This is a genomic window from Kitasatospora sp. NPDC036993, from assembly GCF_055607525.1.
Genome location: NZ_JBVJRP010000026.1, coordinates 1 through 56350 on the forward strand (window position 1 = coordinate 1; position 56350 = coordinate 56350).

At 72.4% G+C, this 56350-nt stretch carries 46 protein-coding genes and 2 tRNA genes; 15 read left to right on the plus strand and 33 right to left on the minus strand.

Annotated features, from left to right (window positions below; genetic code table 11):
• Window positions 1-218 precede the first annotated feature (218 nt).
• Both ACZ7C5_RS35270 and ACZ7C5_RS35275 read right to left on the minus strand, forming a co-directional pair.
• Window positions 219-1058, minus strand: coding sequence for a class I SAM-dependent methyltransferase (locus tag ACZ7C5_RS35270; RefSeq protein WP_401077899.1), 840 nt, complete (start codon window positions 1056-1058; stop codon window positions 219-221).
• A gap of 88 nt (window positions 1059-1146) precedes the next feature.
• Window positions 1147-1986 carry a cyclase family protein gene (locus ACZ7C5_RS35275; RefSeq protein WP_470324241.1) on the minus strand — a complete coding sequence of 280 codons (840 nt, stop codon included), beginning with the start codon at window positions 1984-1986 and terminating at the stop codon, window positions 1147-1149.
• Between the two features lie 86 nt (window positions 1987-2072).
• Here ACZ7C5_RS35275 and ACZ7C5_RS35280 point away from each other — a divergent pair, with 86 nt between their 5' ends.
• Complete coding sequence (locus ACZ7C5_RS35280) at window positions 2073-2579, plus strand: MarR family winged helix-turn-helix transcriptional regulator (RefSeq protein ID WP_188301132.1); 507 nt, start codon at window positions 2073-2075, stop codon at window positions 2577-2579.
• Between the two features lie 5 nt (window positions 2580-2584).
• Here ACZ7C5_RS35280 and ACZ7C5_RS35285 read toward each other — a convergent pair whose 3' ends face one another.
• Complete coding sequence (locus ACZ7C5_RS35285; protein ID WP_470324242.1) at window positions 2585-3820, minus strand: serine hydrolase domain-containing protein; 1236 nt, start codon at window positions 3818-3820, stop codon at window positions 2585-2587.
• A gap of 209 nt (window positions 3821-4029) precedes the next feature.
• On the opposite strand from ACZ7C5_RS35285, the gene ACZ7C5_RS35290 reads away from it, so the two are divergent.
• Together ACZ7C5_RS35290 and ACZ7C5_RS35295 are read left to right on the plus strand one after the other, a co-directional pair.
• Window positions 4030-4683 (plus strand): nitroreductase family protein, encoded by a 654-nt coding sequence (locus ACZ7C5_RS35290; RefSeq protein WP_188301134.1) that lies wholly within the window; start codon window positions 4030-4032, stop codon window positions 4681-4683.
• 321 nt (window positions 4684-5004) lie between these two features.
• The gene (locus ACZ7C5_RS35295; protein ID WP_401077889.1) at window positions 5005-5721 is read left to right on the plus strand and encodes a LuxR C-terminal-related transcriptional regulator; all 717 of its coding nucleotides are present in this window, start codon (window positions 5005-5007) and stop codon (window positions 5719-5721) included.
• 22 nt (window positions 5722-5743) lie between these two features.
• Here the strand turns inward: ACZ7C5_RS35295 and ACZ7C5_RS35300 are convergent, their stop codons facing one another.
• The gene (locus ACZ7C5_RS35300) at window positions 5744-6724 is read right to left on the minus strand and encodes an LLM class F420-dependent oxidoreductase (RefSeq protein WP_188301136.1); all 981 of its coding nucleotides are present in this window, start codon (window positions 6722-6724) and stop codon (window positions 5744-5746) included.
• A 149-nt stretch (window positions 6725-6873) separates the two neighbouring features.
• On the opposite strand from ACZ7C5_RS35300, the gene ACZ7C5_RS35305 reads away from it, so the two are divergent.
• Both ACZ7C5_RS35305 and ACZ7C5_RS35310 read left to right on the plus strand, forming a co-directional pair.
• Window positions 6874-7197, plus strand: coding sequence for an ArsR/SmtB family transcription factor (locus tag ACZ7C5_RS35305; protein WP_401077886.1), 324 nt, complete (start codon window positions 6874-6876; stop codon window positions 7195-7197).
• Between the two features lie 153 nt (window positions 7198-7350).
• Window positions 7351-7752 (plus strand): hypothetical protein, encoded by a 402-nt coding sequence (locus ACZ7C5_RS35310; RefSeq protein ID WP_401077883.1) that lies wholly within the window; start codon window positions 7351-7353, stop codon window positions 7750-7752.
• Window positions 7753-7840: 88 nt separating this feature from the next.
• Here the strand turns inward: ACZ7C5_RS35310 and rodA are convergent, their stop codons facing one another.
• The 8 genes from rodA to folC all read right to left on the minus strand — a co-directional run bounded on the left by rodA (window position 7841) and on the right by folC (window position 16754).
• Window positions 7841-9040, minus strand: a complete 1200-nt coding sequence (gene rodA / locus ACZ7C5_RS35315; protein ID WP_401077880.1) for a rod shape-determining protein RodA — start codon at window positions 9038-9040, stop codon at window positions 7841-7843.
• The gene (gene mrdA / locus ACZ7C5_RS35320) at window positions 9037-11337 is read right to left on the minus strand and encodes a penicillin-binding protein 2 (protein WP_470324243.1); all 2301 of its coding nucleotides are present in this window, start codon (window positions 11335-11337) and stop codon (window positions 9037-9039) included. The genes rodA and mrdA overlap by 4 nt, the downstream gene beginning before the upstream one ends.
• A gap of 78 nt (window positions 11338-11415) precedes the next feature.
• Window positions 11416-12054 (minus strand): rod shape-determining protein MreD, encoded by a 639-nt coding sequence (gene mreD / locus ACZ7C5_RS35325; protein WP_401077875.1) that lies wholly within the window; start codon window positions 12052-12054, stop codon window positions 11416-11418.
• Between the two features lie 3 nt (window positions 12055-12057).
• Complete coding sequence (gene mreC, locus ACZ7C5_RS35330) at window positions 12058-13005, minus strand: rod shape-determining protein MreC (protein WP_401077872.1); 948 nt, start codon at window positions 13003-13005, stop codon at window positions 12058-12060.
• Between the two features lie 114 nt (window positions 13006-13119).
• Window positions 13120-14145, minus strand: coding sequence for a rod shape-determining protein (locus tag ACZ7C5_RS35335; protein WP_031076009.1), 1026 nt, complete (start codon window positions 14143-14145; stop codon window positions 13120-13122).
• 343 nt (window positions 14146-14488) lie between these two features.
• Window positions 14489-14902 (minus strand): nucleoside-diphosphate kinase, encoded by a 414-nt coding sequence (gene ndk / locus ACZ7C5_RS35340; RefSeq protein ID WP_188301144.1) that lies wholly within the window; start codon window positions 14900-14902, stop codon window positions 14489-14491.
• A gap of 108 nt (window positions 14903-15010) precedes the next feature.
• Window positions 15011-15361, minus strand: coding sequence for a DUF4233 domain-containing protein (locus ACZ7C5_RS35345; RefSeq protein WP_188301145.1), 351 nt, complete (start codon window positions 15359-15361; stop codon window positions 15011-15013).
• Window position 15362: 1 nt separating this feature from the next.
• Window positions 15363-16754, minus strand: coding sequence for a bifunctional tetrahydrofolate synthase/dihydrofolate synthase (gene folC / locus ACZ7C5_RS35350; RefSeq protein ID WP_401077867.1), 1392 nt, complete (start codon window positions 16752-16754; stop codon window positions 15363-15365).
• 184 nt (window positions 16755-16938) lie between these two features.
• Here folC and ACZ7C5_RS35355 point away from each other — a divergent pair, with 184 nt between their 5' ends.
• From ACZ7C5_RS35355 to ACZ7C5_RS35365, 3 genes are all read left to right on the plus strand, one after another.
• Window positions 16939-18372, plus strand: a complete 1434-nt coding sequence (locus tag ACZ7C5_RS35355; protein ID WP_470324244.1) for a glycosyltransferase family 2 protein — start codon at window positions 16939-16941, stop codon at window positions 18370-18372.
• Between the two features lie 71 nt (window positions 18373-18443).
• A complete protein-coding gene (wecB, locus tag ACZ7C5_RS35360; protein WP_470324256.1) occupies window positions 18444-19577 on the plus strand; it encodes a non-hydrolyzing UDP-N-acetylglucosamine 2-epimerase in 1134 nt (377 codons plus the stop codon).
• A 164-nt stretch (window positions 19578-19741) separates the two neighbouring features.
• On the plus strand, window positions 19742-21277 hold the full coding sequence (locus ACZ7C5_RS35365; RefSeq protein ID WP_401077863.1) for a chitinase: 1536 nt from the start codon (window positions 19742-19744) through the stop codon (window positions 21275-21277).
• Window positions 21278-21308: 31 nt separating this feature from the next.
• On the opposite strand, the gene ACZ7C5_RS35370 is transcribed toward ACZ7C5_RS35365, so the two are convergent.
• Both ACZ7C5_RS35370 and ACZ7C5_RS35375 read right to left on the minus strand, forming a co-directional pair.
• The gene (locus ACZ7C5_RS35370) at window positions 21309-21833 is read right to left on the minus strand and encodes a hypothetical protein (RefSeq protein ID WP_401077861.1); all 525 of its coding nucleotides are present in this window, start codon (window positions 21831-21833) and stop codon (window positions 21309-21311) included.
• Window positions 21834-22145: 312 nt separating this feature from the next.
• On the minus strand, window positions 22146-24785 hold the full coding sequence (locus tag ACZ7C5_RS35375) for a valine--tRNA ligase (protein WP_401077858.1): 2640 nt from the start codon (window positions 24783-24785) through the stop codon (window positions 22146-22148).
• A 189-nt stretch (window positions 24786-24974) separates the two neighbouring features.
• Between ACZ7C5_RS35375 and ACZ7C5_RS35380 the strand changes: the two genes are divergently transcribed.
• Entirely contained in the window at window positions 24975-25328 is a 354-nt protein-coding gene (locus ACZ7C5_RS35380; RefSeq protein ID WP_470324245.1) for a hypothetical protein, read from the plus strand.
• An 81-nt stretch (window positions 25329-25409) separates the two neighbouring features.
• On the opposite strand, the gene clpX is transcribed toward ACZ7C5_RS35380, so the two are convergent.
• From clpX to ACZ7C5_RS35405, 5 genes are all read right to left on the minus strand, one after another.
• Window positions 25410-26699, minus strand: coding sequence for an ATP-dependent Clp protease ATP-binding subunit ClpX (clpX, locus tag ACZ7C5_RS35385; protein ID WP_045696864.1), 1290 nt, complete (start codon window positions 26697-26699; stop codon window positions 25410-25412).
• Window positions 26700-26977: 278 nt separating this feature from the next.
• Window positions 26978-27640, minus strand: a complete 663-nt coding sequence (locus tag ACZ7C5_RS35390) for an ATP-dependent Clp protease proteolytic subunit (RefSeq protein ID WP_188296577.1) — start codon at window positions 27638-27640, stop codon at window positions 26978-26980.
• A 51-nt stretch (window positions 27641-27691) separates the two neighbouring features.
• On the minus strand, window positions 27692-28312 hold the full coding sequence (locus ACZ7C5_RS35395) for an ATP-dependent Clp protease proteolytic subunit (protein ID WP_401079741.1): 621 nt from the start codon (window positions 28310-28312) through the stop codon (window positions 27692-27694).
• 269 nt (window positions 28313-28581) lie between these two features.
• Complete coding sequence (tig, locus tag ACZ7C5_RS35400; RefSeq protein WP_401077852.1) at window positions 28582-29970, minus strand: trigger factor; 1389 nt, start codon at window positions 29968-29970, stop codon at window positions 28582-28584.
• Window positions 29971-30275: 305 nt separating this feature from the next.
• A tRNA-Pro gene (locus tag ACZ7C5_RS35405) sits at window positions 30276-30349 on the minus strand.
• Between the two features lie 183 nt (window positions 30350-30532).
• Here ACZ7C5_RS35405 and ACZ7C5_RS35410 point away from each other — a divergent pair.
• A tRNA-Gly gene (locus ACZ7C5_RS35410) sits at window positions 30533-30603 on the plus strand.
• A 74-nt stretch (window positions 30604-30677) separates the two neighbouring features.
• Here the strand turns inward: ACZ7C5_RS35410 and ACZ7C5_RS35415 are convergent.
• Window positions 30678-31241 (minus strand): DUF6197 family protein, encoded by a 564-nt coding sequence (locus ACZ7C5_RS35415; protein WP_470324246.1) that lies wholly within the window; start codon window positions 31239-31241, stop codon window positions 30678-30680.
• A 200-nt stretch (window positions 31242-31441) separates the two neighbouring features.
• On the opposite strand from ACZ7C5_RS35415, the gene ACZ7C5_RS35420 reads away from it, so the two are divergent.
• Entirely contained in the window at window positions 31442-32233 is a 792-nt protein-coding gene (locus ACZ7C5_RS35420) for a DUF6348 family protein (RefSeq protein WP_470324247.1), read from the plus strand.
• Window positions 32234-32266: 33 nt separating this feature from the next.
• On the opposite strand, the gene ACZ7C5_RS35425 is transcribed toward ACZ7C5_RS35420, so the two are convergent.
• The 4 genes from ACZ7C5_RS35425 to ACZ7C5_RS35440 form a co-directional block, all read right to left on the minus strand.
• Window positions 32267-32464 (minus strand): hypothetical protein, encoded by a 198-nt coding sequence (locus tag ACZ7C5_RS35425; protein WP_188296581.1) that lies wholly within the window; start codon window positions 32462-32464, stop codon window positions 32267-32269.
• A 487-nt stretch (window positions 32465-32951) separates the two neighbouring features.
• Window positions 32952-34091 (minus strand): PP2C family protein-serine/threonine phosphatase, encoded by a 1140-nt coding sequence (locus ACZ7C5_RS35430; RefSeq protein WP_470324248.1) that lies wholly within the window; start codon window positions 34089-34091, stop codon window positions 32952-32954.
• Window positions 34092-34510: 419 nt separating this feature from the next.
• Entirely contained in the window at window positions 34511-34996 is a 486-nt protein-coding gene (locus ACZ7C5_RS35435) for a ribose-5-phosphate isomerase (protein WP_188296583.1), read from the minus strand.
• 49 nt (window positions 34997-35045) lie between these two features.
• Complete coding sequence (locus tag ACZ7C5_RS35440) at window positions 35046-35645, minus strand: biotin transporter BioY (RefSeq protein WP_470324249.1); 600 nt, start codon at window positions 35643-35645, stop codon at window positions 35046-35048.
• 266 nt (window positions 35646-35911) lie between these two features.
• On the opposite strand from ACZ7C5_RS35440, the gene ACZ7C5_RS35445 reads away from it, so the two are divergent.
• The gene (locus tag ACZ7C5_RS35445) at window positions 35912-37330 is read left to right on the plus strand and encodes an amino acid permease (RefSeq protein ID WP_401077837.1); all 1419 of its coding nucleotides are present in this window, start codon (window positions 35912-35914) and stop codon (window positions 37328-37330) included.
• A gap of 94 nt (window positions 37331-37424) precedes the next feature.
• On the opposite strand, the gene ACZ7C5_RS35450 is transcribed toward ACZ7C5_RS35445, so the two are convergent.
• The gene (locus tag ACZ7C5_RS35450; RefSeq protein ID WP_401077834.1) at window positions 37425-38054 is read right to left on the minus strand and encodes a mycothiol-dependent nitroreductase Rv2466c family protein; all 630 of its coding nucleotides are present in this window, start codon (window positions 38052-38054) and stop codon (window positions 37425-37427) included.
• 230 nt (window positions 38055-38284) lie between these two features.
• Between ACZ7C5_RS35450 and pepN the strand changes: the two genes are divergently transcribed.
• Window positions 38285-40912 carry an aminopeptidase N gene (gene pepN, locus ACZ7C5_RS35455; protein ID WP_401077832.1) on the plus strand — a complete coding sequence of 876 codons (2628 nt, stop codon included), beginning with the start codon at window positions 38285-38287 and terminating at the stop codon, window positions 40910-40912.
• A 19-nt stretch (window positions 40913-40931) separates the two neighbouring features.
• Here the strand turns inward: pepN and ACZ7C5_RS35460 are convergent, their stop codons facing one another.
• The 3 genes from ACZ7C5_RS35460 to acnA all read right to left on the minus strand — a co-directional run bounded on the left by ACZ7C5_RS35460 (window position 40932) and on the right by acnA (window position 45533).
• Window positions 40932-41228 carry a putative quinol monooxygenase gene (locus ACZ7C5_RS35460; RefSeq protein WP_401077829.1) on the minus strand — a complete coding sequence of 99 codons (297 nt, stop codon included), beginning with the start codon at window positions 41226-41228 and terminating at the stop codon, window positions 40932-40934.
• 153 nt (window positions 41229-41381) lie between these two features.
• On the minus strand, window positions 41382-42689 hold the full coding sequence (locus ACZ7C5_RS35465) for a glycoside hydrolase family 18 protein (protein ID WP_188296587.1): 1308 nt from the start codon (window positions 42687-42689) through the stop codon (window positions 41382-41384).
• A gap of 183 nt (window positions 42690-42872) precedes the next feature.
• Window positions 42873-45533: an aconitate hydratase AcnA gene (gene acnA / locus ACZ7C5_RS35470; protein WP_188296588.1), complete on the minus strand. Its 2661-nt coding sequence runs from the start codon at window positions 45531-45533 to the stop codon at window positions 42873-42875.
• Window positions 45534-45918: 385 nt separating this feature from the next.
• Here acnA and ACZ7C5_RS35475 point away from each other — a divergent pair, with 385 nt between their 5' ends.
• Complete coding sequence (locus tag ACZ7C5_RS35475; protein WP_401077823.1) at window positions 45919-46452, plus strand: superoxide dismutase family protein; 534 nt, start codon at window positions 45919-45921, stop codon at window positions 46450-46452.
• Between the two features lie 41 nt (window positions 46453-46493).
• On the opposite strand, the gene argF is transcribed toward ACZ7C5_RS35475, so the two are convergent.
• The 3 genes from argF to ACZ7C5_RS35490 all read right to left on the minus strand — a co-directional run bounded on the left by argF (window position 46494) and on the right by ACZ7C5_RS35490 (window position 51973).
• Complete coding sequence (argF, locus tag ACZ7C5_RS35480) at window positions 46494-47495, minus strand: ornithine carbamoyltransferase (RefSeq protein WP_188296590.1); 1002 nt, start codon at window positions 47493-47495, stop codon at window positions 46494-46496.
• Between the two features lie 126 nt (window positions 47496-47621).
• A complete protein-coding gene (locus ACZ7C5_RS35485; protein ID WP_470324250.1) occupies window positions 47622-50303 on the minus strand; it encodes a polynucleotide kinase-phosphatase in 2682 nt (893 codons plus the stop codon).
• Window positions 50300-51973: a 3' terminal RNA ribose 2'-O-methyltransferase Hen1 gene (locus ACZ7C5_RS35490; RefSeq protein ID WP_470324251.1), complete on the minus strand. Its 1674-nt coding sequence runs from the start codon at window positions 51971-51973 to the stop codon at window positions 50300-50302. Before ACZ7C5_RS35490 ends, ACZ7C5_RS35485 begins: the two co-directional genes overlap by 4 nt.
• Window positions 51974-52120: 147 nt before the next feature.
• Here ACZ7C5_RS35490 and dapD point away from each other — a divergent pair, with 147 nt between their 5' ends.
• Window positions 52121-53125, plus strand: coding sequence for a 2,3,4,5-tetrahydropyridine-2,6-dicarboxylate N-succinyltransferase (dapD, locus tag ACZ7C5_RS35495; RefSeq protein ID WP_401077813.1), 1005 nt, complete (start codon window positions 52121-52123; stop codon window positions 53123-53125).
• 222 nt (window positions 53126-53347) lie between these two features.
• Here dapD and ACZ7C5_RS35500 read toward each other — a convergent pair whose 3' ends face one another.
• Window positions 53348-53647: a DUF6087 family protein gene (locus ACZ7C5_RS35500; protein WP_188299676.1), complete on the minus strand. Its 300-nt coding sequence runs from the start codon at window positions 53645-53647 to the stop codon at window positions 53348-53350.
• A gap of 143 nt (window positions 53648-53790) precedes the next feature.
• Window positions 53791-55947 carry an RNA polymerase recycling motor ATPase HelR gene (gene helR / locus ACZ7C5_RS35505; protein WP_470324252.1) on the minus strand — a complete coding sequence of 719 codons (2157 nt, stop codon included), beginning with the start codon at window positions 55945-55947 and terminating at the stop codon, window positions 53791-53793.
• Window positions 55948-56350 lie beyond the last annotated feature (403 nt).

Below are 56350 nucleotides of genomic sequence, written 5' to 3' on the forward strand. Positions count from 1 at the left end.
TGGGCTACTCTACGCTTTGCGGTGGGCCGCTGGGGGGAGGGGGTGGGGCTCCCGTTTGGTCCCCCCCCCCCCCAACACCATCCAACGACACCCCCCCCCCCCCGGCCCCCGGGGCGCGCGCCCCCCGCCGCCGTTTCCCCCGGCCGCACCGCGGGAGAACGCCGGCGGGCCGGCCGCCCCCGGAAGGGGTGACCGGCCCGCCGGCGGGTGCGGGGGCGTCAGACCCGCTTCCCCCAGGCGGTGAAGACCGCGAGGGAGAGGTCCCTGAACTCCGGGTCGGCCAGCTCCCGGTAGGCCGCCTCGAAGTCCTCGTCGGTGGCGAGCCCGGCGGCCAGCACGGCGGGGCGGGTCTGCTCCAGGGTGAGCCGCCACCACTCGGCCTCGTCGTCCCCGCCGGCGACCGGCTGGAAGCGAGCGTCGAGGCCGAGGCCGCTCAGCCCCTTGCCCTCCAGCGGCACCGGCAGGCTGCGCGCCCACTCGGTGTCGGTGCCCACCGCGGTCTCCAGGTGGCGGCGGAAGGCCCGCAGCACGGTCCGGTAGCCGGGGTGCGGCGAGTCCTTGATCGGGAAGAAGGCGGGCTCCTCCAGCACCAGCGTCCCGCCCGGGGCCAGCCACTCGACGAGCCGCTCCACCGCCTTCTCCGGGTCGGGCAGGTGGATCACCACGTACCGGGCGTGGATGAAGTCGAAGGAGCCGGGCGGGAAGTCGTCGGTGTAGACGTCGTGGCGCAGCACCCGCACGCCGTCGGCGGCGAGTTCGTCCAGGAAGGTGGTGTCGAGGTCGGTGACGGTCACCTCGGCGCCCTGGCCGGCCAGCCAGCGGGCGACCGAGCCGCCGCCCCCGCCGACCTCCAGCACCCGGTGCCCGGCGTGCAGGCCGAGCGCCAGGAAGCGGTCGCGGGTGTGCGCGTCCAGGACGGACTCCAGCAGCCGCAGCCGGTGCAGTTCGGTGCCGACGGCGTGGCTGAACACCCCGTCGCGGTAGCGCTCCTCGTTCCACTCCCAGCGTTCGCCGGTGGCCCCGGCGAAGACGGATTCCGAGCCGGTCTGTACGGTCATGGGCTTCTCCTGTGCTCGCGGGTCGGTCGGTGCGGACGGCGGCCGTCGGTCCGGACGGCGGCTGTCCGCCGGGCGGAGGCCGTCGGTGTCAGACGAAGGCGAGGACGCGGACCGGGCCGCCGGTCCCGCCGAGGTGCTTGGGCGCGCCGACCACGACGACGGCGCCGAGGTCGGGCACGGTGTCGAGCCCGGCGAGGCACTCGATGGCGTACTTGCCGGCCGGCAGCAGCACCCGGTGGGTGTCCGGGTCGGCCGGGCGGGTGCCCGGGTCGAGGCTGATCGAGTCGGTGCCGACGCCGACCACCGAACGCTCGGTGACCAGGAACTGCGCGGCCTCCACCGAGATCCCGGGGAAGCGGTAGAGCCCCTCGGCCGGGTCGAGGTTGAGGAAGGCGCCGGGGGTGTCGATCCGGTGCGCCCAGTCGTTGTCGACGGCGAGCAGCGCTCCGTCGGGGATGCGGCCGTGCCGGCTCTCCCACCCGAGCAGGTCGTCGACGGTCAGTTCGGTGACGTGGTCACGGGCGGCGCGCTCGCCGATCCGGACCACGGCCAGCGGCGCGACCAGGGTGTCGGCCGGGATCTGGTGGGTGGCCAGGCCGTCGTCGTCGAAGTGCGAGGGCGCGTCGAGGTGGGTGCCGATGTGCTCGTTGTAGGTGAGCTCGAAGGCGTTGTACTCGTGCTCGGCGAGGTTGGCGAGCCGCTTGATCTCCATCGGTCTGACGTACAGCTCGAAGACCGGCCAGTCCGGGCCGACCACGTGGGTGAGGTCCCGGACGGCGCCGCGCGGCAGGCTGATCGGGTCCCTGGCCCGCAGCGGCGCCGAGACCTCCGCGGGCCCGGCGGCAGCGGGATCGGCGCCGGCGGGACCGGTGGCAGGACCGGTGGCGGCGTGGCCGGTGGCGCCCGCCACCGTCTCCGGTGAGCACATGGCATTCCCCTTCCTGGAGAACATCTATGGAAAAACAATCTCCTGAACGCGTTATGCTGGTGGCCCCGCCCGCAGAAGGAGTTCCGATGGCCACCGTCCCGCGGACGCCCCGCCTCGCCTCGCCCAGCCGGACGGAGGACGGGGGCGAGCGCCGCCAGTACTTCGCGACCCTCACCCGGGAACGCCCCGACATCGCGCTCTGCCGGGCCACCACCGTGGTCGCCCGGGCGATCGACGAGGAGCTGACCGGCGCCCGGCTGACGGTGGCCCAGCACCTGGTGCTGAAGATGCTGGACGCGGTCGGGGCCTGCTCCCAGCAGGAGTTGAGCGAGCAGCTGCGGATCGACCGCAGCGTCATGGTCGGCTGCATCGACGGCCTGGAGAGCTCGGGGCTGGTGGTCCGCGAACGCCACCCCCGCGACCGCCGCGCCTACGCCGTCACCATGACCGAGGCCGGGTCGCGGGCCCTGGCCGAGGCGGAGGCGGGCATCGCCCCGATGATGGACCGGGTGTTCGCCGCGCTCACCGCCGAGGAGCGCGAGACGCTGATCCGGCTGACCCGCAAGCTCCTCACCGTCCAGCCGGGCGGGTGAACCGCTTAGCCGACCAGCGCCTGGTTGACCAACTGCCGCAGACGTCCGTGCAGTTGGTGCGCGCTGGAGGGCATCAGCTGGGTCAGGAACAGCACCGTCAGCCGCTCCACCGGGTCCACCCAGAAGATGGTGGACGCGGCACTGTGCCAGCCGTACTCCCCCGCGCTGGCCGGCACCCCGGCGGCCGCCGGGTCCTGCACCACCGCGAAGCCGAGCCCGAAGCCGACCCCGGCGGTGGGCATCTCGGAGAACACCGGCCGCCCGACGCTCTTCAGGTCTCCGCCGCCGGGCAGGTGGTTGCGCAGCGCGTGCCGCAGCGTGTGCCGGCCGAGCACCCGTACGCCCTGGTACTCGCCCTCGCCGAGCAGCATCTGGCTGAACCGGTGGTAGTCGGCGAGCGTGGTGACCAGCCCGGAGCTGCCGGACAGGCAGTCCGGCTCGCGCAGCACGTCGCCGCCGAAGGCGTCGTTGCGCACGGCCTTCCCGCTCGCCGGGTCGACGACGTAGAAGGCGGCCAGCCGGTCTGCCTTGTCGGCCGGGACGTGGAAGCCGGTGTCGGCCATGCCGAGCGGGCCGAGCACCCGCTCGGCCAGGAACTCGTCCAGCCGCCGGCCGGAGGCGACCTCGATCACCCGCCCGAGCACGTCGCTGGAGGCGCCGTAGTTCCACGCGGCGCCGGGCTCGAAGAGCAGCGGGAAGGAGGCCCACTTCGCCACGCACGCGGCGAGGTCGAGGCCGGGCGCGGTGGTCCACTCGAAGCCGTTGGCGGTGTAGATCTCGTCCACCGGGTGCGCCCGATGGAAGCCGTAGGTCAGGCCGGAGGTGTGGGTGAGCAGGTGCACGATCCGGATCGGCTCGGCGGCCGGGACGGTGACCGGCCTGGAGGCCGGCCCGCGCTGGTACACCCGGACGTCGGCGAACTCCGGCAGGTAGCGGGAGACCGGGTCCTGGAGGCCGATCGCGCCCTCCTCCAGCAGCACCAGCGCGGCCACCGAGGTGACGGGCTTGGTCATCGACCAGGACCGGTAGATGGTGTCCGGGGTCTGCGGCAGGCCCTTCTCGACGTCGCGGTGCCCGTACCCGGCGAGGTGGGCGACCCTGCCGCCACGGGTCACGGCGAGCTGCCAGCCGGGCAGCCGGCCGTCGTCCACGTAGGCCCTGAGGTACTCGTCGATCCGGCGCAGCCGTGCGGGATCCAGGCCCGCCTCGGCCGGTTCGACGTCGACTTTGATCTGCGACATGGCGTCCTCTCGCGGTCGAGCGATCTCGTCATGTTTCGAATGTTCGAAGATAGTGGAAGCATAGGAACAATCAACTCCACACACAAGAGCGGAACTTGAGATCCCGTGAGGTCCACCCATTGGACTTCGAATGTTGCGCAAGTTTCGAACCATAAATAGGATCCGGAAGGATTCGCCCCCCTCTTCCGACCCGACCGGAGCTGGAGCACATGCCGCCCCTCGCGCTTTCCATCGACGAACTCCTCACCACCACCCGGGCGGTGCGCAAGCGACTGGACCTCACCCGCCCGGTGGAGCGCGAACTGATCGAGGAGTGCCTGGCCCTGGCCACCCAGGCCCCCACCGGCCGCAACCGCCAGCGCTGGGACTTCATGATCGTCACCGACCCGTCCAAGCGCGCCGCCATCGCCGACCTCTACCGGCTCGGCCTGGTCCGCCCGCGCCAGCAGGTGGTCGGCACCGGCGTGGACCGCACCACCGGCGACCAGCTGCGCCGGCTGCGCCTGGCCGAGAGCGCCCAGCACCTCTTCGACCACCTCCACGAGGTCCCGGTGCTGGTGATCCCGTGCGTCCGGATCGAGGGCCGGCACGAGGTCGACTCCTTCGTCGGCCAGGCCAACACCTGGGGCTCGATCATCCCGGCCACCTGGCAGTTCATGCTCGCCGCCCGCTCCCGCGGCCTCGGCACCGCCTGGACCACCCCGCACCTGCACTACGAGCGCGAGGCCGCCCAGATCCTCGGCATCCCCTACGAGACCGTCCTCCAGGCCGCGCTGATCCCGCTGGCCCACACCATCGGCACCGACTTCCGCCCCGGCCCCCGGGTCGGCACCGAGCAGATCGCCCACTGGGACGCCTGGTAGGCCCCGGCCCCGCACGGACACCCCTCCGGTGGTTCCGGACCCCGGAGGATCCTTGACCGCCGATCAGGCCGATCTTTAGGATGGCTGCCATGTTCCGGGAACGTCGAGTCAACGGCCTTGCCGCCGAGGTGACTTCCGACTGCGCGACGCACCGCTGCCGCTGTCGCCCCTGAACCCTCCTCCCGCTCCCGCGCACCGATCCGACGCCGGAGCGGGATCTCCTCTCATCATCACGGTTCCGCCCCGCGGCCGGTGTCCCCACGCACCCCGCCGGTCCCGGCTGCCCGGAGTGCCGGAATCTCGACGGCAAGGAGAACGAACATGAGCCTGTCCCTCTACCGGTCCGCCGATCCCACCAGCCCCGCCGGCCCCGCCGGCCCCACCGTCCGGGTGCTCATCTGCGCCGCCTCACCCCTGCTGCGCACCGGGCTGCGCACCATCCTGCAACGCTCACCCGGGCTGCAACCGCTGACCGAACTGTCCACCACCGCGAGGATCGCCCAGGCCTGCGCCGCCAAACGGCCGGACGTGGTGGTCATCGACGCCGACATGCCCGGCATGGAGGCCTGCGAGGTCAAGAAGCTCACCAGCGACCGGGAGACCGGGCAGCCGGGCACCATCCTGCTGGTCCGCCCCGGCGACCCGGACCGGATGCTCGACTACCTCAGAGCCGGCGCCCGCGGCCTGGTCCTGCGGGACGGCCCCGAGTCCGACATGGTGCAAGCGGTCCGGGCGGTCGCCGCCGGGAACGCGCTGATCTCCCCGCCGATCACCGCCGAGGTGGTCACCGAGATGGCCCGCCGGCTGCCGGGGCCGCCGCTGCACACCCCGCCGCTGCTGCGCCTGCTCACCCCGCGCGAGCAGGAGGTGCTCACCCTGATCGCGGGCGGGCTGTCCAACGCCGAGATGGCCACCGAGCTCCACCTCAGCGAGAAGACCGTCAAGTTCCACGTCTCCAACGTCCTCGGCAAGCTGCGCGTGCGCAGCCGGGCCCAGGCGATGGTCTACGCCCGGTCCGGGCAGCGGGCGGCCGGCTGAGCCGCCGGCCGCCGGCGCGGCGTCACGTCTGCGGGGCCAGGGCCCGCAGCGTGTCGCGCATCCCCTCCGGTCCGGCGCCGAACTCCGGCACCGGAATCACCGCCAGCAGCGGCGTGTCCACGCCCGCCGCGACGAACTCCGCCACCCGCTCCCGGCACTCCCCAGGGGAGCCGTGGATCAGCAGCGCGTCGACCAGGTGCCCGGGCACCGCCGCGCAGGCGCCGTGGTAGTCGCCCGCCGCCCACGCGGCGTGCGAGGCGGCCAGCTCCTCGCCGCGCCCCAGCCAGTCGTGGAAGCCGCCGTACGTCCGGGCGTTGAGGATCGGTCCGAGCAACTGCCGCCCCTGCCAGCGGGCGTGGTCGCGGTCCCTGGTCGGGCAGACGAACAGCCGGGCCACCACCTCCTTGGCGCGGCCCGCCTCCCCCATCGCGGCCCGCACCCGCGGCACGTCCGCGGCCGCCAGGAAGTTGGTCACCAGCCCGTCCGCCTCCCGCCCGGCCAGCCGCAGCATCTGCGGGCCGAGCGCGCCCATCATCACCGGCGGCACCGGGTCGGGCCGCAGCGCCGGGGTGTACCGCTCGATGGCGAAGGAGTCGAACCCGCCCTGCACCGTCCGTCCGGCCAGGGCCTGCTTCAGGAACCGCACGGTGTCGCGGACCCGGCGGTACGGGTGCTCGAACGGGATGCCGTTGATCCGGGTGACGAACGGCGGCCCCGAGGAGCCGACGCCGACCACCACCCGGCCGGGCGCGGCCTCGGCCAGCGAGGCGACCGTCATGGCGAGCAGCGCGGGGCCCCGGGTCTGCACCGGCACCACGCCGGTGCCCAGCCGCAGTGCCGGCGCCCAGGCCGCGGCGAGTGCGAGCGGGGTGAACCCGTCGTAGCCCGCGGCCTCGCCGGTCCACACGTCGGTGTAGCCCAGGTCGGGCAGCTCCTCGACCAGTGCGCGGTGCCGGTGCAGTGGGACCCCGCGCAGCGGGAGCGTCAGGCCGTAGCGGCCCACGGGCACCTCCCGGCGGTTCGCTCGCGGCGTTCGCTCATCGGGTGTCCTTCCGCGGGAACGGCGGTGCGGGCCGGCCCCATTGCCTAAGATTGGATAGTACGCAAAAGTTCGAACAATCCATCAGCGCCCAGGACGACCAAGGAGCCGCCATGCGGACCCCGAGCCACCCGGCCACCGACTCCATCCAGCTCACCGGCATCTTCCACGCCCTCAGCGACCCGGCCCGCCTCTCCATCGTGGCCGGCCTGTCCGAGGTCGAGGAGCGGTGTTGCAGCGACCTGGACGTCCCCCTCTCCAAGTCGACCCTCTCGCACCACCTCAAGGTGCTGCGCGAGGCCGGCGTCACCGCCACCCGGGTCGAGGGCACCCGGCGGCTGATGTCGCTGCGCCGGGACGACCTCGACCTGCGCTTCCCCGGCCTGCTGGATGCCGTGCTGCACGCCGCGGCCCATGAGCCCGACGACGCCCACTGATTCTCCCCGACACTCCCGGGGCCGCTCTTCGGCCGTACGACCGGTCTGTGCCCCGGCCTTTGGACCTGAATCGGCCCCGCCCGTCCCCACCGGGCGCGCCGATGGCCCAGGCTGAGGCGTCCCCGCCGCCCACAGCCCGTACCGGAGGCCGCCGTGCCCGTCGAAACCCGTGCCCACGAGACCGCCGCCCGCGCCGCCCTCGACGCCTTCCTCGACGCCCTCAACAGCCGCGACCTCGCGGCCTGGGCCGAGACCCTGCACTACCCCCACGTCCGGGTGCACGAGGGCGAGGTGACGGTCTGGGAGGACCGGGACGGCTACGTCGAGCGCTCCGCCCCCGAACTGGAGCAGCTGGTCGGCTCCGGCTGGGCCCGCAGCGGCTGGGAGAGCGTCGAGCTGAGCCAGTCCTCCCCCGACCAGGTGCACGCCCTGGTCCGCTTCGCCCGGTACGACACGGCCGGGGAGCACACCGGCTCCTTCGACTCGGTCTACGTGCTCACCCGGCGCTCCGACCGCTGGGGCGTGCTCGCCAGGATCGGCTTCCGGACGGTCTGACCCGCCCGCCACGGCCGCCGGGGGCACCCCGGACACGGCGGCGGGGCCGGCCCGGGAAGTCCCGGACCGGCCCCGCCGCACCGCTCGCTCAGGCCGCTATCGGCCGCTGGCTCCGCACCGCCTGGAGCAGCCCGATCGCCAGCCAGTTCGCGAACATCGAGGAGCCGCCGTACGAGACGAACGGCAGCGGGATGCCCGCGACCGGCATGATGCCCAGGCACATCCCTATGTTCTCGAAGGCCTGGAAGGACAGCCAGGCGATGATCCCGGCCGACACGATCGTCCCGTACAGGTCGGTCGCCTGCCGGGCGATCCGGCAGGCCCGCCACAGGATCACGCCGACCAGCGCGATGATCGCCAGCGCCCCGATGAAGCCGAGCTCCTCGCCCGCCACGGTGAACACGAAGTCGGTCTGCTGCTCCGGCACGAACTGCCCGACGGTCTGGGTGCCGTGGAACAGCCCCTTGCCGGTCAGCCCGCCCGAACCGATCGCGATCCGGGCCTGCGCGGTGTTGTAGCCGACGCCGTTCGGGTCCAGCTGCGGGTTGGCGAAGGCCGCGAAGCGGTCGATCTGGTACTGGCTCAGCAGCCCGAACTTCCAGATCGCCACGCACCCGGCGGTACCCGCGACCAGCAGGCCGAGCACCCAGCGGTTCGCCGCACCCGAGCCGAGCAGGATGCCCAGCACGATCGCGGCCATCACCATCACCGAGCCGGCGTCCGGCATCAGCATCACTATGGCCATCGGCAGCCCGGCCCAGAGCAGGCCCCGGAACACCGCCCGGTGCGAGGGGAACTCCCGCTCCCCCGCGTCCACCTGGTCCGACAGCACGACCGCCATCGCCAGCACGATCGCGAGCTTCGCGAACTCGGCCGGCTGGATCGAGAAGCCGCCGCCGAGCTGGATCCACGAGTGCGCGCCGTTGATCGTCGAGCCCAGCGGGCTGAGCGTCGCCAGCAGCATCGCGATCACGCCGACGTACAGGAACGGCACGATGGTGCGGAAGCGCCGGCTCCCTATCGCTATCACCACGGCGCACAGCACCAGCCCGACCACGAAGTTGGTCAGGTGCCGGTACAGGAAGTACTGCGGGTCCCCGTGGGTCAGCGAGTCGCGCCCGCGGGTGGCCGACCAGACCAGCAGCGAGCTGCCGGTCGAGAGGGCCAGCGCGGCCAGCAGCAGTATCCAGTCCAGCCGCCACAGCGGGGAGTCCTTGGCCAGGGCCTTGGAGACCCCGTTGCGCTGCGGGGCCAGCCGCAGCTGCCGGTACGAGCCGTAGGAGGTCATGCCCGTCCCCTTCCCGGTCCGCGCGTGGGTTCGAGCGCGGCGTCGGCCGCGGTGTGCGACGCCGGCTGGTCGGCCGGCGGCACCTGGTCGAGGAAGGCCGCCGCGGGGGCCGCCTGGGCCGGGGCCGGGGCGAGCGGCACCGGGGCCGGCGCGACGGCCGTGCCCTGGGTGCCCGGCGCCTGGCCGGCGCCGTACGAGACCGGCTTGATGATCGCGGTGCCGTCCGGGTTGAACTTCGGCAGCTCGGTCTGCGGGGCGGGCAGCAGCGCCTTGCCGTTGTCGATGGTGCCCTTGTCGTCCACGCCGTACAGCGCCTGGTAGATCCGGCGGATGGCGTCACCGGAACCGCCGGAGCCGGTGCCGCCCTGGCTGATCGTCATGACGACCGCGTAGTCCTTGCTGTACGTGGTCAGCCAGGAGGTGGTCTGCTTGCCCTCGACCTCGGCGGTGCCGGTCTTGGCGTGCAGCGCGATCTTGTCCTGCGGCCAGCCGTTGAACTTCCAGGCCGCGGTACCGGTCTTGACGACGCCCTCGGTGGCCTGGTTGATGTAGCTGAGCAGCTTCTCGTCGCCGGGGAACTTGGCGTCCTCGTGCGGGGCGATCTCGTGGACGAGCTCCCCGCCCGGGCTTATCACGGCCTTGGCGACGGTCGGCCGGTAGAAGGTGCCGCCGTTGGCCAGCGCCGAGTAGATCCGGGCCATCTGGACCGGGGTGACGAGCGTGTCGCCCTGGCCGATCGCGAAGTTGACGGCGTCACCGGCGCGCATCTGGTAGCCGTCGACGCAGTTCTCCTTGGCGATCTGGTCGGAGAAGCTGGTGCCGCCCTTCTGCGCCTGCGCGCACCAGGCGTCCTTGTTGTTGTCGTAGAAGCTCTGCTTCCACTGCCGGTCCGGCACCCGTCCCGGCACCTCGGACGGCAGGTCGATGCCGGTCTTCGCGCCGAGGCCGAACTGGTGGGCGGTCTTGGTGAACCAGTCGCCCGGGTCCTTCTTCGGCTTGATGCCGCCGTCCTTCAGCCACTGGTCGTACGCGAGGCCGTAGAAGACGGTGTCGCAGGAGACCTCCAGCGCCTTCTCCAGGGAGATCTGGCCGAAGTTCTCGCTCTCGAAGTTCTTGAACTCACGGCCGCCGATGGTCAGGCTCTTCGGGCAGTCGTAGTGGCCGTCCAGCGAGTAGCCGGCCTGCACGGCGGCGGTGGTGGAGATGACCTTGAAGGTCGAGCCGGGGGCGGACTGACCCTGTATGGCCCGGTTCAGCAGCGGGAAGTTGGACTCCTTGCTGGTCAGCGACTGGTAGTCCTTGCCGCTGATGCCGCCCACCCAGAGGTTCGGGTCGTAGGTCGGGGCGCTCGCCATCGCGACGATCCGCCCGGTGTGCACGTCCATCACCACGGCGGCGCCGGAGTCGGCCTCGTAGTTGCGGCTGGTGACCTTGTCGTACGTCTTCCTGGCGTCGGCCATGGCCTGCGCCAGGTTGTCCTCGACCACCTTCTGCACCCGGGCGTCGATGCTGGTGACCAGGTTGGCGCCGGTCTGCGGGGCGACGGTGCCGGCGGTGCCGATCACCCGGCCGAGGTTGTCCACCTCCAGCTTGGTGATGCCCGCGGTGCCGCGCAGGTCGCGGTCGTACACCGACTCCAGGCCGGCCCGGCCGATCTGGTCGGCCGGCAGGTAGCGGTCCAGGCCGGTCTTGTCGGCGGTCTTGCCGACCTCCTCGTCCGTGACCGGCGAGAGGTAGCCGAGCACCTGGGCCAGGTTGGCGCCCTCGGCGCCGGTGTAGCGGCGCACGGCGGTGGGCTGCGCGGTGACTCCGGGGAAGTCCTCGCGGCGCTCCATTATCTGCATCGCCTGCTGGGTGGTCGCCTCCTTGGTGACCGGGATCGGCTGGTACGGCGAACCGTTCCAGCAGGGCTGCGAGGTCTTGGCGTCGCAGAGCCGCACCTTCTCCTGCACGTCCTTGGCCGGGATCCCCAGCACCTCGGCCAGCCGGGACAGCACCGCCTTGCCGCCGTCCTTCTGCTGGAGCAGCGAGGTGCGGCTGACCGACACCACCAGCCGGGTCTCGTTGCCGGCCAGCACCCGTCCCGAGGCGTCCAGGATCTCGCCGCGGACGGCCGGCTCGACCACCTCGCGGATGTGGTTGCCGGTCGCCTTGGCGGTGTACTCCTTGGCGTTGCGGATCTGCAGGTACCACAGCCGTCCGCCGAGGGTGGCGAGCAGCGACAGCACCAGGATCTGCAACACCACCAGACGGATCGTCACCCGCCGGGTGCGGCCGGTCTCGGGGATGTTGCTCACGTCTCGTGCACTCCAGGATGCGGGGAGGTCGGGAGGTCTGGGCCTGACCGGTTACGGGCGGCGGGCGAAGCCGGGCACTTACGGGCGGCGGGCGAAACCGGGCACGCGCCGCTTCTTGTACGACGGACCCATCGAGCCCTCGCGGGTGGTGCGGTAGCGGGCGAGGGTGCCCAGGCCGGAGCCGCCCTCGTCGTCGTCGGCGGCGGCCACCGGGTCGCGCCCGAAGCGGCGGCCGAGGTACATCACCAGCGGCACCACGAAGGGCGCCAGCAGCAGGTCGTAGAGCAGGGCGCTGATCACCAGGCCGCCGAGGCCGACGTGCCGGGCCGCGGTGTCGCCGACCAGGGCGCCGACCATCGCGTACAGCAGGGTGGAGGCGATCGCCGCGACGCCGACCACCACCAGCGAGCCGGCGACCGAGCGCTGGCGGCCGTGGTCCGGGCGCAGCAGGCCGGCGGCGTAGCCCATCAGGCAGAGCACCAGCGCGTAGCGGCCGATGGCGTGGTCGGAGGGCGGCGCGAGGTCGGCCAGCAGGCCGCCCCCGAAGCCGACCAGGCAGCCGCCGGTGGGCCCGTAGACCATGGCCAGGCCGACCACGACGAGCAGCAGTATGTCCGGGGTGGCTCCCGGGAGCTGGAGCCGGCCGAAGACGCTGACCTGGAGGATCAGGCCGAACAGGACGAGGCCGGCGGAGACGGGGATGCGGGCGAGGCGCATGGCTCAGTTCCCCCCAGTGGGCTTGGCGGGCAGGGCGGCGGGCGCGGCGGCCGGGGTCTGGGCGGACGCCTCGGCCGGCTGGCCGGCGGCGGGGGCCGGCGGCAGCACGGCGTCGCGCGGGTCGGTGCGCGGCGGCACGACCACCACGCCGACCAGGTCCAGCCGGGTGAACTGGACGAAGGGCTCGACCAGGACGGTCTTGGTCAGCTGCCCGGCGTTGGCCTGGACCTCGGTCACCTTGCCGACGGGGACGCCGGGGACGAACGGGCGGCCGCTCTGCGAGCCGAAGGTGACCAGCCGGTCGCCGGCCTTGACCTGGGCCTTGCCGTTGAGCAGCGAGACCTTCATCGGGCTGTCGCCGCCGCCGGAGGCGAAGCCGATCTCGCCGGTGCCCTCCAGCCGGGTGCCGGCCGAGAAGCCGGGGTCGGAGGCGAGCAGCACGGTGGCGGTGGTCGGGGCGACGGTGGTGATCCGGCCGACCAGGCCCTGGCCGTTGACCACGGTCATGTCGCGGGTGAGGCCGTCGTCGCTGCCGGCGTCGATGGTGATGGTCCAGGAGAAGCCCTGGGCCGGGCCGATCGCGATGACCTGGGCGGCCTTGACGGTGTAGCCGCCGGCGCCGGCGGTGCGCAGCAGGTCGTCCAGCTGCTTGGTGCGCCCGGTGGCCGTGTCGGAGGAGGCGAGCTTCTGCCGCAGTTCGGTGTTCTCGCGGGCGAGCTGGTCGGTGCGGCCGCTGTCGGTGGCGGCGTCCCGGAAGGCGCGGACGGTGTCGGCGACCGGGTCCACCACGGTGGCGGCGCCGCGCTCGACCGGTCCGAGGACGCTGGCGGCGGCGTGCCTGGCCGGGCCGAGCGGGGAGTCCTCACCGCCCTTGATGTCCACGGTGATCAGCGCGAAGGCGACGGCCACCAGCAGGATCAGCAGCAGCCGGCTCTCTCGTGTGTCCCTCACGGTGCTGGTACTGCCCCTTCGTACCTGGCCGCCGCCCGGGGCCGTGGGGCCCGGGCGGCGGCCCGTTCAGTCAGTGTCGGATGTGCCGCGTGGTGCCGGAGGTGCGGCGGCCTGTCAACGACGCGGCGAAGCGTCGAGTACCTGCTGGAGCGCCTCGAACTCCTCGACGCACTTGCCGGAGCCGAGTGCGACGGAGTCGAGCGGGTTCTCCGCGATGTGGATCGGCATGCCGGTCTCGCGGCGCAGCCGCTCGTCCAGGCCGCGCAGCAGGGCGCCGCCGCCGGTGAGCACGATGCCCCGGTCCATGACGTCGCCGGCCAGCTCGGGCGGGCACTGGTCGAGGGTGGTCTTGACCGCGTCGATGATCGAGTTGACCGGCTCGTCGATGGCCTCGCGGACCTCGGCGGCGGAGATGACCACGGTCTTGGGCAGGCCGCTGACCAGGTCGCGGCCGCGGATCTCGGCGTGCTCGTCCTTCTCGCCCTCCAGGCCGAAGGCGCTGCCGATGCTCATCTTGATCTGCTCGGCGCTGCGCTCGCCCAGGAGCAGCGAGTACTCCTTCTTGATGTGCTGGACGATCGCGTTGTCCAGCTCGTCGCCGGCCACTCGGATGGACTGGGCGGTGACGATGCCGCCGAGGGAGATCACGGCGACCTCGGTGGTGCCGCCGCCGATGTCGACGACCATGTTGCCGGTCGCCTCGTGGACGGGCAGGCCGGCCCCGATCGCGGCGGCCATCGGCTCCTCGATGATGTGCACCTGGCGGGCGCCGGCCTGCGAGGAGGCCTCGATGACGGCGCGGCGCTCGACTCCGGTGATGCCGGAGGGCACGCAGACCACGACGCGGGGGCGGGCCAGGTAGCGGCGGCGGTGGATCTTGAGGATGAAGTACCGCAGCATCCGCTCGGTGATCTCGAAGTCGGCGATCACGCCGTCCTTGAGCGGGCGGATGGCCACGATGTTGCCCGGCGTGCGGCCGATCATCTTCTTGGCCTCGGCGCCGACCGCGAGGATGCCGCCGGTGTTGGTGTTCACCGCGACGACGGACGGCTCGTTCAGGACGATGCCCTTACCCCTGACGTACACCAGCGTGTTGGCTGTTCCGAGGTCGATCGCCAAGTCGCGGCCGATGAACGACAGGTTGCTCGCCATGGGGTGTGGGTGCCTTCCCGGGCTCGGAGTTTCATGAGAGGTGGACGAATGCGCGCCCACGCTTGGGCGGAGACCAGCTGAGCTGCCTTACCGGGCCCTTGAGTCGCGTCCATCGTAGTCACGCCGTGCGGTGGGGACGTCGACGTGGGGCATACCGTCCATTGTCCGGGGCGTGCTCGCATCTCCGAGGATTGGGACGCCGTGTCGGCGCCGCCAGTTCCCTATTTCACGATAAGAATGCCCCGGCCGGGCCAATGGTCCCGACCGGGGCGGTACGAACGTCCCCCGGGCGTGTCGCCCCGTTCCCGCCGGGCGTGTCGCCCGGTCGGGGTCAGGCGTGCGCCGGGAAGAAGATCTTGATCTCGCGCTCGGCGGACTCCGGGGAGTCGGAGGCGTGGATCAGGTTCTCGCGGGTGATCGTCGCGTAGTCGCCGCGGATGGTGCCGGCCCCGGCCTCCAGCGGGTTGGTGGCGCCGGCCAGCATCCGGATGCCCTTCACGACCTCCTCGCCCTCGACGATCAGCGCGATCGACGGGCCGGAGGTCATGAACTCCAGCAGCGGCTCGTAGAACGGGCGGCCGACGTGCTCCGCGTAGTGCTGCTCCAGCGTCGCCCGGTCGAAGGTGCGCAGCTCGATGGCGGCGAACCGCCAGCCGGCCTTGCGCTCGAAGCGGCTGATGATCTCGCCGGCCAGGCCACGGCGGACGGCGTCGGGCTTGAGCAGGACGAGAGTGCGCTGGGACACGGTGCGTCTCCTGGGGATTCGGTTCGGCAGACAGTCGGGTCGACAGACGGTGCCGACCAGGCAGAGGTTACCTTGCGTAAACGGCGTGTCGTCGCGCCGGTCCCGGCCTCAGACCTGTACGGCGGCGGCCTCGGCGGCGGCCCTGGCGGCCTTGAAGTCGTCGACCTTGCGGCCGTAGTGCACGGAGCACCACCACAGGCCGGCGAAGACCACGCCGAGGCCGAACATGGTCGGCAGGACGAAGCCGGCGGCGATCAGGCCGATCTGCAATGCCCAGCCGACCTGCACCGCGCCGGGGCGGTTGATCATGCCGCAGAGCAGGATGCACAGGGCCATCGCGATGCCGCTGACCGTCCAGATCTCCCCGTTGGAGACGTCGGAGAGCCGCATCGCGACCAGCGCCGCGAACATGATCAGCAGTGCTTCGCCGATCAGTGTCGAGGAGCAGAGCGTCCTCATGTCACTTCCTCCCGAGCAGCAGGCGGGCCTCGCCCACCGTGATGACCGAACCGGTGACCAGCACCCCGGCGCCGCCGAGGTCGCCCTCCTCCTCGGCGAGGGTGACGGCGGCGGAGATGGCGTCGTCGAGCCGGGGCTCGACCTGGACGCGGTCCTCGCCGAAGACCTCGACCGCCAGGGCGGCGAGCGCGTCGACGTCCATCGCGCGGTGGGTGGAGTTCTGGGTGATGACGACCTCGGCCAGGATCGGCTCGAAGGCCTCCAGCACCCCGGCCACGTCCTTGTCCCCGGAGGTGCCGATCACGCCGACGAGCCGGGTGAAGCCGAAGGACTCGGTGAGGGCGGCGACGGTGGCGCGGGCGCCGTGCGGGTTGTGCGCGGCGTCCAGGAGGATCGTGGGGCTGCGGCGGACGACCTCCAGGCGGCCCGGCGAGGAGACGCCGGAGAAGGCCTGGCGGATCTTGTCCACGTCGAGCTGCCCGCCGCGGGCGCCGCCGACGCCGAAGAAGGCCTCGACCGCGGCCAGCGCCAGGGCCGCGTTCTGCGCCTGGTACTCGCCGTGCAGCGGGATGAAGACGTCCTCGTACTCCTCGCCGCCGAGTCCGCGCAGCGTCACCAGCTGGCCGCCGACGGCGAGTTCACGGCGGATCACGCCGAACTCCATGCCCTCGCGGGCGACCGTGGCGTCCACCTCGACGGCGCGCCGCAGGATGGTCTGGGCGGCGTCCAGCTGCTGCTGGGCGACGACCGCGACGGAGCCGGACTTGATGATCCCGGACTTCTCGCCCGCGATCTCGCCGGTGGTCTCGCCGAGCTTGTCGGTGTGGTCCAGCCCTATCGGGGTGATCACGGCGACGGGGGCGTCGATGACGTTGGTGGCGTCCCAGGAGCCGCCCATGCCGACCTCGACCACCGCGACGTCCACCGGGGCGTCGGCGAAGGCCGCGTAGGCCATGCCGGTCAGCACCTCGAAGAAGGACATCGGCACCGGCTGCGCCGCGTCGACCATCTGCACGTAGGGCTCGATGTCGCGGTAGACCTCGACGAAGCGCTCCGGGGTGATCGGGGCGCCGTCCAGGCTGATCCGCTCGGTGACGGACTCCACGTGCGGGCTGGTGTAGCGGCCGGTGCGCAGCTCGAAGGTGTTGAGCAGCTGCTCGATCATCCGGGCGGTGGAGGTCTTGCCGTTGGTGCCGGTGATGTGGATGGAGGGGAAGGACCGCTGGGGCTGGCCCAGGATGTCCATCAGCGCCTCGATCCGGTCGAGCGAGGGCTCCAGTTTGTTCTCCGGCCAGCGCTTGGAGAGCTCCACCTCGACGTCGCGCAGGGCGTCGCCGGTGCCGCCGTCGGCGGGGCGGATGGTGTACGGGTTCGGGTCGGCCTTGTCGCTCACGACCACAGTCTACGGAGCGCTGGCGGGTCCTCCTCACGGGGTGAGAACGACCACTTTGCGCCCTCTTTACCCCGATCATCCGATTTCCTCCCTTTACTATTGATTCAGCGATCTGAACCGCAATGAAGCATCGATTCGCAACCGACAGGAGCCTTCGGCCTTTGATCATGAGGAGCGCTGCGTCATGCCCGATGCCCTGCACGAGTGGATCGTGCTGCGCCAGGAAGCCGTCGTCCAGGTCGCAGGACTGATCTCCCTGGCGCTCGTCGCCTACATGGCCCTGGTCTTCGGACGCTTCCTCGTGTACTGGGCCGGCTCCCGCCACGCCTTCCGGCACAGCCGCCCCGCCGAGCCCGGCGACCCCGCCTCGCTCCGGTGGCACCTGGTGATCCCCTGCCGCGACGAGGAGTCCGTCGTCACCCAGACCCTGGACGGCCTGCGGACCAGCGCGCCCGAGGCCCACCTGTGGGTCATCGACGACGACAGCGAGGACGCCACCCGCGAGCTGGTGCTCGCCGCCGCGGCCCGCGACCCGCGGATCCACCTGGTCCAGCGCCGCCGCCCGCACGCCCGGATCGGCAAGGGCGCCGCCCTCAACGCCGCCTACCGGGAGATCTCCGCCTGGCTGCCCGAGGACACCGACCGCTCCCTGGTGGTGATCGGCGTGGTCGACGCCGACGGGCAGCTCGACCCCGGCACCCTCGCCCACGTCTGCAACGCCAAGGCACTCGGCCGGCCCGACACCGGCGCCGTCCAGATCGGCGTCCGGATGCGCAACGCCGACGACGAGCTGCCGCTGCCCGGCCGCGGCCGGGCCGCCAACGCCCTGGCCCGCGCCCTGGTGCGGATGCAGGACGTCGAGTTCCAGGCCAACAACGCCGGCATGCAGCTGCTGCGCCGCCGCACCGGCAGCGTCGGCCTCGGCGGCAACGGCCAGTTCGTCCGGCTCACCGCCCTCGACTCGCTGACCGCCGAGGAGGGCCGGGCCGGCCGCCCGTGGCCGGAGCGCGCCCTGCTGGAGGACTACGAGTCCGGCCTCGACCTGCGACTGGCCGGCTGGCGGCTCACCCACGTCACCGAGGCCCAGGTCTCCCAGGAGGGCCTGATCTCGCTGCGCCGCTTCCTCACCCAGCGCACCCGCTGGGCCCAGGGCAACATGCAGTGCCTGCGCTACACCGGCCGGGTGCTGCGCTCGCCGCACTACCCGCCGTCCGGCAAGGCCGAGGTGCTGTACACCTTCCTCCAGCCGGTGGTCTGCGTGCTGCTGGTGCTGCTCCTCCCGCTCTCGCTCGGGATCACCGGCGCCGGGATGGTGCTCTTCCCCGAGGAGACCGCCGAGTTCCAGCTCCGGTTCGGCCCGTGGATGCTGCTCGTCCTCGTGCTCGCCACGCTGCCGATGGTGTTCTGGGGCGTCGCCTACCGCAGGCTCGTCCACCCCGACCGCAGCCGGCTGACCGGCCTGCTCTGGGGCGTCCTGGTCTGGCTCTACGCCTACCACCTGTTCGTGGTCGCCACCCGGGCCGCCGTCCGGATGCTGCTCGGCCGCAACGGCTGGGCCAAGACCCGCCGCAACGCCGAGAAGGTCACGGTCGGCTCGCCCACCGCGCTCGAGTCCTGAGCCGCTCCCACCCCCACGCCCCCTCCCCTGCCCTTCCGCCCCCGCCGGTCCACGGAGTCCCCCGCATGAGCATGTGCCTGCCCCCGTCCAGCGTCGCCGTCGTCCTCGGCACCCGCCCCGAACTGGTCAAGCTCGCCCCGCTGATCCACGAACTGGGCGACGCGACCCGGCTGGTGCACACCGGGCAGCACTGGGACGAGTCGATGTCCGGCCGCTTCCTGCGCGACCTCGACCTGCCCGAGCCCGAGCTGCTCACCGGTGTCGGCGGCCGCCCCAGGGCCGGCCAGATCGCCCAGTCGCTGGGCCAGCTGGACGCCGCCTTCGCCGAGGACCGCCCGGTCGCCGTGGTCGTCCAGGGCGACACCAACGCCACCCTGGCCGGGGCGCTGGCCGCCAACGCCCGGGAGATCCCGCTGGTCCACGTCGAGGCCGGGCTGCGCAGCTTCGACCGGGCGATGCCCGAGGAGCACAACCGGGTGATGGTCGACCACGTCTCCGACCTGCTCTGCGCCGCCACCGGCGACAACGTCGCCAACCTGCGCGCCGAGTCGCTGGCCGAGGCCCGGATCGAGCTCACCGGCAACACCGTCGTCGAGGTGGTCCGCCGTCAGCTGCCGGACGGCGCCGCCCGCGCCGCGCTGCTCGCCGCGCACGGGCTGCGCCCGGACGGGTACGTGCTGGCCACCGTGCACCGCCCGGAGAACACCGACACCGCCGAGGCGCTCGGCGCGGTGCTGGCGGAGCTGGACCGGATCGCCCGGGCCGGCACCCCGGTGCTGTTCCCGATGCACCCGCGCACCCGGGCCGCCGTCGAGCGCTTCGGCCTGGACGGCCTGCTGGAGCGCCTGGCCGTCACCGGTCCGGTCGGCTACGGCGACTTCCTGGGCCTGGCGAGCCACGCCGCCCTGCTGGTCTCCGACTCCGGCGGCGTGCAGGAGGAGTGCACCGTGCTGGGCCGCCCGCTGCTGGTGGTGCGCCGCTCCACCGAACGCCCGGAGGCGGTGGCGGCCGGCTTCGCCGCGCTGGTGCGGCCCGGCGAGGAGCTGGGCGCCCTGGCCGCGGCCTGGCTCTCCGACACCCCCGAGCGGCTCGCCCGGCTGGCGGCCACCCCGAGCCCGTACGGCGACGGCCTGGCCTCGGCCCGGATCGCCGCGCTGACCGCGGCCGTCGCCGAGTCGGCCGAGGCCGGGCCCCCGGCCGCCTAGGCGCTCTTGACAGTCGGATTGGTCTACTCCACCTTGTGAGGCAAGTCTCCGTTCCCGACCGGGACTTGAGTTGTCGGTAGCTCCCGCACGTGCACATCGACACCCCGGACGGCGTTCCTCCCCCACGAGGCGCCGCCGGGTCTCCCCCCACTGGAGATGACGTCATGCCACCTGCCCGACACCGGCGCCCGCGCGCCGTCCACTCGCTGTTCGCCGGAGCGAGCGCCCTGGTCATCGGCCTGGGCGGACTCGTCCTGGCCGGCGGCACCGGCGCCCACGCCGCCGACACCGACCTGATCGCCAACGGCGGCTTCGAGACCGGGACCCTGTCCGGCTGGACCTGTTCGAACGGCACGGTCCAGGGCACCACCACCCACTCAGGCACCCACGCCCTGCAGTCCACCCCGGCCGGGAGCGACACCGGCGAGTGCACCCAGACCGTCGCGGTGAAGCCCTCCTCCTCGTACACCCTGAGCGCCTGGGTGCAGGGCTCGTACGTCTACCTGGGCGCCCGCGGCACCGGCGGCACCGATCCGAGCACCTGGACCCCGGGCGGCGCCGCCTGGTCCCAGCTGAGCACCACCTTCACCACCGGCCCCGGCACCACCAGCGTCACCGTCTACCTGCACGGCTGGTACGGGCAGCCGGCCTTCGCCGCCGACGACGTCTCGCTGCTCGGGCCCGGCGGCCAGCCGTCCCCGAGCCCGACCCCCACCCCCACCGACACCGCCTCGCCGAGCCCGACGGCCACCGCCACGGACACCGGCAGCTCCTCCCCGACCGCGACCCCGACCAAGCCCCAGGGCCTGCCCAAGCACATCCTCACCGGCTACTGGCAGAACTTCGACAACGGCGCCACCGTCCAGCGGATCAGCGACGTCCCGGCCGCCTACGACATCATCGCGGTCTCCTTCGCGGACGCCACCGCCACCCGCGGCGGCCTGAGCTTCACCCTCGACCCCAAGCTCTCCTCCCGCCTCGGCGGCTACACCGACGCCCAGTTCAAGGCCGACATCGCGGCCAAACGGGCGGCCGGGAAGCGGGTGGTGCTCTCGATCGGCGGGCAGAACGGCACGGTCTGGGTGGGCGACTCCTCCTCCGCCTCGAACTTCACCAGCACCGCCTGGGCGCTGATGCAGAGCTACGGCTTCGACGGGATCGACATCGACCTGGAGAACGGCATCAGCTCCACCTACATGGGGCAGGCCCTGCACGCCCTCGCCGCCAAGGCGGGGAGCGGATTCATCCTCACCATGGCGCCGCAGACGATCGACATGCAGTCGACCGGCATGGAGTACTTCAAGCTCGCGCTGAACGTGAAGGACATCCTCACCATCGTCAACATGCAGTACTACAACTCCGGCGCGATGAACGGCTGCGACGGGAACGTCTACTCGCAGGGCACCGAGAACTTCCTCACCGCGCTGGCCTGCATCCAGCTCAAGGGCGGGCTGCGGCCCGACCAGGTGGGCCTCGGGGTGCCGGCCTCCACCAGCGCCGCGGGCGGCGGGTACGTCGCCGCCGCCACCGTCAACAACGCGCTGGACTGCCTGGCCTCCGGCACCAACTGCGGCAGCTACAAGCCGGACACCAAGTGGCCCGGCATCGGCGGCGCGATGACCTGGTCGACCAACTGGGACGCCCAGGCGGGCGGTCCGGTCGCCAACACCATCGGCTCGCACCTGCACGCCATGCCGTAACCGGCACCGGCATCCTGTCGGAGGCCCGGGTTCAGACCCCGGCCCGGGCCTCCGGCACGTGCGCGGCGCCGCCGTGCCGACGGCGCAACTCGGCGGTGATCTCGGCCAGTTCGCCCTCGGGCAGCAGCGGCAGCATCATCGCGACGCCCTGCAGCAGGCCGCCGAGCAGGAAGGTGGTGTCCGGCGTCGCCGCCACCAGGCCGCGGACCTCGGCCACCCGGCCGTCCGCCACCGCCTCGATCAGCTGGGCGGCGTTCGAGGTCTCCTCGTCCACGTCGACCGCGCCGGTGTCGTCCGGCGCCCGCCTGGCCATCGCCCGCAGCACCTTGTCACCGACCTCGGGGGCGTACGCCTTGCGGACGGCCTCGGCGGCGATCCAGGTGAGCAGGGTGGTCACCTCGCGCTCGGCGTGCTCGGTGAGCAGCAGGTCCAGCTCCTGGTCGAACGCGAGCTGGTTCCCGTGCCGGAAGGCGAGCAGCAGGGTCGCCGCCCTGGCCTTGGCCTCCTCGACCGCCTCGGCAGGCAGTTCGTCGGCCAACTCCTGGGTCACCACCACGCCATGCCCTCCCGTCCGTCGCTCAGCAGGAACGCTCAGCGGAAACGCCCATTCGGAAACTCCGTGCACACGGTACACAGCGGACCTGAAAACTTCCGCGAACGCGCGCGGGCAAGACCTGAATCAATTCGCTCGGAATAGGGCCTCACCCGGTCGCAGGATGATAATTCGCCGGAAGGGAGCAATGGCGCTGGGCTATTAGGCGTAGCGAAAGCGCCCCCCTGAAGCAACGCCCGGAAGCCGTACCGGAAAACGCCGAGGGGCCGCACCCCGCGCGTCGCGGCGTACGGCCCCTCCGGTCGGTCCGGCGGATCAGCCCTGCGGCAGCGCCGCGAGCTGGGCGGTGATCCGGGCGATGTCGGCCTCGGCGGCCTCCTGGCGGCCGCGGATCTTGGCGACCACCTCGTCCGGCGCCTTGGCGAGGAACGCCTCGTTGCCGAGCTTGGCGGTGGTCTGGGTCTTCTCCTTCTCGGCGGCCGCGAGGTCCTTGGCCAGGCGCTTGCGCTCGGCCGCGACGTCGATGGTGCCGGAGAGGTCCAGCGAGACGGTGGCACCAGCGACCGGCAGCGAGGCGGTGGCCGCGAAGCCCTCCTCCGGGGTGGTCAGCCGCAGCAGCGACCGGATCGCGTCCTCGTGGACGGCGAGCACGGTGCCGGTCAGCTCCAGCCGGGCCGGGACGCGCTGCGCGGGCTGGAGGCCCTGGTCCGAACGGAACCGGCGGACCTCGGTGACCACCTGCTGGAGCGTGGCGATCTCCGACTCGGCGGCCGCGTCACGGTAGCCGCTGTCCTTCGGCCACTCGGCCACGACCAGCGACTCGGCGCCGGTGAGCGTGGTCCACAGCGCCTCGGTGACGAACGGGACGACCGGGTGCAGCAGGCGCAGCGTGACGTCCAGGACCTCGCCGAGCACCCGGCGCGAGGCGTCCGCCTGCGGGCCGCCCTTGGCCAGGGTGGTCTTGGAGAGCTCGACGTACCAGTCGAAGACCTCGTCCCAGGCGAAGTGGTACAGCGCGTCCGTGGCCTTGGCGAACTGGAAGTCGTCGTACAGCGCGTCCACCTTGGCGACGGTGGCGTTCAGCCGCGACAGGATCCAGCGGTCGACCGCGGTCATGTCCTCCGGCGCGGGCAGCGGGCCCGCGGCGGTGGCGCCGTTCATCAGCGCGAAGCGGGTCGCGTTCCAGATCTTGTTGCAGAAGTTGCGCGAGCCCTTGACCCAGTCCTCGCCGATCGGCACGTCGGCGCCCGGGTTGGCACCGCCGGCCAGGGTGAAGCGGACGGCGTCGGCGCCGTAGGCGTCCATCCAGTCCAGCGGGTCCACCGCGGTGCCGGAGGACTTCGACATCTTCTTGCCGAACTCGTCGCGCACCAGACCGGTCAGGGCGACGGTCTTGAACGGCGCCTCGCCGTCCATCGCGTACAGGCCGAACATCATCATCCGGGCGACCCAGAAGAAGATGATGTCGTGGCCGGTCACCAGGACGTCGGTCGGGTAGAACTTCTCCAGGTCGGCGGTCTTCTCCGGCCAGCCGAGCGTGGAGAACGGCCACAGGCCGGAGGAGAACCAGGTGTCCAGGACGTCCGGGTCCTGGACCCAGCCCTCGCCGGTCGGCGGCTGCTCGTCCGGTCCGACGCAGACGACCTCGCCCTCCGGGCCGTACCAGACCGGGATCCGGTGGCCCCACCAGAGCTGGCGCGAGATGCACCAGTCGTACATGTTGTCGACCCAGTCGAAGTAGCGGCGCTCCAGCTCCTTCGGGTGGATCTCCACCTTGCCGTCGCGGACGGCGTCGCCGGCGGCCCTGGCCAGCGGCTCGACCTTGACCCACCACTGGAGCGACAGCCGCGGCTCGACCACGGTGTGGCAGCGCGAGCAGTGGCCCACGGCGTGCATGTACGGGCGCTTCTCGGCGACGATCCGGCCCTGCTCGCGCAGCGCGCCGACGACGGCCGAGCGGGCCTCCAGTCGGTCCATGCCGAGGAAGGGACCGTGCACGGTGATCGCACCGCGATCGTCCATCACGGTCAGGTTGGGCAGGTCGTGGCGCTGGCCGATGGCGAAGTCGTTCGGGTCGTGCGCGGGCGTCACCTTGACGGCGCCGGTGCCGAACTCCGGGTCGACGTGCTCGTCCGCGACGACCGGGATCTCGCGGTCGGTCAGCGGCAGCTTGATGGTGCGGCCGACCAGGTGACGGTAGCGCTCGTCCTCCGGGTGGACGGCCACCGCGGTGTCGCCCAGCATCGTCTCGGCCCGGGTGGTGGCGACGATGATCGAGTCGTCGCCCTCGCCGTAACGGATCGAGACCAGCTCGCCCGGCGTCTCCTCGTGCTCCACCTCGATGTCGGACAGCGCGGTGAGGCAGCGCGGGCACCAGTTGATGATGCGCTCGGCGCGGTAGATCAGGCCGTCGTCGAAGAGCCGCTTGAAGATGGTCTGGACGGACTGGGAGAGGCCCTCGTCCATGGTGAAGCGCTCGCGGGACCAGTCCACGCCGTCGCCGAGGCGGCGCATCTGGCCGAGGATGCGGCCGCCGTAGCTCTTCTTCCACTCCCAGACCTTCTCGACGAAGGCCTCGCGGCCCAGGTCGTGCCGGGACAGGCCGGACTCGGCGAGCTGCTGCTCGACCTTGTTCTGGGTGGCGATGCCGGCGTGGTCCATGCCCGGCAGCCAAAGCGTCTCGTAGCCCTGCATGCGCTTGCGGCGGGTCAGCGCGTCCATCAGCGTGTGCTGGAAGGCGTGGCCCAGGTGCAGGGCGCCGGTGACGTTCGGCGGCGGGATGACGATGGTGTAGGCGGGCTTGTCGCTCTTCGCGTCCGCCGTGAAGTAGCCACGGTCCACCCAGCGCTCGTACAGCTCGCCCTCTACGTCCGCGGGGGTGTAGGTCGTCGGGAGGGTTGCTGCTTCGTCCCCGGCAAAGGTGCTCACGGGGCGCTGGTTCGTCGTGTCGGTCACGACGCACAGTTTACGTAACCGGAGGACCGGGTCACGAACGGCTTTCGGCCCGCGGAGCCGCCACGCCCGGCCGGGCCCGCACCGGGCACCGTGCGGTAGCGTGCCCGGGCACTCGTCCGGCGGACCGGACGGGCACCGAACGACTCGACACACCACAGGCCGCGGGTGCGGCGGGGAGCACGGAGGCAGATGTACGGCCAGGGACAGCAGTATCCGCAGGGACAGGCAGCAGCCGCACGGGGGCCCGCCACCGCACTACGGCCAGCCGCAGCAGCCCTACGGGGCGCCCCAGCCGCAGTACGGCCAACCCCAGTACGGCCAGCCGCCGCCTCCTCGGGCCGGCTCTCCTGCGGCGTCTACTCGCTGCTGTCCGGCAAGACCCAGTCCACGGTCTGCGTCTGGGCGGACAAGTCGACCTACGCCCGGGTGACCTTCACCAAGGTCAGCGTCACGGCGGGCGGTGTCGGCGGCTCGGCCCTCACCCCCGCCCAGGCCGCCGAGAAGACCCGGACGATCCGCGACACCACGAAGACCGCCAAGTAGCCGACCCTGGCTCCCGGCCGCGCACGCGGGAGGGCCTCGCACCGGATCGGTGCGAGGCCCTCCCGCGTGCGAAGCCCAGGGTCAGGCGCTCTTCTCCCGGCGCTCGCGCTTGATCATGTCGCGCGGCACCAGGGTGGGGATGGCGTGCTTGGAGACCACGTCCCCGGTGACCACCACGCGGGCGACGTCCTGACGCGAGGGCACCTCGTACATCACGGACATCAGCACCTCCTCCATGATGGCCCGCAGCCCGCGCGCGCCGGTGCCGCGCAGGATCGCCTGGTCGGCGATCGCCTCCAGCGCGTCCCGGGAGAACTCCAGCTCCACGCCGTCCAGTTCGAACAGCTTGCGGTACTGCTTGACCAGCGCGTTGCGCGGCTCGGTGAGGATCTGGAGCAGCGCCTCGCGGTCCAGGTTGTGGACGCTGGTGATCACCGGCAGACGGCCGATGAACTCGGGGATCATGCCGAACTTCACCAGGTCCTCGGGCATCACCTGGCGGAAGTGGTCGCTGGCGTCCGACTCCCGCTTGGAGCGGATGTTGGCGCCGAAACCGATGCCCTTGGCACCCGCGCGGCCCTCGATGATCCGCTCCAGGCCGGCGAACGCGCCGCCGACGATGAACAGCACGTTGGTGGTGTCGATCTGGATGAACTCCTGGTGCGGGTGCTTGCGCCCGCCCTGCGGCGGCACCGAGGCGGTGGTGCCCTCCAGGATCTTCAGCAGGGCCTGCTGCACACCCTCGCCGGAGACGTCCCGGGTGATCGACGGGTTCTCGCTCTTGCGCGCGACCTTGTCGATCTCGTCGATGTAGATGATCCCGGTCTCGGCCTTCTTGACGTCGTAGTCGGCCGCCTGGATCAGCTTGAGCAGGATGTTCTCGACGTCCTCGCCGACGTAGCCGGCCTCGGTCAGCGCGGTGGCGTCCGCGATCGCGAACGGCACGTTGAGCATCCGGGCCAGGGTCTGCGCCAGCAGCGTCTTGCCGGAGCCGGTGGGGCCCAGCAGCAGGATGTTGGACTTGGCCAGCTCGATGGCGTCCTCGCGGCCGTTTCCGCCGCTGCGGCCCGCCTCACCCGCCTGGACACGCTTGTAGTGGTTGTAGACGGCCACCGACAGCGCCTTCTTGGCGAGGTCCTGGCCGACCACGTACTGGTCCAGGAACTCGTAGATCTCGCGCGGCTTCGGGAGTTCCTCGAAGCGCACCTCGGAGGTCTCGGCGAGTTCCTCCTCGATGATCTCGTTGCACAAGTCGATGCACTCGTCGCAGATGTACACGCCTGGGCCGGCGATCAGCTTCTTCACCTGCTTCTGCGACTTGCCGCAGAACGAGCACTTGAGCAGGTCGCCACCGTCTCCGATGCGTGCCACGAGGTGCTTCCCCTTCGCCAGGGGCCCCGCAGGGTTCCGGGGCCTGGTGCTGTGGACCGTCAACGCCGAGGGCGCTCGGTCTCGGTATCCGACGGTACTCTGTCGGGCCCGTGATTCCGTCCTCTTCGCCAGGTCTGCCCTACGCCCTGGGCGAATTGATACCGAACAGATGCCGTCGCACGGACCCGCCCACGGGCCGGGGCGGGGTGCGCACCCGGGTGCGCACCCCGCCCCGATGGGCCCCTCCGGTCCGATGACGGGCCGGGAGGGAGCCGGCCTCAGGAGGTCAGCGAGGTCTTGCGGGTGGAGATGATCTGGTCGACCAGGCCGTACTCGGCGGCCTCGTCGGCGGTCAGGATCTTGTCGCGCTCGATGTCCTCGCGCACCTGCTCCACCGACTTGTTGGAGTGCTTGGAGAGCATCTGCTCCAGTTGCTCGCGCATCCGGAAGATCTCCTTGGCCTGGATCTCCAGGTCGGACACCTGACCGCGGCCGGTCTCGGTGTACGGCTGGTGGATCAGGATCCGGGCGTTCGGCAGCGCCATCCGCTTGCCGGGGGTGCCGGCGGCGAGCAGCACGGCCGCGGCGGAGGCCGCCTGGCCCATGCAGACCGTGGTGATGTCCGGCTTCACGTACTGCATGGTGTCGTAGATGGCCGTCAGGGCCGTGAACGAGCCGCCGGGCGAGTTGATGTACATCTGGATCTCGCGGTCCGGGTCCATCGACTCCAGGCACAGCAGCTGCGCCATGATGTCGTTCGCCGAGACGTCGTCCACCTGCGAGCCGAGGAAGATGATGCGCTCCTCGAACAGCTTGGCGTACGGGTCGTACTCGCGGATGCCCTGCGTGGTGCGCTCGACGAAGCGCGGGACGATGTAACGGCCCTCGGCGCGCATGTCCTCGACGCGGGCCTTGGCGGCCGACAGGCTGGGGATGTTCATGGGGGTCCTTGTCCTCCGGGGCGTTGGGGCTGTGGTCTGGCGGGCCGGGGCTCAGGCAGCGCCCGTGCCGCCGCCGCCGGGGACGTCCGCGGCGCTGTGCATGATCGCGTCGATGAGGCCGTACTCCAGGGCCTCCTCCGGGGTGAACCAGCGGTCGCGGTCCGAGTCCCTGGTGATCTGCTCGAAGGACTGGCCGCTGTGGTGGGCGATCAGCTCGGACATCCGCTTCTTGGTACGGAGCAGCTGCTCGGCCTGGATCCGGATGTCGGTGGCGGAGCCGCCCAGGCCCGCGGAGGGCTGGTGCATCAGGATGTTGGCGTTCGGCAGCGAGAAGCGCTTGCCCTTGGCGCCCGCGGTCAGCAGGAACTGGCCCATCGAGGCGGCCATGCCCATCGCGATGGTGACGACGTCGTTCTTGATGTACTGCATGGTGTCGTAGATCGCCATGCCCGCGGAGATCGAGCCACCCGGAGAGTTGATGTAAAGGAAGATGTCCTTGTCCGGGTCCGCGGCCAGCAGGAGCAGCTGGGCGGTGATCTTGTTGGCGATGTCGTCGTCGACCTGCTGGCCGAGGAAGATGATCCGCTCGTTGAGCAGCCGGTTGTAGACCTGGTCGCCAAGACCGCCGAGCACGTCACCAGCGGCGGCGTGCGGCGCCATCGGGCCAGGCATCTGCATCTGCGGGAACGTCACTTAGCCACCTGCTCAGTCGATTTGGAGGGCCGTTCCGCGGCTCTCACGATGTCGCACAGCTTCCGGGTATCACGTCGTGATTGGTGCTGTCCAAGGACCCTAACGCGCAGGCCGGGCCGCAGAATCCCTCACGCAGAACTGTTCGCTGTGAGCGCAGGGTCGCGGCGGGCCCGGAGGGGACGACAGCGGGCCCGGACACCGTACGGCGTCCGGGCCCGCTGGGTTGCCTCAGGGGGCTACCGGGGCACTCAGGCCTCGGTCTTCTCCTCGGCGGCCTCGTCGGCGGCGGCCTCGACGGTCTCGCCCGTCTCGTCCTCGTCGTCGAAGCTGACCTCGTTGCCCTCGGTGTCGACGACCTTGGCGGCCTCGACCACGGTGGCCAGCGCCTTGCCGCGGGCGACCTCGCCGACCAGCAGCGGAACCTGGCCGCCCTGGACGACCTGCTGGGCGAACTGGTCCGGGGTGAGGCCCGAGCCGGCGGCGCGGCGGATGAGGTGCTCGGTGAGCTCCTCCTGGTTCACACCCAGCTCCTCGTTCGCGACGATCTGGTCCAGGACGAACTGGGTCTTGATGCCCTTCTTCGCCTGCTCCTCGATCTCCGCGTCCCACTCCTCGTGGGTCTTGCCCTGGGTCTCCAGGTAGGCGTCGATGGTGAGGCCCATCGGCTGGAGCTGGTGGTGCTCCACGTTGTGCTTGCGGGTCTCGACCTCGTCCTTGAGAAGCTTCTCGGGGTACTCGATCTCAACCAGCGTGAGCAGCGCGTCCAGGACCTTCTCCTGGGCCTGGGTGGCCTGGTCGTACTCCTTCATGCGCTCGAGGCGCTTGCGGGAGTCGGCGCGCAGGTCCTCCAGGGAGTCGAACTCGCTGGCCAGCTGGGCGAACTCGTCGTCCAGCTCCGGCAGCTCCTTCTCCTGGACGGCGGTGACGGTGACGGTGACCTCGGAGGTCTTGCCCGCCTGGGTGCCACCCTTGAGCTCGGTCTCGAAGGTCTTCTCGTCGCCGGCCGACAGGCCGAGAACGGCCTCGTCGATGCCGTCGATCAGACGGCCCGAGCCGATCTCGTAGCTGACGCCGTTGGCGGTGCCGTCCTCCGGCACCTCGCCGTCGACCTTGGCAACCAGGTCCACGACGACGATGTCGCCTTCGGCGGCCGCGCGCTCGACGTCCTTGACCGAGGAGAAGCGCTCGCGCAGCTGCTCCAGCGACTTCTCGATGTCCTCGTCGGAGACCGCGATCGGGTCGACGGTCACCTCGATGGAGGAGAACTCCGGCAGGGTGACCTCCGGACGGACGTCCACCTCGGCGGTGAACTTCAGGTCACCGCCGTCGGCGATCTTCTCGACACCCTCGATGTTGGTGATGTCGGGCTGGCCGAGGACCTCGATCTTGACCTCGTCGACGGCCTGCGTGTAGAAGCGCGGCAGGGCGTCGTTGACGGCCTCCTCCAGCACGGCACCACGGCCGAAGCGCTGGTCGATGACCCGGTTCGGGATCTTGCCCTTGCGGAAGCCCGGGACCGAGACCTGCTGGTTGATCTTCTTGTACGCCGCGTCGAGGCTGGGCTTGAGCTCCTCGAAGGGCACCTCGACGGTGAGTCGAACCCGGGTCGGGTTCAGAGTCTCGACGGCGCTCTTCACGGTTAGGTCTCCTAGGGGCTTGCGGTCAGGTTGTCTCCGCCCGTCCCCATCGCCCGGCCGGAGCCGGAAGGGGGGTCGGACGAGACGGGCGATGGGCGGTTGGAGCTGCATCTCCCGTGGGGTGGACGGTGAGCTTGACTCCTCGCCCTCGTGCGGTTGACCTGGGTTGACGCCACAGGGACTACCGCCAGCGCTCCATCCTACCGGTACCACCAAAGGCGGACGCCAGGCGCCACCGTACCGCCATGACGGGGCTCCCACACAGAACAGGGCCCCGCCCCGGTGGGCGAGACCCTGCCGCACTGTCGGGGTGACCGGATTCGAACCGACGGCCTTCCGCTCCCAAAGCGGACGCGCTACCAAACTGCGCCACACCCCGTGGTGCCGAGAGGAAGCGTACACGCCGGGCCTGCACGGCTCGCCGCCAGTTTCCGCGCGGGCGCGACCGCGACATACACCGCGCGGGCGCGCAGGGGGTGTGTGGGATCCGGGGTGCGCTCCGGCGGTCGGACCAGGTAGGCTGTCCCCCGAACTTCCGGCCGGTGACGGCTGGGAGCGTCGTGCGGGCGTAGCTCAATGGTAGAGCCCTAGTCTTCCAAACTAGTCACGCGAGTTCGATTCTCGTCGCCCGCTCTTCGGTCCGGCCCCGGTGTGCCCAGCGCACCGGGGCCGTCGACGTTTCCGGGGCCGCCGGCGACTGCGCACCCTCAGAGGCCGAGCCGGGCGGCCCGGGCGGCGGCCCGGTCCAGCAGCTGGTGGATGTCGCCCTCCCGGGTGGTCGGGCGGTCGTTGAACTCGTCCGGGGAGCGCGCCGGGCGGCCGGTGGCGTGCAGCACCTCCATCAGCTGGACCCTGGCGGTGCGGACGGTGGCCGGGGTGCCGTAGCCGTGGGCCAGGACGGCGGCCTGCGCACCGAGCAGGCAGACCCGGCCGGCCTCGTCCCACATCGCGCCCTGGAGCCAGCCGTACGCCCCGATGTAGCGGGAGGCGAGCCCGAGGTGGCCGGCCGCGGTGACCGGGACGGGGCGGGCGGGCCGGCCCAGCGCCCGGTCGAGCAGGGTGGCCCGGGGCGCCGGGTGGTCGGCGTGCCAGGGCCGCGGGGTGCTGCCGTACGGGCAGACGTACGGCGCCGGGGTGCGCGCGGGGGCGGGCAGCGAGGCGAGGTAGGCCTCGATCTCGGCGACCAGGCCGGTGCCGGCGGGGCCGTGCCCGAGCGGGGTCGGGGCGGGGGCGAGGAGGGCGGGCGGGGTCGGGGCGGTGCTGCGGGGCATGCGGGTCTCCGGGCGGACGGCCTTCAGGTTCCGCTGCCCAAAGTGGGGCATACACGACATTTCCGCGACCGGAGGACCGTGCTGTCCGACTGGTTTCCCGGCGGGCTGTCGGGCCGATAGCCTCGGCGGCGTTCGAGCGCAGTTCGAGCGCAGTTCGAGCGCGACCTCAGCCGCCGCGCTCCCCAGATGGAGGAGTCCCGGTGGGTCCGCAGGAGCGACTGGCCGTCATACAGCGCTGCGTGGTCCTGGAGATGGCGCGCCTCGGCCAGGTCTTCCACCCGGACGGCGAGGTGGTCCGCGGCCCCGGAACCACGGCGGTGGCGGTGCGCGAGCACCCCGGGGACGACGGCGCCGGGCACGTGGACCTCGGCTTCGTGCTGCACCTGGGCCGGGCGGACGCCCCGGTGGTGTGGGACTGCGCGGCCGGCCTCGGCAAGACCGAGGAGGAGAAGCTCGCCAACGCCGTGCGGATGTGGGCGACCACCACCGCCTCGGTGCTGGTCGAGCCGCCGGAGCACCGCGAGGCGCGGGCCGGCCACGAGGACCTGCCCGGGCTCCCCGGCTGGCACGCGGTGCAGGGGCCGGCCGCGGTGTTCGGCTTCGGCAACGAGCACCTGGCGCGCTGGCTGGCCGGGCACCGGGTGCTGCCGGCCCTGGCGCCCGCGCTGCGCGCGGAGTTGACCGGGCCGGGCCCGGTGGGCGTCAAGCTCTTCCTGGGCGGGAAGGCGGGGGACGACGTCGCCGAGGTCAGGGTGGGCGGCGAGGTGTCGGAGGCGGCGTCGGCGGCGCTGCGCGCGCTGGACTGGCCCCGGGGCGAACGACTGTGCTGGGCACGCCTGTTCGTCCTGTTGACGACCGAGCCGACGGCACCGGAGCAGGCCGCGGCGGCGGGCGCCGGGGCACCCGCGCCGACGCGTGTCCCGCCCCCGGCGGCGGCACGCCCCCGGGGACTGTTCGCTCGCTGGCGGGAAGCCAGACGGACCGGCCGGTGACCCCCTCGGCGGGGGCACGGACGGCCCGCCCGGTCAGCCGCCGGTGATGCTGGAGATGCTGTGCGCGAGGTTGGACAGCAGGGAGTTGATGGAACCGGCGACGGTGGTCTCGTGCAGCATGAAGCCGAACAGGGCGGCGACGATGCCGTGCGCGATCTTCAGCTGCTTGTTGCGGATGAAGATGATGCACAGGATCGCGAACAGGACCAGAGCGGAGACGGAGAGTGCCACCCGGACTCACTTCCTCGTTTTCATAGCGGGGTGCCGCCGCCCGGCGGCACCTGCGAAAGCCGGACCCCGGCCTGTCCGACGGTCCCGAGGCGGAATCGCGGACCGTCCGGCACACCAGCCGGTGAGGGAGCCCACGGTCGACCGCTGTCTGTCGTGCCGCACGTGACGCCCCCCATCCCCCGAATCCTGAACAGTCCCGCCCGGACTCAGTGTGGTCGACCGTGCCGATTGCGTAAAGGTCTGACAGTCAGCCCAACGCCGATATCCTGCGATGCGAGACGAGTTTCCGCCGACCGGGACGATAGCGGAGCCGTCCTGACGAATCGTCGGCGGGGCGTGCTGAGCGGCCGGGAAGCGGTCGGGGGCGGGTAACGGAAGCCACTGGTCCGGTCAGTCGACGGGGCATCCGATTTGGCTGAAGATCAGCTGCCAGGCTTGACAGTTGCGGCTGCCTGCGGCATGTGCCCCCGAACCGGGCCGGCGGGCGTCAGTCGCGCCAGAGCAGCAGCACCGCCCGGTCGTCGTTGATGTCCCTGGCGACCGTCTCGATCAGTCCGGCCGCGGCGCCCACTCCGGTGCCGGGGCCACCGCCGGGGACCAGCCGGTCCGCCTCCCCCATCAGCCGGTCCATGCCCTCCGCGAGGTCCCGGCCCGGCGCCTCGACCATGCCGTCGGTGCACAGCATCAGCACGTCGCCCCGGTTCAGCCGGCCGCGCACGCCCTCGAACTTGGCGCCGTCGTAGATCCCGAGCAGCGGGCCCTCGGCCTCCTTGACCTCCCAGCGCCCCTCCCCCGCCAGCCGCTGCATGCCCGGCAGGTGGCCGGCCGAGAGCAGCTCGTACTCGCCGGTGTCCAGGTCCAGCACCAGGTGGACGGCGGTGGCGAAGCCCTCCTCCCAGGACTGGCGCAGCAGGTAGCCGTTGGCGGCGGGCAGGAAGTCGTGCGCGGGCAGCGAGCCGACCAGGCCGCCGAAGGCCCCGGAGAGCAGCAGGGCCCGTGAGCCGGCGTCCATGCCCTTGCCGGAGACGTCCGCGAGGACCACCTCCAGCAGCCGCCGGCCGGGGCCGGTGCGGGCGGCGACCACGAAGTCCCCGGAGAAGGACTGGCCGCCGGCCGGGCGCAGCGCCATGTCCGCGTGCCAGCCGTCCGGCAGTTCGGGCACCCGGCTCTGCACCCGCAGCCGCTCGCGCAGGTCGAACAGCATGGTGGAGCCGCCCCACCAGGGCACGCCGACCCTGGCCCGGAACTGGGCGAGCAGCAGGCCGCCCACCCCGGCGGCGCCGACCACCAGGGCCGCGCCCGGGGTCACGCCGTAGGTGTAGGCCTCGGGGTTGTCGCTGGCGACCCGCTGGCCGGTGTGGATCACGGACTCGGAGGAGAGGCCGAGCGCGGCCAGCGCGTAGAGCACCACCAGGCTGCCGGGGCGCAGCAGCAGGGCGCCGGCCAGGATCGGCAGGACCAGGGAGGTGGGCGGGGCCCAGCCGGGGATCCAGATGTTGAGCAGGATCAGCATCGGGACGAGCAGGGCGAGCGCGCAGAGCACCGGCCAGTCGGCGGCGCCGCCGCGGAAGTAGTCCACCCCGGCTGTGCGCAGCCTTCGGCGGACCCGGCGGACCCTCTTGCGCAACCGGGCCGTCACGGACTCGGACGCCGGGGCGGCGCCGGGCCTCGTCGCAGTCGTCTGGGGCGGTGTGCCCGGCGCTCTGCCAGCCATGGGGTCCGACCCTATCCACGGGTACCGCCCGGCGTCGACGGGCCGGGGGCGGACAGCCGTGCCCGGGCGCGGGGCGTCCAGCGGGTTTCGGCCGATCGGCGCGGGTGCGGTCGTGCCGTCAGGAGGCGTACCCGGGTTGGGCGTACGCAGCGTGCGGTCGACGCGTGCGCCCCGCGCGCGGGGGTGTCCGGACGCCGGGGCCTGTGGCCGATCCCACAGGCGCGGGGCGGCTGTTCCGCGCCCTCCGCGCGGCGCGCCGGGGCCGCCCGGACACGACGGCGGCCGGTCGCACGGGGTGTGCGGCCGGCCGTCGGGGAGGGTGGGTGGCGGGATCAGCCCTGCGGGTGGTGGGCCGGGATCGGCGGGAGTTCGCCGGTGGTCTCGTACTCGCTCAGCATCTCGATCCGGCGGGTGTGCCGGGGCTCGCCGCTGTACGGGGTCTTGAGGAAGACCTCGACGAACTCGGTGGCCTCCTCCTGCGTGTGCATGCGGCCGCCGATGGAGATCACGTTGGCGTTGTTGTGCTGGCGGCCGAGCTCGGCGGTCTGCACGCTCCAGGCCAGCGCGGCCCGGACGCCCTTGACCTTGTTGGCGGCGATCGCCTCGCCGTTGCCCGAGCCGCCGATCACGATGCCCAGGGCGTCCTCGTCGGCGGCGGTGCGCTCGGCGGCCCGCAGGCAGAACGGCGGGTAGTCGTCCTCGGCGTCGTAGATGTGCGGCCCGCAGTCGACCGGCTCGTGGCCGGCCCCCTTCAGCCACTCGACGAGGTGGTTCTTCAGATCGAATCCGGCATGGTCGGAGCCCAGGTACACGCGCATGCGGATGAGTGTGGCATGCGCGTGCGCCCGGACTCCACAGGCGGCGCGCTCAGCGCCGGCCGAGCAGCTTCCAGGCCAGCGGCAGGGCGCCGGCCGCGAAGGCGGCCTTGAGGGCGTCGCCGACCAGGTACGGGTAGAGACCGAGTTCGGCGGCGCGGGCGAGCGACACGTGCAGCGTCGCGGCCAGGTACGGGACGCCGACCGCGTAGATGGCGAGGCTGCCGAGGACCATGGTGACGGCGGTGTGGACCGGGGTGCGGTCGGCCCCGCGGCGGGCCAGCGCGCCGGTCAGGGCGGCGGCGAGGACGAAGCCGAGCACGTAGCCGAAGGAGGGCATCGCCCAGCCCGACGTGCCCTCGGCGAACCAGGGCAGGCCCGCCATGCCGGCCAGCAGGTAGAGCGCGAGCGCGGCGACGCCGCGGCGGGCCCCGAGCGCGGTGCCGACCAGCAGGGCGGCGAAGGTCTGGCCGGTGACCGGCACCGGCGAGCCGGGGACGTTCACCGAGAGCTGGGCGGCCACGCCGGTCAGCGCGGCGCCGCCGGCCACCAGGGCCAGGTCGCGGGCCTGGGCGCCGAGGCGGGTGGAGGCGGCGGGCAGCAGGTCGGCGAGGACGGCGCGACGCGGTATCGGGGTGGTGGCAGTGGCCATCGGGGTTTCCTCCGGGAGGTCCAGGTGAGTGAACACCTGTGAACCTACGCGGTGATCCACTGCGCGAACGCCGCGGATTCAGACAAACCCCCGCCCTCGGACGTTGTCGGAACCGGCCCGTCGCCACACTCGGTCACGATCTGGTCGCGATGGGTTCCGTTCCGGTCCGCATGGTGGTCCGGGGTCGGTCATTATTGGCATGGACAGGGGGGTCGCCGGATATTGGACAGCTCATGTCGCATTCCGCAAAGTCTGGATCCACCCCTATGGCCCCCACCTCCGCGCCTCCGGCGACCGGGACCCCCGACGACACGGCCGCAGAACCGGCGTCGGGTGGCCAGCAGCTCACCCACGGCCTGAAGCAGCGCCACCTGTCCATGATCGCCCTCGGCGGGGTGATCGGCGCGGGCCTCTTCGTGGGCTCCGGCGCCGGCATCGCGGCCGCCGGCCCGGCGATCATCCTGGCGTTCACGCTCTCCGGCCTCCTGGTCATGCTGATCATGCGGATGCTCGGAGAGATGTCCGCCGCCCGCCCCGCCTCCGGCTCGTTCTCGGTGCACGCCGAGAAGGAGATCGGCCCCTGGGCCGGGATCACGGCCGGCTGGATGTACTGGGTGATGCTCTGCTGCGGCGTCGCCGCCGAGGCCACCGCCGCCGGGAAGATCGTCAACGGCTGGGTGCCCGGCGTCTCCGCCTGGGTCTGGGTCGGCCTCTTCATGGTCTTCTTCTGCGTCAGCAACCTCACCGCGGTGAAGAACTTCGGCGAGTTCGAGTTCTGGTTCGCCGCGATCAAGATCGCCGCGATCATCGCCTTCCTGGTCCTCGGCGGGCTCGGCATCGCCGGCGTGATCGGCCCCGGCGCCCCCGGCACCGAGAACCTGACCGGCCACGGCGGCTTCCTGCCCACCGGCGTCAGCGGGCTGATCGTCGGCCTGCTCGCCTCGGTCTTCGCGTACGGCGGTCTGGAGACCGTGACCATCGCCGCCGCCGAGTCCGACGACCCCAAGAAGAACGTCGCCAACGCCGTGCGCACCGCGGTGTGGCGGATCGCGATCTTCTACATCGGCTCGATGGCCCTGGTCGTCACCCTGGTCTCCTGGAAGGACCCGGCGGTCGTCGCCGACGGCCCGTACGTCACCGTGCTGCGCCACCTCGGGGTGGCCGGCGCCGGGACGATCATGCAGGTGGTGGTGCTGGTCGCGCTGCTGTCCGCGATGAACGCCAACATCTACGGCGCCTCCCGGATGGCGTACTCGCTGGTCGGCCGCGGCCAGGGCCCCAGGGCGCTGGCCAAGGTCAGCGGCGGGGTGCCGCGCAGGGCCGTGCTGGCCTCCTGCCTGTTCGGCTTCGGCGCCGTGCTGGCCGCGAAGTTCTGGCCGGAGACGGTGTTCACCTGGCTGATGAACACCACCGGCGTGGCGATCCTGGTGGTCTGGCTGTTCATCTGCGTGGTCCAGCTGCGGATGCGCCGCCGGCTGGAGCACGAGGAGCCCGAGCTGCTCACCGTGAAGATGTGGGGCTACCCGTACCTGACCTGGATCGCGATGGCCGCCGTGGCGGGCATCCTGGCCCTGATGACCACCACCGAGGGCAACCGCCAGCAGCTGTACGCGGCCGGCGTGCTGGTCGCGCTGCTCACCGCCGCCGGGCTGCTCAAGCAGCGCCGGGACGCCGCGCCGCGCTGACCGTCCGGACGCACGGCAGGGTGAGGGCCCGGCACCTGAGGGTGCCGGGCCCTGCCGCGTCCGCGGGGCCGCTTCCGGGGGGCCGTTTCCGGGGCTACTCGAAGGACGGGCCGGCCGTGCGGGTGCGCTTGATCTCGTAGAAGCCCGGGGTGGAGGCCACCAGCAGGGTGCCGTCCCACAGGCGGGCCGCGGCCTCGCCCTTCGGGGCCGGGGTGACCACCGGGCCGAAGAACGCGACCCGCTCGCCGTCCGCGCCCTCGACCGCGATCACCGGGGTGCCGACGTCCTCGCCGACCAGGGTGATGCCCTCCTGGTGCGAGGCGCGCAGGGCCTCGTCGTACGCGTCCGTGCCGGCCGCGTCGGCCAGCTCGACGGGCAGGCCCGCGGCCACCAGGGCGGCCTCGATGGTCTCGCGGTTCTGCGGCAGGCCCTGGTTGTGGAAGCGCAGGCCCAGCTCGGTGTAGAGCCGGCCGAGCACCTCGGGCCCGTGCCGCTCGGCGGCGGCGGTGCAGACCCGCACCGCGGCCCAGGCGTTGTCCAGCAGCTCCCGGTAGCTCTCCGGCAGGTCCCGGTGCTCGTTGAGCACCGACAGGCTCATCACGTGCCAGCGCACGTCCACCGGACGCAGTCGCTGGACCTCGATCAGCCAGCGGGAGGTCATCCACGCCCAGGGGCAGGCCGGGTCGAACCAGAAGTCGGCGGTCTTGCGCTCAGCGGCAGTCACTGGGTGTCGTCCTTCATGAGGTGATCCGAGGCAGGAAGGTGTTCCGTCCCGGAACGCCAACGCCCGCCCGGGGCCGCTGATTCCGCTGATGACGCGGCGATCTGTGCAATGGTACTGACGGCGCGGGGCGTGAAAGGATGGCTCCGCGCGCGCGGAGCACACCCCCGCGCCGAGACCGCAGCACCACCACCCAGCGCACCACCGTGCGAGCCGGACAAAGGAGTACCGCCGTGCCGGGCAAGAACCTAAGCCGCGACGAGGCCCAGCAGCGCGCCAGCATCCTGGCTGTGGACGGCTACCGGGTCCGGCTGGACGTGACCTCGGCCCCGGACCGGACGGCCGCCACCTTCCGTTCCACCACCACCGTCACCTTCCGCTGCTCCCAGCCCGGTGCGGGCACCTTCCTCGACCTGCTCGCCCCCGCCGTCCGCGCGGTCACCCTCAACGGCCGCGCCCTCGACCCGGCCACCGCCTACGACGGCGCCCGGGTGCACGTCGACGGCCTGGCCGCCGAGAACGTGCTGACCGTCGAGGCGGACTGCGCCTACAGCCGCACCGGCGAGGGCCTGCACCGCTTCGTCGACCCGGTGGACGGCGAGACCTACCTCTACACCCACTACGAGCCGGCCGACGCCCGGCGGGTGTTCGCGAACTTCGAGCAGCCCGACCTGAAGGCCCCGTTCACCTTCACCGTGACCGCCCCGGCCGACTGGGACGTCCGGTCCAACGCCCCGCACGAGAGCGTCACCGGGCAGGACGCCGCCGGGCAGGACAGCGCCGGGCAGGACGCCGCGGGCAGCCGCACCTGGGAGTTCGCGCCGACCAGGCCGATCTCCACCTACCTCACCGCCGTCGTCGCCGGCCCGTACCACGTCGTCCGCGACCACTACAGCCGCGAGCTGGCCGACGGCAGCACGCTGGAGATCCCGCTCTCCGCGATGTGCCGCAAGTCGCTGGCCCCGTACTTCGACGCGGACGAGATCCTCGGCGTCACCAAGCTCGGACTCGACTTCTTCCACGAGGCGTTCGACTACCCGTACCCCTTCGGCAAGTACGACCAGGCCTTCGTCCCCGAGTACAACATCGGCGCGATGGAGAACCCCGGCTGCGTCACCTTCCGCGAGGAGTTCGTCTTCCGCTCGAAGGTCACCGACGCCGCGTACGAGGGCCGGGCCAACGTCATCCTGCACGAGATGGCGCACATGTGGTTCGGCGACCTGGTCACCATGCGCTGGTGGGACGACCTGTGGCTGAAGGAGTCCTTCGCCGACTTCATGGGCTCCTACGGCCTGATCGGCGCCCGCACCCGCTACTCCTCGGCCTGGGTCACCTTCGCCAACCAGCGCAAGGCCTGGGCGTACCGACAGGACCAGTTCCCCACCACCCACCCGATCACCGCGGACATCCGGGACCTGGAGGACGCCAAGCTCAACTTCGACGGCATCACCTACGCCAAGGGCGCCTCGGTCCTCAAGCAGCTGGTGGCGTACGTCGGTTCGGAGGCCTTCTTCGAGGGCGCCCGCCGCTACTTCAAGCGCCACGCCTTCGGGAACACCGAACTCGGCGACCTGCTGGAGGTGCTGGAGGAGACCAGCGGCCGCGACCTCAAGGCCTGGTCCGCCGCCTGGCTGGAGACCTCCGGGGTCAACGCGCTCACCCCGCAGGTCACCACCGACGCCGAGGGCCGGATCACCGAGCTGGCCGTGCTCCAGGACGCCGCGGACGATCCCGCGACTCCGTCGGGTGGCGTGCTGCGCCCGCACCGGATCGCGGTCGGCCTGTACGACCGGGACACCGACGGCGCCCTGGCGCGCACCCGCCGGATCGAACTGGACGTCACCGGCGCCAGGACCGTGGTCACCGAGGCCACCGGCCTCCCCCGCCCGGCGCTGGTGCTGCTCAACGACGACGACCTGACCTACTGCAAGATCCGCTTCGACGAGGAGTCGCTGGAGACCCTGCGCACCGGCCTCGGCGACATCCACGACGACCTGACGCGCGCCCTCGCCTGGTCCGCGGTCTGGAACCTCACCCGGGACGGCCTGATGCCGGCCCGCGACTACGTCGCCCTGGTGCTGCGCTTCGGCGGCCGGGAGGGCAACATCGGCGTGCTCCAGTCGCTGCACGCCCAGTCCAAGACCGCCGTCGACCTGTACGCCGACCCGGCCTGGCGCGGCGAGGGCGGCCGGCTGCTCGCCGACGGCGCCCTGCGCGAGCTGCGCGAGGCCGTCCCCGGCAGCGACCACCAGCTGGCCTGGGCCCGGTTCCTCGCCCAGACCGCGGGCGGCGCCGAGCACCTCGGCCTGGTCCGCGGCCTGCTGTCCGGCAGCGCCAGGATCGACGGCCTGGACGTCGACCAGGACCTGCGCTGGTCGCTCTGGCTGGCCCTGGCCGCGGCCGGCCAGGCCGCCGACGAGGAGCTCGCCGACGAGCTGGCCGCCGACAACACCGCGAGCGGCAAGCGGCACCACACCCAGTGCCTGGCCGCCCGGCCCACCGCGGAGGCCAAGGCCGCCGCCTGGTCGGCCGTGATCGACTCGGACGAGCTGCCGAGCGCCCTCGTCGAGGCCAACACCGGGGGCTTCTCGATCCCCTCCCAGCGCGACCTGACCTCCCTCTACGCGGCGCCGTACTTCAAGCTGCTGGAGCGGGTCTGGGCCGACCGGAGCATCGAGATCGCGATGCGGATCGTCGGCGGCTTCTTCCCGATCGCCCAGACCGACGGGCAGACCCTGGCCGAGGCCGACGCCTGGCTGTCCGGCCACCCGCAGGCCGCTCCGGCGCTGCGCCGCCTGGTGCTGGAGCGCCGGGACGACCTGGCCCGGGCGCTGCGGGCGCAGGCCTGCGACCGGGTCTGACGGACCGTTCGCCGTGTGCTCAGGCCTCCACGGAGACCGGGCGGCTGGGGTGCACCTCGCGCTCGACCCGCGGCAGGACGTCCGGGACGTAGACCTTCCGGATCGCCTCGCCGTCACCGTGCGCCTCCCAGGCCTCCCTGGTCGCCCAGCGCTCCACCAGGACGAAGCGGGCCGGGTCGTCCTGCGAGTGGTACGCCTCCCAGCCGACGCAGCCGTCCTCGGCGAGGCACAGCGGCCGCATCCGGGCCAGGGCGTCGGCGACCACCGGGACGCCGTCCGGCTCGGTGACCCTGACGATGACGATGAGGTCGAACATCACTGCTCCTTGACGGTGGTGGGACGGGCCCGGCGGCGGCGGGGGTGAACCGGCGGCCACCCGGGGCGGCCCGGGCGGGGAACCCCGCCGGCAACGCGACGGGCCCGCCACCGTACGTCCGTGGCGGGCCCTGCGTCAGGTGGTGCGGGTCGGTCAGCCGCGGCGCAGGCCGCGGTCCAGCGCGGCGATCGCGCTGCCCTGGGCGTCGTCGCCGTCCAGCGACCAGACCATCACGCCGGCCAGGTCGTTCCAGCGCGTGTACTGCGCCTTCTGGGTGAGCACCTCGGCGGTGTCGTAGCTGTAGAAGGTGGTGCCGTCGTACTTCCAGGAAGCGCCGTGGTCGCGGTCCAGGTAGACCTTGCCCGGCAGCGCGTTGATCTCCTGGTACGAGTGGTCGGGCGCGGAGGCGGTGGCGCTCTGGAACAGGCCGCCGCGCTTGCCGGGGGCGACGCCCGTCCAGCCGTGGCCGTACAGCGGGGCTCCGAGGACGAGCTGCTCGGAGGGCAGGCCGCGCTCCTGGTAGTGGTTGACGGCCTTGTCGGCGCTGCGCTGGCGCGGGTCCGGGTCGTACGGGTCGGAGTACAGCGGGGCCTGGTGGTTGGCCGGGCCCTTGCCCTCCCACGGGCCGTGCAGGTCGTAGGTCATCACGTTCAGCCAGTCCACCGACTCGCTCAGCTCGGGCAGTTCGAGCCGGTCGGCGACGTTCTCGTTGGCGGCGACGGCGGCGGTCAGCAGGTACTTCTTGCCCTTCTTGCCGCTCAGCGCGTCCAGCTGGTCGCGGAACTCCTGCATCAGCAGGGTGAAGTTGCGGCCGTCCTCGGGGCGCACCACGTTGCCCTCGTCCCCGCCGCCGCCCGGGTACTCCCAGTCGATGTCGATGCCGTCGAAGACGCCGGCGGCCGCGCCCTTGCCGCCCTCCGGGGAGTCGGCCAGGACCGGCACGTCGCCCTTGACGTAGAGGTCGATGCAGGAGGAGACGAACTTCTTGCGGGCCTCGTCGGTGGCGGCCGCGTCGGAGAAGTACTTGGACCAGGACCAGCCGCCCAGCGAGATGACCGTGCGCAGCTGGGGGTTCTTCGCCTTGAGCTTGCGCAGCTGGTTGAAGTGGCCCTTCAGCTGCTGGCCCGGGGCGTCGGCCACGCCGTCCACCGACTCGGCGGCGGAGAAGGAGCGCTGGTAGTCGTTGCGGGCGTCGCTCTGGCCCGCCTCGTTGCTCTCGAAGCAGGTGCCCTCGGCGGAGACGTTGCCGAAGGCGTAGTTGATGACGGTGAGCTTGGCCGCCTGGCCGGACTCCTGGACCCGCTTGGCGGAGCTGTCGGCGCCCCACTGGGTGAAGTAGCCGACCCGCTGGCCCTTCAGCTTCGGGCCGTGCCTCCCGTCGTCGGCGACGGCGGTGGCGGGGGCGGCGAGCAGCGCGGCTGCGGTGGCGGCGGCGAGCAGGGCTGAGGCGCGAGTGGGCATACCGGACCTGTTCTCTGAAGCGGCGTCAAATGGTCTGGACCAGATTGCACAGAGGTTTAGTCCATCCGCCGTTCACCGCACAAGAGGGCGACCGCAACCGGCGCAGCATGCAAAAAGGGCCGGACCGCATGGTGCGGTCCGGCCCCTTCAGGCGCTATGCGCCGGTTCTGCCATCGTGTCCGGTCAGCCGATCAGCGAACGCAGCACGTACTGCAGGATGCCGCCGTTGCGGTAGTAGTCCGCCTCACCGGGGGTGTCGATGCGGACGACCGCGTCGAACTCCTTGGCGGTGCCGTCCGCGCCGACCGCCTTGACCTTGACGGTCTTCGGGGTGCGACCCTCGTTGAGCTCGGTCACGCCGGTGAAGGAGAAGGTCTCCTCGCCGGTCAGGCCGAGGGAGTCGGCGTTCTCGCCCTCCGGGAACTGGAGCGGCAGGACGCCCATGCCGATCAGGTTCGAGCGGTGGATGCGCTCGTAGGACTCGGCGATGACGGCCTTGACGCCCAGCAGCGCGGTGCCCTTGGCGGCCCAGTCGCGGGACGAGCCGGAGCCGTACTCCTTGCCGGCCAGGACGACCAGCGGGGTGCCGGCGGCCTGGTAGTTCTGCGAGGCGTCGTAGATGAACGACACCGGCGCGTCCGCCTGGGTGAAGTCGCGGGTGTAGCCGCCCTCGGTGCCCGGCGCGATCTGGTTGCGCAGGCGGATGTTGGCGAAGGTGCCGCGGATCATCACCTCGTGGTTGCCACGACGGGAACCGTAGGAGTTGAAGTCGCGCTTCTCGACACCGTTGGCGGTCAGGTACTGCGCCGCCGGGGTGCCCGGCTTGATGTTGCCGGCCGGGGAGATGTGGTCGGTGGTGACCGAGTCGCCCAGCTTGGCCAGGACGCGGGCGCCGGCGATGTCGGTCACCGGGCTCGGGGTCTTGGCCATGCCCTCGAAGTACGGGGGCTTGCGGACGTAGGTGGACTCGGCGTCCCACTCGAAGGTGTTGCCGGTCGGGACCGGGAGCGACTGCCAGCGGTGGTCACCGGCGAAGACGTCCTGGTAGCCCTTGTCGAACATGGCCTCGTCGATGGAGCCGGCGACGGTGTCGGCGACCTCCTGCTCCGAGGGCCAGATGTCGGCGAGGAAGACGTCGTTGCCGTCGGCGTCCTGGCCCAGGGCGTCCCGGGTGATGTCGATGTTCATGTTGCCGGCGAGGGCGTAGGCGACCACCAGCGGCGGGGAGGCCAGGTAGTTCATCTTGACGTCGGGGTTGATCCGGCCCTCGAAGTTGCGGTTGCCGGAGAGCACCGAGACGACCGCGAGGTCGGCCTCGTTGACGGCGGCCGAGACCTCCTCGGGCAGCGGGCCCGAGTTGCCGATGCAGGTGACGCAGCCGTAGCCGACCAGGTTGAAGCCCAGCTTCTCCATGTACGGGAGCAGGCCGGCCTTCTCGTAGTAGTCCATGACGACCTTGGAGCCGGGCGCCAGGGTGGTCTTGACCCAGGGCTTGACGTGCAGGCCCTTCTCCACGGCCTTCTTCGCCAGCAGGGCGGCGCCCAGCATGACGGAGGGGTTGGAGGTGTTGGTGCAGGAGGTGATCGAGGCGATCACGACCGCGCCGTTGTCGATCTCGTAGGCCGAGCCGTCGGGGGCGGTGACGGCGGTCGGCTTCGAGGCCTCGGCGGAGTAGGTCGGCAGCGCCTCGGCGAACCGCTGGGCGGCCTCGGCCAGGACGACGCGGTCCTGCGGGCGCTTCGGGCCGGAGATCGACGGGACGACGGTGGAGACGTCCAGCTCCAGGTACTCGGAGTAGACCGGCTCGTGCGACGGGTCGTGCCAGAGGCCCTGCTCCTTGGCGTAGGCCTCGACGAGGGCGAGCTGCTGCTCGTCACGGCCGGTCAGGCGCAGGTAGTTGATGGTCTCGGTGTCGATCGGGAAGATCGCGCAGGTCGAGCCGAACTCCGGCGACATGTTGCCGATGGTGGCGCGGTTGGCCAGCGGGATGGAGCCGATGCCGTCGCCGTAGAACTCGACGAACTTGCCGACCACACCGTGCTTGCGCAGCATCTCGGTGATGGTGAGCACCAGGTCGGTGGCGGTGGTGCCGGCCGGCAGCTCGCCGGTCAGCTTGAAGCCGACGACGCGCGGGATCAGCATGGAGACCGGCTGGCCGAGCATCGCGGCCTCGGCCTCGATGCCGCCGACGCCCCAGCCCAGCACGCCCAGGCCGTTGACCATGGTGGTGTGCGAGTCGGTGCCGACGCAGGTGTCGGGGTAGGCCTGGCCGCCGCGGACCATGACGGTGCGGGCCAGGTGCTCGATGTTCACCTGGTGGACGATGCCGGTGCCCGGCGGGACGACCTTGAACTCGTCGAAAGCGGTCTGGCCCCAGCGCAGGAACTGGTAGCGCTCCTTGTTGCGGCCGTACTCGATCTCGACGTTCTGGGTGAACGCGTCCTTGGTGCCGAACTTGTCGGCGATGACCGAGTGGTCGATGACCAGCTCGGCCGGGGCCAGCGGGTTGATCTTGGCCGGGTCGCCGCCGAGCTCCTTGACGGCCTCGCGCATGGTGGCGAGGTCGACCACGCACGGCACGCCGGTGAAGTCCTGCATGATCACACGGGCCGGGGTGAACTGGATCTCCTGGCTCGGCTGGGCGTCGGCGTCCCAGTTGCCGAGGGCGCGGATGTGGTCGGCGGTGATGTTCGCGCCGTCCTCCGTGCGGAGCAGGTTCTCCAGCAGCACCTTGAGGCTGTACGGCAGCCGCTCGGAACCCTCGACGGCGGAGAGCTTGAAGATCTCGTACGACTCGTCGCCCACCTGCAGCGGGCTGCGGGCGTCGAAGCTGTTCGCGGACACGACTGACTCCTTCTGGGTGCTTCGCGCGGTATCCGGCCGTCACGCGGTGGTAAGGTCAGCCTTACTTAGGCTTGCCTTGCCCGCATCGCCGGCGAGCGCCTCTCGGCAGGTATCTTGATGTCGAGATATATCGTAAGGGGCAGTTATCTCGATGTCGAGATAAACCATAGTGCATGCCGTGCCGCACCGGTCGGCCGGGCCGCACCGGCCACGACCACCGTCGCCATCGGCAGCGCCACCACCACAAGCTCACCACCGGAACCGCCGGTCGGCGAGGGGGACGGTACCGGCCGGCGGCCCGGCACGGGCGACCGACCGGGGTGTCCTCGGGGCTCCGGCCGCGTTAGCAGGGCGACCGTCGCCCGCCCGTGGAAGGCCCGCCCCGATGCCCGCTCCGCTCGCCGCCGCCCTGCTGCCGCTGGCCCTGCTCGCCCCCGCCGCCTCGCCGGTCTCCGTCGTCGAGGCCGACTTCGACCCCGCCACCGCCTTCGTCCCGCCGGCCGCCGTCAGCTACGCGACCGACCTGGTGCCGTACGGCTCGCACGCCACGATCGTCACCGACCGCTCGGTGCCCGGGCGGACCGTGCTCACCCTGCGGGCCTCCGGACTCGCCCCCGGCCACGAGTTCCCGGTGCACCTGCACACCGGCAGCTGCGGGGCCGACCCGGCCTCCTCGGGGCCGCACTACCAGGACGCGGCCGACCCGGTGCAGCCGTCCACCGACCCGGCGTACGCCAACGAGCGCAACGAGCTGCGCCTGGTGCTGCGCACCGACGAGCAGGGCGGGGGCACCGCCACCGCCGTGGTGGGCTGGCAGCCGCGGCCGGGCGAGGCGCGCTCGCTGGTGCTGCACGCGGGCACCCCGGCCGGCCCGCACGCGGCGGGCGACCGGGTGGCCTGCGTCAAGCTGGACGACTGAGGCCGGAGCCCCGGGGAGGCGTCCGAAGTCGGCGGACCCGGTCAGGAGCCGAGGGTCGCGACCAGGACCGCCTTGATGGTGTGCAGCCGGTTCTCGGCCTGGTCGAACACGATGGAGTGCGCCGACTCGAACAGCTCGTCGGTGCACTCCAGCTCGGTCATGCCGGTCGCCTCGTGCATCTGCCGCCCGAGCACCGTGCCGAGGTCGTGGAAGGCGGGCAGGCAGTGCAGGAACTTCACGGCCGGGTTGCCGGTGGCCCGGACGGTGTCCATGGAGACCTGGTACGGCTTGAGCAGCTCGATCCGCTCGGCCCAGACCTCCTTGGGCTCGCCCATCGAGACCCAGACGTCGGTGTAGAGGAAGTCGGCACCGGCCACGCCCTCGGCCACGTCCTCGGTGAGGGTGATCCGGGCACCGGTCGTCGCGGCCAGGTCCTGCGCCGACTTCCGCACCTCCTCGGCCGGCCAGAGCTCGCGCGGGGCGACGATCCGGATGTCCATGCCGAGCAGGGCGCCGGTGACCAGCAGCGAGTTGCCCATGTTGGAGCGGGCGTCGCCGAGGTAGGCGAGGGTGACGTCGGCGAGCGGCTTGGCGGTGTGCTCGGTGACGGTGAGCACGTCGGCCAGCATCTGGGTGGGGTGCCACTCGTCGGTCAGGCCGTTCCAGACCGGGACGCCGGAGTACTCGGCGAGCTCCTCGACCACCTCCTGGCCGTGGCCGCGGTACTCGATGCCGTCGAACATCCGGCCGAGCACCCGGGCGGTGTCCTTGATGGACTCCTTGTGGCCGATCTGCGAGGCCGCGGGGTCCAGGTAGGTGGTGGTGGCACCCTGGTCGTGGGCGGCCACCTCGAAGGCGCAGCGGGTGCGGGTGGAGGTCTTCTCGAAGATCAGCGCGATGTTCTTGCCGCGCAGCCGGGGCTGCTCGGTGCCCGCGTACTTCGCCGCCTTGAGCCCGGCGGCGAGGTCCACCAGGAAGCGGAACTCCTGGGGCGTGAAGTCGAGCTCCTTGAGGAAGTGCCTGTTCCGGAGGTTGAAGGCCATGCCGGGCTCCTGTGGTGACGGGACGGGGGAAGGGAGCGGCAAGTCTATACGATACTCGGAATTTCTATACAGAGACGGGGCGGGTGAGGGGAGTCCGCGGGGGACTCCCGTCACCCGGCGCCACCGCTACAGCCGCGGATCGACCGGCTCCGACTCCAGCGCGAGCACCGCGAACACCGGCTCGTGCACCCGCCACAGCGGCTCCCCCGCCGCCAGCCGGTCCAGCGCCTCCAGGCCCAGCGCGTACTCGCGCAGCGCCAGCGAGCGCTTGTGGCCCAGCGCCCGCAGCCGCAGCCGGTCGAGGTGCTCGGTGTAGTCCGGGCCGTAGATGATCCGCAGGTACTCCCGGCCGCGCACCTTCACCCCTGGCTGCACCAGGCCGCCCGGGCGGCCCTCGCCGCGCGCGGTCCGCACCAGCGAGGCCAGCGGCTTGACCACCATGCCCTCGCCGCCCTCGCCGGTCAGCTCCTCCCACCAGGCGGTGGCGGCGGCCGTCGAGGCCTCGTCCTCGGTGTCCACCAGGATCCGGCGGGTGCGGTGCAGCACCGGCTCCTTCCGATCGGCGGCGGCGGCGTCGGCGGCGTCGGTGTCGGCGGCGGCGTTGGTGTCGGCGGCCACCAGGCGGTCGATCAGGTCCAGGTGCTCGTCGTGCGGGCGCACCGCGAGGTTCGCCCCCTCGGCCGCCAGCAGCTGGAACGGCGCGAGCCGGATGCCCGACAGGCCCTCGGTCGGCCAGCAGTAGCGCCGGTACGCCTCGGTGAACGCCCGCGCGTCGACCGCCCGCTGCCGCTGGCGGGCGGTCAGGTGGGCCAGGTCCAGGCCTCGCCCGGCCGCCCGCTCCAGCGCGGACAGCACCTCCGGCAGGGCGGCGCCCGCCGCCGCACCGACCGCCGCGTACTGGCGGCGCAGCAGTTCCACCGCCTTCAGCGACCACGGCATCAGCTCGGCGTCCAGCAGCAGCCAGTCGGTGGCCAGCTCCTCGAACAGCCCGGCTCGCTCGGCGGCCGCCCGGACCCGCTCCAGCACCGCGCCGGTCAGCTCCTCGTCGGCGAGGAAGGCCCGGCCGGTACGGGTCCAGATCGCGCCGGGCCCGGCCACGCCGAAGCGGCGCTCCAGCGCGGCCCCGTCCCTGGCGACCAGCAGCACCGCGCGCGAGCCCATGTGCTTCTCCTCGCAGACCAGGTGCCGCACACCGTCCGCGCGGTAGCCGAGGAACGCCTCCTCCGGGTGCTCCAGGTAGCCGTCCCGGCGGGAGGTGGCGCTCGGCGCCATGGTCGGCGGCAGGTAGGCGAGCAGCCGCGGATCCAGCGCGAAGCGGCTCATCACCTCCAGCGCCGCCGCCGCGTTCTCCTCCCGGACGGCGACCCGCCCGTGCAGACGGGTCTCGACGATCCGGCGCCCCGCCACGTCGGTGAGGTCCAGCGGCCGGCCCTCCCGGGCGCCGGGCGCGTCCGTGATCAGCGGGCGTGCCGGGGCGTACCACTCGCGCTCGGCCTCGACGCCCACCAGCTCGCGCTCCGGGTAGCGCAGCGCGGTCAGGCTGCCGCCGAAGACGCAGCCGGTGTCCAGGCAGACGGTGTTGTTGACGAAGCTCGCGGTCGGCACCGGGGTGTGGCCGTAGACCACCAGCGCCCGGCCCCGGTACTCCTCCGCCCACGGGTAGCGCACCGGCAGGCCGTACTCGTCGGTCTCGCCGGTGGTCTCCCCGTACAGCGCGTGCGAGCGGACCCGGCCCGAGTTGCGGCCGTGGTACCTCTCCGGCAGCCCGGCGTGGCAGACCACCAGGGCGCCGCCGTCCAGCAGGTAGTGGCTGACCAGGCCTCGCATGAACGCCCGGACCTCGGCCCGGAACTCCTCGCTCTCCCCGGCCAGCTGGTCCAGCGACTCCTGGAGGCCGTAGGCGACGGTGACCTTCTTGCCGTCCATCGCCCGGCCGAGCTTGTTCTCGTGGTTGCCCGGCACGCAGAGCGCGTGACCGGCCGCCACCATGCCCATCACCAGGCGCAGCACGCCCGGGGTGTCGGGGCCCCGGTCGACCAGGTCGCCGACGAAGACGGCGGTGCGGCCCGCGGGGTGCGCGGCGTCCACCGGGCGGCCCTCGGCGTCCCTGGCCAGTGTGTAGCCGAGCCGGGTCAGCAGGGTCTCCAGCTCGGAGCGGCAGCCGTGGATGTCGCCGACGATGTCGAACGGGCCGGTGAGGTGGCGCAGGTCGTTGTACCGCTTCTCCAGCTCGATCTCCGCGGCCGCCACCTCGGCCTCGCCGCGCAGGACGTGCACCTTGCGGAAGCCCTCGCGCTCCAGGCCCCGGAGGGAGCGGCGCAGCTCGCGGTTCTGCCGGGGGACCACGTGGGCCGGCAGCTGCCGGTCCGGGCGGGAGCGGTTGCGCTCGGCGCACACCCCCGGCGGGACGTCCAGGACGATCGCGATCGGCAGCACGTCGTGCTCGCGGGCGATCGCGACCAGCTGCCGGCGGGCCTCTGGCTGGACGTTGGTGGCGTCCACGACGGTCAGCCGGCCGGCCGCCAGCCGCTTGCCGACGATGTGGTGCAGGACCTCGAAGGCCGCGGCGGAGGCGGACTGGTCGTTCTCGTCGTCGGCGACCAGGCCGCGGCAGAAGTCGGAGGAGACCACCTGGGTGGGCAGGAAGTGGCGGCGGGCGAAGGTGGACTTGCCCGCGCCGCTGGTGCCGATCAGGACGACGAGGGAGACGTCGGTGACGGGGAGGCGGCGGGGCGCGGTGGGGCACTCGGTCCGTGCCTGGTCCTGGCTGTCGTCGGGTGCCGCGCTCTCGGTCGCGTCGTCGGTCATCGGGGCTCGCCTCCTTCGGGCGTCGCGGGTGTGGTCGCCGTCGCGGGTGTGGTCGCCGTCTCGGTCGTCTCGGTCGTGGTGGGTGCGGTCGTGGTGGGTGCGGTCGTGGTGAACAGGGCCAGCTGGGTCGGGGCGCCGGCCTCCGCGTCCTCCGGGCCGACCGGGCGCAGCTCGACGGCGTAGCCGTACGCGGCGGCGACCTTCCCGGCCCAGGCACGGAACTCGGCCCGGGACCACTCGAAGCGGTGGTCGGCGTGCCGGACGGCGCCCGCAGGCAGGCTCTCCCAGCGGACGTTGTACTCGGCGTTCGGCGTGGTGACCACGACCGCCCTCGGGCGGGCGGCGCCGAACACCACGTACTCCAGCGCGGGCAGCCGCGGAAGGTCCAGATGCTCGATCACCTCGCACAGCACAGCCGCGTCGAAGCCCTTCAGCCTGGCATCGGTGTAGGTGAGCGCTCCCTGGACCAGCGCCACCCGGGCCGCCTGACGCTCCGGCAGCCGTTCCAGGCCCAGCTTACGACTCGCCACCCGCAGCGCCCTCGCGGAGACGTCCACCCCGAGGATCGCGGTGAACCGGGCGTCCTTGAGCAGCTCGCCGATCAACTCGCCCTGACCGCAGCCGAGATCGGCGACCCGGGCGGCACCGGTCTCGCGCAGTGCGGCGAGGATCGCGGTGCGGCGCCGCTCGGCGAGCGAGGGCCCGCGGGGCCGCTCCGGTGCCCGGCCGGTTCCGTCACCGCTGCTCGCGGCGCCGGGCTCACCGGGGCGCGCCGTGCCGGGCTCCTCGCTGCCGGACTCCTCGCTGCCGGACTCCTCGGTGCCGGGCTCCTTCTCGGGCCGGTCGTCCACCGCGTTGTCGATCTCCTCGACCTCGCGGTCGTCCGCCTCCGCCAGCCGGGCCAGCTCCAGGCGCTCCATCGCGGCCCGGGCCAGCGACCAGCGCCGGGACAGGTAGCGGCGGGCGATCAGGGCGCGCTCCGGGTGGGCGGCCAGCCAGCCCTGACCGGCGGCGAGCAGCTTGTCCACCTCGTCCGGGGCGACCCAGTAGTGCTTGGCGCCGTCCAGCACCGGCAGCAGCACGTACAGCTGCTGGAGCGCGTCGGCGAGCCGTACCGTCCCTGAGGCGAGCACGAGCCGCACGTAGCGGGACTCACCCCACTCGGGGAACGCCTCGTCCAGCGGGATCGCCGTCGCCTCGACCTGCCAGCCCAGCGGCTCGAACAGCCGGGCCACCAGGGCCGGACCGCCCTCCTCCCCCGCGCCGTTCGCGGGCACGGCGGGCAGCTCGATCCGCAGCGGGCGGATCCGGCCGGGCAGCTCGGGGCGGGCCGGGCAGTCGCCCTTCATCGCGGACCGGAACACCGTCCGCAGCGCCACCGCGAGCAGCGAGGAGGCCGCGTACGGGCGGTCGTTGACGTACTGGGCGAGCGCGAAGTCGGGCGAGCCGCCGCGTCCCCTGCCGTCGCCCCGGCCCTTGCGGACCAGTGCGACCGGGTCCACGTCCAGCAGCAGCGCGGCCGTGCAGACCTCGTCCTCCGCCTCGGGGTAGAAGACGTGGGCCTCGCCGTGCGACGTCGCGAACCGCTGGACCTTGCCGGGGTGCTTGTGCAGCAGGAACCCGAGATCCGTGGCCGGGCTCTCGGCGCTGCCGGTGGTGGAGATCGACATGAACACCCGCTGAAGTATTGCCCAGTGCCGAGGCCGTGAGCACCGGGTTTTCCCGCCCCGCGCCCCGCCGACCGGCCCGTCCGGCGGGTGTGTCCGTCCGGTGGGCGTGTTCGGCAGCGGGGCCCCGCATTGGTTAACGTGCACGGTGTGACTGCTGAATCCACCTCGCCCGAATCCACCTCCCCGGCGAACGGTGCCGTGGCCGCCGGCCTGGCCACCATCGCCGCCGACGGCACCGTCCTCGACACCTGGTTCCCCACCCCCGTGCTGACCGCCGAGCCCGGCCCGGCCGGCACCGTCCGGCTGACCGCCGAGCAGGCCGAGGCCGAGCTCGGCGCCGGTGCGGCCGAGGCGCTGCGCGCCGACGCGCGCCGCGGCGTCGAGGTGGTCGCCGTGCGCACCACCATCGCCTCGCTGGACGAGAAGCCGCTCGACACCCACGACGTGTACCTGCGCCTGCACCTGCTCAGCCACCGCCTGGTCAGGCCGCACGGCCAGAACCTGGACGGCGTCTTCGGCCTGCTGGCCAACGTCGCGTGGACCAGCATCGGCCCCGTCCCGGTGGACAAGGTCGAGCAGGCCCGCCTCGCCGTCCGCGCCCAGGGCGGCCAGCTGGCCGTGTACGGGATCGACAAGTTCCCGCGGATGACCGACTACGTCGCCCCGACCGGTGTGCGCATCGCCCACGCCGACCGCGTCCGGCTCGGCGCCCACCTGGCCGTGGGCACCACCGTGATGCACGAGGGCTTCGTCAACTTCAACGCCGGCACGCTGGGCACCTCCATGGTCGAGGGCCGGATCAGCGCGGGCGTCGTCGTCGGCGACCACAGCGACATCGGCGGCGGCGCCTCGATCATGGGCACCCTGTCCGGCGGCGGCAAGCAGGTCGTCTCGGTCGGCGAGCGCTGCCTGCTCGGCGCCAACGCGGGCATCGGCATCTCGCTCGGCAGCGACTGCGTGGTCGAGGCCGGCCTGTACGTCACCGCCGGCACCCGGGTCACCACCCCGGACGGCACGGTGGCCAAGGCCGTCGAGCTGTCCGGCCAGGACAACCTGCTGTTCCGCCGCAACTCGCAGAGCGGTGCGGTCGAGGTCATCGCCCGCTCCGGCTCCTGGGGCGGCCTGAACGCCGACCTGCACGCCCACAACTGACCTGCGGGCAGAGGCCGTCGCGGGGTCCGGTGCCGAACGGCGCCGGGCCCCGCTCGCCACTCCGGGCCTGGGCGGGGCGCGGGGCGGGGGCGGGGGCGCTCGCGGGGCTCCGTCCGCCCGGCTCCGTCCGCCCGCCCGGCTCGAGCCCGTTCGCCCGGGTCGCGGCCGTCGGCGCCGTTCACGACCCGGACCCGACCGCTGTGGCGCAGGGCCCGCGGAGCCTCAGGGCTTGCGGTGGCGCCCCGGCGCCTTCCTCGGCCGCCGCGCCGGGCGCACGGGCCACCGCGCTCCCGCGCCCTCGGTCCCGTACAGGATCCGCTGGGCGGCGGCGTAGTCCTCGGCCACCGTCTCCGGCAGCCACTGGTACCCGTCCCAGCGTACGATCAGCCTCGGTTCACCCGGCGCCACGTGGGCGCCGCGCTGCCGCCCGCCCGTGAGCCGTACGGCCCTCAACTGCCCTACCGGCCGCAGCCGTTGCTCCCGTCTGGCCGCCCACGACGCCAGCGGTTCCTCCTCGTCCATCGCCCCAGTCTGGCCTCCCGGCGCCGTCCTCCGACACCCGCGTCACCCGACCGGGCGACGCGCGTTCCAGCCCCTCCGCTCCCTCCTTCCGCGCCTCGCTCCGGTCGCCCTCTCCGCGCTCTCCTTCCGCACGCCTTCCGTCCTCACGAACTCCTGAGGACCACCAGCCGCTGGGTCGCCCTGGTCATCGCGACGTATCGGTCGACCGCTCCCTCGACGCCCCCGCCGAACGCCTCAGGGTCGACCAGGACGACCAGGTCGAACTCAAGGCCCTTGGACAGCTCCGGGGTCAGCGACCGGACCCGCGGCCGCGCCGCGAAGCCGGGGGCGCCGATCACGCAGGCGGTCCCCTCGGCGTGCTCGGCGAGCCACCCGTCCAGGACGGCGTCCAGCTCCGCCACGGACCCGTGCGTGACCGGGATGCCACTGCTGCGCACGGAGGTCGGGACGTTGGCGTCCGGCAGCGCCGCCCGGATCGCCGGCTCGGCCTCGGCCATGACCTCCTCCGGTGTCCGGTAGTTGATGCTCAGCGAGGCCACCGTGGCCCGGTCGAGCCCGATCCGCTCCAGCCGCTCCGGCCAGGACTCCGTGAAGCCGTGCCTGGCCTGCGCCCGGTCCCCGACGATGGTGAAGCTGCGGGACGGGCAGCGCAGCAGCAGCATCTGCCACTCCGCGTCGGTCAGCTCCTGGGCCTCGTCCACCACGATGTGCGCGAACGGCCCGGCGAGCGGCTCCGGGTCGGCCACGGGCAGCGCCGTCTCGTCGACCAGGGTGTCCTGGAGGTCGCTCCCGCGCAGCATCGTCACCGCGCCCTCGCCGTCGTCGTCGGCCTGGAGCAGGTCGCCGATGACGTCGGCCATGCGGGCGCGCTCGGCGGCCGTCGCGGCCTCCCGCCGGCGGCGGCGCCGCTCCGCCTCCGGATCGCCGAGCCGCTGCCGGGCGGCGTCCAGGAGCGGCAGGTCGGAGACCGTCCAGGCGTGCGGCGCGTCCTTGCGCTGGAGCGTGCGGACCTCCTCCGGTCCGAGCCAGGGCGCGCACATCCGCAGGTAGGCGGGCACCGACCAGAGGTCGCCGACCAGATCGGCGGGGTCGAGCAGCGGCCACGCGCGGTTGAGCGTCCCGGCCAGCTCCCGGTCCTGCCGCAGCGACCGGCGGAACAGCTCGGGCGAGACCTCCGCGTCCTCGTCCAGCCTGTCCATCAGGATCGTGGCCAGTTCCTCCCAGATCTGCTCGCGGGCCTCGTTGTGCGGGGTGCCCGGGTCCGGCGCGTCGAACGCGTCGGACCAGTCCTCGGCGCTCACCCACAGGTCGGCCCAGTGGGTGCTGACCTCCATGCCCTCCGTGGGCGGCTCCTCGTAGAACCGGACGGCCTTCTCGATGGCCCCCACCATGTCGGCGGAGGACTTCAGCCGGGCCGCCTCCGGGTCGCTCTCGACCCCGGCCTTCGCCCCCTCGGCGACGAGGTCCCGCACGGTGCAGGTGCGCACCCCCTCCTCGCCGAGGCTGGGCAGCACGTCGGCGACGTAGGCCAGGTACGGCTGGTGCGGGCCGACGAACAGCACGCCGCCGCGCCGGTGGCCGAGCCGGGGGTCGGAGTAGAGCAGGTACGCGGAGCGGTGCAGTGCGACGACGGTCTTGCCGGTGCCGGGGCCGCCGTCGACCACCAGGGCGCCCCTGGACCCCGCCCGGATGATGGCGTCCTGGTCGGCCTGGATGGTGGCCAGCACGTCCCGCATCCGGGCGGACCGGTTGCCGCCCAGGCCGGCGATGAACGCTGACTGGTCGTCCAGCGCGGCGTGCCCCTCCAGGGCCTCGGCGGTGAACACCTCGTCCCAGTAGTCGCCGATCCGGCCGCCGGTCCAGCGGTACCTGCGCCGGCTGGCCAGGCTCATCGGGTCGGCGTGGGTGGCCGCGAAGAACGGCTCGGCCGCGGGCGAGCGCCAGTCGACCAGCAGTCGACGCCCCTCACTGTCGGTGAGGCCGAGCCGCCCGACGTACACCGGCTCCGGGTCGTCCGCGTGGACGACCCGCCCGAGGCACAGGTCCAGGCCGAAGCGCCGCAGGGCGCGCAGCCGACCGGTCAGCCTGTGCACCTCGATGTCCCGGTCCATCGCCTCCCGGCCCAGACCGCCCGGGGCGCGGAGCAGCGCGTCGAGGCGGTCGGACAGCTCGGCGATCGACTGCTCCAGGCTCTCCGCGATCGCCGCGAAGTGCCGCTCGTCCTCGCCGATCAGCACCGGGTCGGCCTTGGCGGCGAGACGGGTGGGAAGGTCGAACGCGCTGGTCGTCGGGCGGTTCATGGCATCAACTCCGATCTGAGGCCTGCGATTGTGCGCCACCACGGGGGCCTTGCCGCAAGGCCCCCCATGCGCTATATGTTGAGAGTGGCAAGGGGTGGGTTCTCCCCCGGCGCCATCTCCACCTCCCCTCCGGCTCCGTTCCCGGCATGTCCGACGACGCCCCGCGTCGCCGACGACCGCCCGACGCCGCCGACGACCACCCCGGCCCGCTCCGCGCCTAGCCGAGGCCGTACCGCGACGGCAACCCCGGCTCACCCGGGAGGCTTACCGACCAGCCGAGTTGGACCGCATCGGGTGGTGTCCGGGTGACGGCCTCCGGCACGGTTCGTTGGGTGTACGGCGAGGGTGGGTGCCCCGGTGGCGGGCAATTGCCGCCTCCCGCCGTGCGGCCCGAGCCACCGTC

Excerpts from the sequence above, each read along its gene's own strand:
- ACZ7C5_RS35270 (WP_401077899.1), bottom strand. The coding sequence starts at position 1,058 with ATGACCGTACAGACCGGCTCGGAATCCGTCTTCGCCGGGGCCACCGGC.
- ACZ7C5_RS35275 (WP_470324241.1), bottom strand. The coding sequence starts at position 1,986 with ATGTGCTCACCGGAGACGGTGGCGGGCGCCACCGGCCACGCCGCCACC.
- ACZ7C5_RS35280 (WP_188301132.1), top strand. The coding sequence starts at position 2,073 with ATGGCCACCGTCCCGCGGACGCCCCGCCTCGCCTCGCCCAGCCGGACG.
- ACZ7C5_RS35285 (WP_470324242.1), bottom strand. The coding sequence starts at position 3,820 with ATGTCGCAGATCAAAGTCGACGTCGAACCGGCCGAGGCGGGCCTGGAT.
- ACZ7C5_RS35290 (WP_188301134.1), top strand. The coding sequence starts at position 4,030 with ATGCCGCCCCTCGCGCTTTCCATCGACGAACTCCTCACCACCACCCGG.
- ACZ7C5_RS35295 (WP_401077889.1), top strand. The coding sequence starts at position 5,005 with ATGAGCCTGTCCCTCTACCGGTCCGCCGATCCCACCAGCCCCGCCGGC.
- ACZ7C5_RS35305 (WP_401077886.1), top strand. The coding sequence starts at position 6,874 with ATGCGGACCCCGAGCCACCCGGCCACCGACTCCATCCAGCTCACCGGC.
- rodA (WP_401077880.1), bottom strand. The coding sequence starts at position 9,040 with ATGACCTCCTACGGCTCGTACCGGCAGCTGCGGCTGGCCCCGCAGCGC.
- mreD (WP_401077875.1), bottom strand. The coding sequence starts at position 12,054 with ATGCGCCTCGCCCGCATCCCCGTCTCCGCCGGCCTCGTCCTGTTCGGC.
- ACZ7C5_RS35345 (WP_188301145.1), bottom strand. The coding sequence starts at position 15,361 with ATGAGGACGCTCTGCTCCTCGACACTGATCGGCGAAGCACTGCTGATC.
- ACZ7C5_RS35355 (WP_470324244.1), top strand. The coding sequence starts at position 16,939 with ATGCCCGATGCCCTGCACGAGTGGATCGTGCTGCGCCAGGAAGCCGTC.
- wecB (WP_470324256.1), top strand. The coding sequence starts at position 18,444 with ATGTGCCTGCCCCCGTCCAGCGTCGCCGTCGTCCTCGGCACCCGCCCC.
- ACZ7C5_RS35365 (WP_401077863.1), top strand. The coding sequence starts at position 19,742 with ATGCCACCTGCCCGACACCGGCGCCCGCGCGCCGTCCACTCGCTGTTC.
- ACZ7C5_RS35380 (WP_470324245.1), top strand. The coding sequence starts at position 24,975 with ATGTACGGCCAGGGACAGCAGTATCCGCAGGGACAGGCAGCAGCCGCA.
- ACZ7C5_RS35390 (WP_188296577.1), bottom strand. The coding sequence starts at position 27,640 with ATGAACATCCCCAGCCTGTCGGCCGCCAAGGCCCGCGTCGAGGACATG.
- ACZ7C5_RS35395 (WP_401079741.1), bottom strand. The coding sequence starts at position 28,312 with ATGCCTGGCCCGATGGCGCCGCACGCCGCCGCTGGTGACGTGCTCGGC.
- ACZ7C5_RS35415 (WP_470324246.1), bottom strand. The coding sequence starts at position 31,241 with ATGCCCCGCAGCACCGCCCCGACCCCGCCCGCCCTCCTCGCCCCCGCC.
- ACZ7C5_RS35435 (WP_188296583.1), bottom strand. The coding sequence starts at position 34,996 with ATGCGCGTGTACCTGGGCTCCGACCATGCCGGATTCGATCTGAAGAAC.
- ACZ7C5_RS35440 (WP_470324249.1), bottom strand. The coding sequence starts at position 35,645 with ATGGCCACTGCCACCACCCCGATACCGCGTCGCGCCGTCCTCGCCGAC.
- ACZ7C5_RS35445 (WP_401077837.1), top strand. The coding sequence starts at position 35,912 with ATGGCCCCCACCTCCGCGCCTCCGGCGACCGGGACCCCCGACGACACG.
- ACZ7C5_RS35460 (WP_401077829.1), bottom strand. The coding sequence starts at position 41,228 with ATGTTCGACCTCATCGTCATCGTCAGGGTCACCGAGCCGGACGGCGTC.
- ACZ7C5_RS35465 (WP_188296587.1), bottom strand. The coding sequence starts at position 42,689 with ATGCCCACTCGCGCCTCAGCCCTGCTCGCCGCCGCCACCGCAGCCGCG.
- ACZ7C5_RS35475 (WP_401077823.1), top strand. The coding sequence starts at position 45,919 with ATGCCCGCTCCGCTCGCCGCCGCCCTGCTGCCGCTGGCCCTGCTCGCC.
- argF (WP_188296590.1), bottom strand. The coding sequence starts at position 47,495 with ATGGCCTTCAACCTCCGGAACAGGCACTTCCTCAAGGAGCTCGACTTC.
- ACZ7C5_RS35485 (WP_470324250.1), bottom strand. The coding sequence starts at position 50,303 with ATGACCGACGACGCGACCGAGAGCGCGGCACCCGACGACAGCCAGGAC.
- ACZ7C5_RS35490 (WP_470324251.1), bottom strand. The coding sequence starts at position 51,973 with ATGTCGATCTCCACCACCGGCAGCGCCGAGAGCCCGGCCACGGATCTC.
- ACZ7C5_RS35500 (WP_188299676.1), bottom strand. The coding sequence starts at position 53,647 with ATGGACGAGGAGGAACCGCTGGCGTCGTGGGCGGCCAGACGGGAGCAA.
- helR (WP_470324252.1), bottom strand. The coding sequence starts at position 55,947 with ATGAACCGCCCGACGACCAGCGCGTTCGACCTTCCCACCCGTCTCGCC.